Annotated in this window: 59 protein-coding genes (1 of these 59 only partly in view); 36 read left to right on the forward strand and 23 right to left on the reverse strand. The window is 53.7% G+C overall.

Going from position 1 to position 56,574, the window contains the following annotated elements; genetic code table 11:
- Positions 1–130 precede the first annotated feature (130 nt).
- The gene (locus tag C3451_RS15005; protein ID WP_124304342.1) at positions 131–397 is read left to right on the forward strand and encodes a hypothetical protein; all 267 of its coding nucleotides are present in this window, start codon (positions 131–133) and stop codon (positions 395–397) included.
- Positions 398–487: 90 nt separating this feature from the next.
- Here C3451_RS15005 and C3451_RS24545 read toward each other — a convergent pair whose 3' ends face one another.
- Together C3451_RS24545 and C3451_RS24550 are read right to left on the reverse strand one after the other, a co-directional pair.
- The gene (locus C3451_RS24545; RefSeq protein WP_223862209.1) at positions 488–676 is read right to left on the reverse strand and encodes a hypothetical protein; all 189 of its coding nucleotides are present in this window, start codon (positions 674–676) and stop codon (positions 488–490) included.
- Entirely contained in the window at positions 660–959 is a 300-nt protein-coding gene (locus C3451_RS24550) for a hypothetical protein (RefSeq protein WP_233161276.1), read from the reverse strand. Before C3451_RS24550 ends, C3451_RS24545 begins: the two co-directional genes overlap by 17 nt.
- A gap of 254 nt (positions 960–1,213) precedes the next feature.
- Here C3451_RS24550 and rluB point away from each other — a divergent pair, with 254 nt between their 5' ends.
- Positions 1,214–2,089, forward strand: coding sequence for a 23S rRNA pseudouridine(2605) synthase RluB (gene rluB, locus C3451_RS15015; RefSeq protein ID WP_003856794.1), 876 nt, complete (start codon positions 1,214–1,216; stop codon positions 2,087–2,089).
- A gap of 35 nt (positions 2,090–2,124) precedes the next feature.
- Here rluB and cobO read toward each other — a convergent pair whose 3' ends face one another.
- Both cobO and C3451_RS15025 read right to left on the reverse strand, forming a co-directional pair.
- On the reverse strand, positions 2,125–2,715 hold the full coding sequence (cobO, locus tag C3451_RS15020) for a cob(I)yrinic acid a,c-diamide adenosyltransferase (protein WP_045308895.1): 591 nt from the start codon (positions 2,713–2,715) through the stop codon (positions 2,125–2,127).
- Entirely contained in the window at positions 2,712–3,473 is a 762-nt protein-coding gene (locus C3451_RS15025; protein ID WP_022648324.1) for a YciK family oxidoreductase, read from the reverse strand. Before C3451_RS15025 ends, cobO begins: the two co-directional genes overlap by 4 nt.
- A 252-nt stretch (positions 3,474–3,725) precedes the next feature.
- On the opposite strand from C3451_RS15025, the gene sohB reads away from it, so the two are divergent.
- A complete protein-coding gene (sohB, locus tag C3451_RS15030; protein WP_045621558.1) occupies positions 3,726–4,772 on the forward strand; it encodes a protease SohB in 1,047 nt (348 codons plus the stop codon).
- Between the two features lie 35 nt (positions 4,773–4,807).
- Here the strand turns inward: sohB and C3451_RS15035 are convergent, their stop codons facing one another.
- The gene (locus tag C3451_RS15035) at positions 4,808–5,059 is read right to left on the reverse strand and encodes a YciN family protein (RefSeq protein WP_003856804.1); all 252 of its coding nucleotides are present in this window, start codon (positions 5,057–5,059) and stop codon (positions 4,808–4,810) included.
- A gap of 398 nt (positions 5,060–5,457) precedes the next feature.
- Here C3451_RS15035 and topA point away from each other — a divergent pair, with 398 nt between their 5' ends.
- The 6 genes from topA to acnA all read left to right on the forward strand — a co-directional run bounded on the left by topA (position 5,458) and on the right by acnA (position 12,943).
- Positions 5,458–8,055 carry a type I DNA topoisomerase gene (gene topA, locus C3451_RS15040; RefSeq protein WP_022648322.1) on the forward strand — a complete coding sequence of 866 codons (2,598 nt, stop codon included), beginning with the start codon at positions 5,458–5,460 and terminating at the stop codon, positions 8,053–8,055.
- 186 nt (positions 8,056–8,241) lie between these two features.
- Complete coding sequence (gene cysB / locus C3451_RS15045) at positions 8,242–9,216, forward strand: HTH-type transcriptional regulator CysB (RefSeq protein ID WP_006810844.1); 975 nt, start codon at positions 8,242–8,244, stop codon at positions 9,214–9,216.
- A gap of 336 nt (positions 9,217–9,552) precedes the next feature.
- The gene (locus tag C3451_RS15050; protein ID WP_096168876.1) at positions 9,553–9,693 is read left to right on the forward strand and encodes a YmiA family putative membrane protein; all 141 of its coding nucleotides are present in this window, start codon (positions 9,553–9,555) and stop codon (positions 9,691–9,693) included.
- A gap of 8 nt (positions 9,694–9,701) precedes the next feature.
- Positions 9,702–9,866, forward strand: coding sequence for a hypothetical protein (locus C3451_RS24335; RefSeq protein WP_162200559.1), 165 nt, complete (start codon positions 9,702–9,704; stop codon positions 9,864–9,866).
- A 137-nt stretch (positions 9,867–10,003) separates the two neighbouring features.
- Positions 10,004–10,102, forward strand: coding sequence for a small membrane protein YmiC (gene ymiC, locus C3451_RS24555; RefSeq protein WP_032103392.1), 99 nt, complete (start codon positions 10,004–10,006; stop codon positions 10,100–10,102).
- A 165-nt stretch (positions 10,103–10,267) separates the two neighbouring features.
- A complete protein-coding gene (gene acnA / locus C3451_RS15055) occupies positions 10,268–12,943 on the forward strand; it encodes an aconitate hydratase AcnA (protein ID WP_045621560.1) in 2,676 nt (891 codons plus the stop codon).
- Positions 12,944–12,980: 37 nt separating this feature from the next.
- Here acnA and ribA read toward each other — a convergent pair whose 3' ends face one another.
- Positions 12,981–13,571, reverse strand: a complete 591-nt coding sequence (gene ribA, locus C3451_RS15060) for a GTP cyclohydrolase II (protein ID WP_013096372.1) — start codon at positions 13,569–13,571, stop codon at positions 12,981–12,983.
- 197 nt (positions 13,572–13,768) lie between these two features.
- Here ribA and pgpB point away from each other — a divergent pair, with 197 nt between their 5' ends.
- From pgpB to yciH, 5 genes are all read left to right on the forward strand, one after another.
- Positions 13,769–14,536 carry a phosphatidylglycerophosphatase B gene (pgpB, locus tag C3451_RS15065; protein WP_045621562.1) on the forward strand — a complete coding sequence of 256 codons (768 nt, stop codon included), beginning with the start codon at positions 13,769–13,771 and terminating at the stop codon, positions 14,534–14,536.
- A 148-nt stretch (positions 14,537–14,684) separates the two neighbouring features.
- Positions 14,685–14,993, forward strand: coding sequence for a LapA family protein (locus tag C3451_RS15070; RefSeq protein ID WP_006810839.1), 309 nt, complete (start codon positions 14,685–14,687; stop codon positions 14,991–14,993).
- Between the two features lie 6 nt (positions 14,994–14,999).
- Complete coding sequence (gene lapB / locus C3451_RS15075; protein WP_003856819.1) at positions 15,000–16,169, forward strand: lipopolysaccharide assembly protein LapB; 1,170 nt, start codon at positions 15,000–15,002, stop codon at positions 16,167–16,169.
- A 184-nt stretch (positions 16,170–16,353) separates the two neighbouring features.
- Positions 16,354–17,091: an orotidine-5'-phosphate decarboxylase gene (pyrF, locus tag C3451_RS15080; protein ID WP_032624129.1), complete on the forward strand. Its 738-nt coding sequence runs from the start codon at positions 16,354–16,356 to the stop codon at positions 17,089–17,091.
- On the forward strand, positions 17,091–17,417 hold the full coding sequence (gene yciH / locus C3451_RS15085; RefSeq protein ID WP_045621563.1) for a stress response translation initiation inhibitor YciH: 327 nt from the start codon (positions 17,091–17,093) through the stop codon (positions 17,415–17,417). Before pyrF ends, yciH begins: the two co-directional genes overlap by 1 nt.
- 104 nt (positions 17,418–17,521) lie before the next feature.
- On the opposite strand, the gene osmB is transcribed toward yciH, so the two are convergent.
- The 3 genes from osmB to C3451_RS15100 all read right to left on the reverse strand — a co-directional run bounded on the left by osmB (position 17,522) and on the right by C3451_RS15100 (position 18,975).
- Positions 17,522–17,740 (reverse strand): osmotically-inducible lipoprotein OsmB, encoded by a 219-nt coding sequence (gene osmB, locus C3451_RS15090; protein WP_003856823.1) that lies wholly within the window; start codon positions 17,738–17,740, stop codon positions 17,522–17,524.
- Positions 17,741–18,002: 262 nt separating this feature from the next.
- Complete coding sequence (locus C3451_RS15095; RefSeq protein ID WP_022648316.1) at positions 18,003–18,755, reverse strand: DNA-binding transcriptional regulator YciT; 753 nt, start codon at positions 18,753–18,755, stop codon at positions 18,003–18,005.
- A gap of 37 nt (positions 18,756–18,792) precedes the next feature.
- Positions 18,793–18,975 carry a hypothetical protein gene (locus tag C3451_RS15100; RefSeq protein ID WP_022648315.1) on the reverse strand — a complete coding sequence of 61 codons (183 nt, stop codon included), beginning with the start codon at positions 18,973–18,975 and terminating at the stop codon, positions 18,793–18,795.
- A 191-nt stretch (positions 18,976–19,166) separates the two neighbouring features.
- Between C3451_RS15100 and C3451_RS15105 the strand changes: the two genes are divergently transcribed.
- Entirely contained in the window at positions 19,167–20,036 is an 870-nt protein-coding gene (locus tag C3451_RS15105; RefSeq protein ID WP_022648314.1) for a crotonase/enoyl-CoA hydratase family protein, read from the forward strand.
- Here the strand turns inward: C3451_RS15105 and pdeR are convergent.
- From pdeR to C3451_RS15130, 5 genes are all read right to left on the reverse strand, one after another.
- Positions 20,033–22,021, reverse strand: coding sequence for a cyclic di-GMP phosphodiesterase (gene pdeR, locus C3451_RS15110; RefSeq protein WP_038416158.1), 1,989 nt, complete (start codon positions 22,019–22,021; stop codon positions 20,033–20,035). The genes C3451_RS15105 and pdeR overlap by 4 nt on opposite strands.
- Positions 22,022–22,227: 206 nt before the next feature.
- The gene (locus C3451_RS15115; protein ID WP_023306386.1) at positions 22,228–24,162 is read right to left on the reverse strand and encodes an exoribonuclease II; all 1,935 of its coding nucleotides are present in this window, start codon (positions 24,160–24,162) and stop codon (positions 22,228–22,230) included.
- Positions 24,163–24,250: 88 nt separating this feature from the next.
- Entirely contained in the window at positions 24,251–25,237 is a 987-nt protein-coding gene (locus C3451_RS15120; protein ID WP_023300250.1) for an oxidoreductase, read from the reverse strand.
- Positions 25,238–25,390: 153 nt separating this feature from the next.
- On the reverse strand, positions 25,391–26,179 hold the full coding sequence (gene fabI, locus C3451_RS15125) for an enoyl-ACP reductase FabI (RefSeq protein ID WP_045621568.1): 789 nt from the start codon (positions 26,177–26,179) through the stop codon (positions 25,391–25,393).
- Between the two features lie 281 nt (positions 26,180–26,460).
- The gene (locus tag C3451_RS15130) at positions 26,461–26,862 is read right to left on the reverse strand and encodes a RidA family protein (protein ID WP_038416155.1); all 402 of its coding nucleotides are present in this window, start codon (positions 26,860–26,862) and stop codon (positions 26,461–26,463) included.
- Between the two features lie 133 nt (positions 26,863–26,995).
- Between C3451_RS15130 and C3451_RS15135 the strand changes: the two genes are divergently transcribed.
- Positions 26,996–27,586 carry a TetR/AcrR family transcriptional regulator gene (locus C3451_RS15135; RefSeq protein ID WP_022648309.1) on the forward strand — a complete coding sequence of 197 codons (591 nt, stop codon included), beginning with the start codon at positions 26,996–26,998 and terminating at the stop codon, positions 27,584–27,586.
- Here the strand turns inward: C3451_RS15135 and sapF are convergent.
- The 6 genes from sapF to pspF all read right to left on the reverse strand — a co-directional run bounded on the left by sapF (position 27,583) and on the right by pspF (position 33,943).
- A complete protein-coding gene (sapF, locus tag C3451_RS15140) occupies positions 27,583–28,389 on the reverse strand; it encodes a putrescine export ABC transporter ATP-binding protein SapF (protein WP_003856838.1) in 807 nt (268 codons plus the stop codon). The genes C3451_RS15135 and sapF overlap by 4 nt on opposite strands.
- A 1-nt stretch (position 28,390) precedes the next feature.
- Positions 28,391–29,383: a putrescine export ABC transporter ATP-binding protein SapD gene (gene sapD / locus C3451_RS15145; protein ID WP_003856840.1), complete on the reverse strand. Its 993-nt coding sequence runs from the start codon at positions 29,381–29,383 to the stop codon at positions 28,391–28,393.
- The gene (gene sapC / locus C3451_RS15150; RefSeq protein WP_006810824.1) at positions 29,383–30,273 is read right to left on the reverse strand and encodes a putrescine export ABC transporter permease SapC; all 891 of its coding nucleotides are present in this window, start codon (positions 30,271–30,273) and stop codon (positions 29,383–29,385) included. The genes sapD and sapC overlap by 1 nt, the downstream gene beginning before the upstream one ends.
- The gene (gene sapB, locus C3451_RS15155) at positions 30,260–31,225 is read right to left on the reverse strand and encodes a putrescine export ABC transporter permease SapB (RefSeq protein ID WP_022648308.1); all 966 of its coding nucleotides are present in this window, start codon (positions 31,223–31,225) and stop codon (positions 30,260–30,262) included. Before sapB ends, sapC begins: the two co-directional genes overlap by 14 nt.
- Entirely contained in the window at positions 31,222–32,862 is a 1,641-nt protein-coding gene (gene sapA, locus C3451_RS15160; RefSeq protein ID WP_045621571.1) for an ABC transporter substrate-binding protein SapA, read from the reverse strand. Before sapA ends, sapB begins: the two co-directional genes overlap by 4 nt.
- Positions 32,863–32,950: 88 nt before the next feature.
- On the reverse strand, positions 32,951–33,943 hold the full coding sequence (pspF, locus tag C3451_RS15165; protein ID WP_162882544.1) for a phage shock protein operon transcriptional activator: 993 nt from the start codon (positions 33,941–33,943) through the stop codon (positions 32,951–32,953).
- 151 nt (positions 33,944–34,094) lie between these two features.
- Between pspF and pspA the strand changes: the two genes are divergently transcribed.
- The 15 genes from pspA (at position 34,095) to C3451_RS15240 (ending at position 48,515) form a co-directional block, all read left to right on the forward strand.
- Positions 34,095–34,763: a phage shock protein PspA gene (gene pspA / locus C3451_RS15170; protein ID WP_022648305.1), complete on the forward strand. Its 669-nt coding sequence runs from the start codon at positions 34,095–34,097 to the stop codon at positions 34,761–34,763.
- Positions 34,764–34,812: 49 nt separating this feature from the next.
- Complete coding sequence (gene pspB, locus C3451_RS15175; RefSeq protein ID WP_022648304.1) at positions 34,813–35,037, forward strand: envelope stress response membrane protein PspB; 225 nt, start codon at positions 34,813–34,815, stop codon at positions 35,035–35,037.
- A complete protein-coding gene (gene pspC / locus C3451_RS15180) occupies positions 35,037–35,396 on the forward strand; it encodes an envelope stress response membrane protein PspC (RefSeq protein ID WP_006810819.1) in 360 nt (119 codons plus the stop codon). Before pspB ends, pspC begins: the two co-directional genes overlap by 1 nt.
- A gap of 12 nt (positions 35,397–35,408) precedes the next feature.
- Entirely contained in the window at positions 35,409–35,633 is a 225-nt protein-coding gene (gene pspD, locus C3451_RS15185; protein WP_006810818.1) for a phage shock protein PspD, read from the forward strand.
- A gap of 184 nt (positions 35,634–35,817) precedes the next feature.
- A complete protein-coding gene (locus C3451_RS15190) occupies positions 35,818–37,515 on the forward strand; it encodes a sugar phosphorylase (protein ID WP_063139068.1) in 1,698 nt (565 codons plus the stop codon).
- A 13-nt stretch (positions 37,516–37,528) separates the two neighbouring features.
- Positions 37,529–38,821, forward strand: coding sequence for an ABC transporter substrate-binding protein (locus C3451_RS15195; protein ID WP_045621575.1), 1,293 nt, complete (start codon positions 37,529–37,531; stop codon positions 38,819–38,821).
- A gap of 21 nt (positions 38,822–38,842) precedes the next feature.
- Complete coding sequence (locus tag C3451_RS15200) at positions 38,843–39,724, forward strand: sugar ABC transporter permease (RefSeq protein WP_063139069.1); 882 nt, start codon at positions 38,843–38,845, stop codon at positions 39,722–39,724.
- Entirely contained in the window at positions 39,711–40,553 is an 843-nt protein-coding gene (locus C3451_RS15205; RefSeq protein ID WP_003856865.1) for a carbohydrate ABC transporter permease, read from the forward strand. Before C3451_RS15200 ends, C3451_RS15205 begins: the two co-directional genes overlap by 14 nt.
- 28 nt (positions 40,554–40,581) lie before the next feature.
- Positions 40,582–41,634, forward strand: coding sequence for a zinc-binding alcohol dehydrogenase (locus C3451_RS15210; RefSeq protein ID WP_015570403.1), 1,053 nt, complete (start codon positions 40,582–40,584; stop codon positions 41,632–41,634).
- Positions 41,635–41,651: 17 nt separating this feature from the next.
- Complete coding sequence (locus C3451_RS15215) at positions 41,652–42,440, forward strand: sugar phosphate isomerase/epimerase (RefSeq protein ID WP_045621577.1); 789 nt, start codon at positions 41,652–41,654, stop codon at positions 42,438–42,440.
- A gap of 11 nt (positions 42,441–42,451) precedes the next feature.
- A complete protein-coding gene (locus C3451_RS15220) occupies positions 42,452–43,510 on the forward strand; it encodes a Gfo/Idh/MocA family oxidoreductase (RefSeq protein ID WP_088581801.1) in 1,059 nt (352 codons plus the stop codon).
- Positions 43,504–45,783: a glycoside hydrolase family 65 protein gene (locus tag C3451_RS15225; RefSeq protein WP_045621579.1), complete on the forward strand. Its 2,280-nt coding sequence runs from the start codon at positions 43,504–43,506 to the stop codon at positions 45,781–45,783. Before C3451_RS15220 ends, C3451_RS15225 begins: the two co-directional genes overlap by 7 nt.
- A complete protein-coding gene (pgmB, locus tag C3451_RS15230) occupies positions 45,773–46,438 on the forward strand; it encodes a beta-phosphoglucomutase (protein WP_045621580.1) in 666 nt (221 codons plus the stop codon). Before C3451_RS15225 ends, pgmB begins: the two co-directional genes overlap by 11 nt.
- A gap of 13 nt (positions 46,439–46,451) precedes the next feature.
- Positions 46,452–47,534, forward strand: a complete 1,083-nt coding sequence (locus tag C3451_RS15235) for an ABC transporter ATP-binding protein (protein ID WP_045621581.1) — start codon at positions 46,452–46,454, stop codon at positions 47,532–47,534.
- A 66-nt stretch (positions 47,535–47,600) separates the two neighbouring features.
- Positions 47,601–48,515, forward strand: a complete 915-nt coding sequence (locus C3451_RS15240; RefSeq protein WP_023300241.1) for an OmpG family monomeric porin — start codon at positions 47,601–47,603, stop codon at positions 48,513–48,515.
- Between the two features lie 33 nt (positions 48,516–48,548).
- Here C3451_RS15240 and C3451_RS15245 read toward each other — a convergent pair whose 3' ends face one another.
- Positions 48,549–49,559: a LacI family DNA-binding transcriptional regulator gene (locus C3451_RS15245; RefSeq protein ID WP_022648292.1), complete on the reverse strand. Its 1,011-nt coding sequence runs from the start codon at positions 49,557–49,559 to the stop codon at positions 48,549–48,551.
- 155 nt (positions 49,560–49,714) lie between these two features.
- On the opposite strand from C3451_RS15245, the gene C3451_RS15250 reads away from it, so the two are divergent.
- From C3451_RS15250 to tyrR, 3 genes are all read left to right on the forward strand, one after another.
- On the forward strand, positions 49,715–51,112 hold the full coding sequence (locus tag C3451_RS15250; protein ID WP_045621583.1) for a YcjX family protein: 1,398 nt from the start codon (positions 49,715–49,717) through the stop codon (positions 51,110–51,112).
- On the forward strand, positions 51,109–52,161 hold the full coding sequence (locus C3451_RS15255) for a YcjF family protein (protein ID WP_032669702.1): 1,053 nt from the start codon (positions 51,109–51,111) through the stop codon (positions 52,159–52,161). Before C3451_RS15250 ends, C3451_RS15255 begins: the two co-directional genes overlap by 4 nt.
- A gap of 111 nt (positions 52,162–52,272) precedes the next feature.
- Positions 52,273–53,814 (forward strand): transcriptional regulator TyrR, encoded by a 1,542-nt coding sequence (gene tyrR, locus C3451_RS15260; RefSeq protein ID WP_045621584.1) that lies wholly within the window; start codon positions 52,273–52,275, stop codon positions 53,812–53,814.
- A gap of 34 nt (positions 53,815–53,848) precedes the next feature.
- Here the strand turns inward: tyrR and tpx are convergent, their stop codons facing one another.
- The gene (tpx, locus tag C3451_RS15265) at positions 53,849–54,355 is read right to left on the reverse strand and encodes a thiol peroxidase (RefSeq protein WP_003856889.1); all 507 of its coding nucleotides are present in this window, start codon (positions 54,353–54,355) and stop codon (positions 53,849–53,851) included.
- A 106-nt stretch (positions 54,356–54,461) separates the two neighbouring features.
- Between tpx and ycjG the strand changes: the two genes are divergently transcribed.
- Positions 54,462–55,427 carry an L-Ala-D/L-Glu epimerase gene (gene ycjG / locus C3451_RS15270; RefSeq protein WP_032624144.1) on the forward strand — a complete coding sequence of 322 codons (966 nt, stop codon included), beginning with the start codon at positions 54,462–54,464 and terminating at the stop codon, positions 55,425–55,427.
- Here ycjG and mpaA read toward each other — a convergent pair.
- The gene (gene mpaA / locus C3451_RS15275) at positions 55,418–56,131 is read right to left on the reverse strand and encodes a murein tripeptide amidase MpaA (protein ID WP_022648287.1); all 714 of its coding nucleotides are present in this window, start codon (positions 56,129–56,131) and stop codon (positions 55,418–55,420) included. The two genes, ycjG and mpaA, sit on opposite strands and share 10 nt — an antisense overlap.
- Positions 56,132–56,314: 183 nt before the next feature.
- Here mpaA and C3451_RS15280 point away from each other — a divergent pair, with 183 nt between their 5' ends.
- Positions 56,315–56,574 carry the 5' end (the start) of a peptide ABC transporter substrate-binding protein gene (locus C3451_RS15280; protein WP_023300237.1) on the forward strand. Its footprint extends 1,357 nt past the window's final position, so the window shows 260 of its 1,617 coding nt (coding positions 1–260); the start codon lies at positions 56,315–56,317; the stop codon falls past the right edge of the window.

Here is a 56,574-nt window from a genome sequence, read left to right on the forward strand (position 1 = left end):
CGCGATCAACAACCTGTTTGACTGCTTCAGTTTTAAACTCTTCGGGATAACGCTTACCGCTCATGGGCACCTCTCTTTAAGCCATCTTAAATGACTCTGAGGTGTCTGTTAAACCCGTGGCGATTCAGAGTTGCAAGGAAATAACACGCTCTTTGCAGAGCCAAAGAATGTAATTTTGAATGAGTTGATTTCACAGCGTGACTCTTTCTATAAGCAGTGCGTGCTTGACGCCAAAGCAACTTGTTTAAAATTAATTGATAACTTTGATACATTAAGTGAAGATGAAATTGCGGAGTATCATAAGGTTTTTAACTCTGAATTGGAGAGATTAAAAGCAAATAATAAAAGATTGGATTCAAAATTTACGTCTTTAATCCAGAGTATTGCAGTGAAATAAATACACTCCACGAAGTCTTATTCTATTTGGTATGCATTATACCATCTCAATTACCAACATTGGGCACTCATGATATCAATATGAAATGCCCTAAGTGCGTGTCCCTCTCTTAATGCCCGTTGAATACTTCGTTCGTAGTGCGTCTACTTTGGCCTGAGTAATCCCCAGGTAGGCGCGGGTATGTTCGGTGGAGCGATGCCCCAACATCTTACTAATCACCTCAAGATCTTCGCCGTGGGCGTGAGCGATAGCAGCCACGGTCTTACGTGACGAGTGCATACTGATCACTGCTTCCTGTGGAAGCAAGCCCCCGCATTTTGAGCTTGTCCACTGCATACTCAATCTCAGCATGGATTTTGGAACGGCTAATCGGCTTACCCTTGGTCCGGTTGCTGTCATTCTGGAATACATACACGTTATCCCCGCGCTCGTTATAACGAGCCTTGAGCACCTCCCTTGCTGTCTCCGTCATCTCCACTTCTACCGCTTCTTTGGTCTTGTCGTGGGTGATACGCAATACCTTGCTACCATTGTCCAGTTCATCCCAGCGCCAGGATCGCATATCCACGCCGCGAAGCTGTGTCTCTATCAGTACCGAGACTCAGACGCACAAAACTTGTTGAATCATTTAGTCTAAAGTTAGTGTAGTATGTGCGCCCACGAATCATTGTGTGTGACAGCTTGTGTGACACGTTGTTTGCCATGCTGTGTACCATGAAAGAGTTACAGATCAGTGAGTTAAGTCGATTTATTAGCTAACTCGTTGTTTTAGAAAGTATACCAGACGCCTGTGAAGGCGACACCTGAGGAAGCTCAATGAGCGAGAAGTTACAGAAAGTGCTGGCGCGCGCCGGCCACGGTTCGCGCCGTGAAATCGAAGCCATTATTGAAGCAGGTCGCGTGAGTGTGGACGGTAAAATCGCCACACTCGGTGACCGCGTTGAAATCGTACCGGGGCTGAAGATCCGCATTGACGGCCATCTTATCTCCGTGAAAGAGTCCGCTGAACAGATCTGCCGCGTGCTGGCTTACTACAAGCCGGAAGGCGAACTGTGTACCCGCAACGATCCGGAAGGCCGCCCGACGGTGTTCGACCGTCTGCCAAAACTGCGTGGCGCCCGCTGGATTGCCGTAGGGCGTCTGGACGTGAATACCTGTGGCCTGCTGCTGTTCACCACCGATGGTGAACTGGCAAACCGCCTGATGCACCCGAGTCGTGAAGTGGAGCGTGAATACGCCGTTCGTGTTTTCGGCCAGGTTGATGAGAACAAACTGCGCGATCTGTCGCGTGGCGTTCAGCTGGAAGACGGCCCAGCGGCGTTCAAAACCATCAAGTTTACCGGTGGTGAAGGCATTAACCAGTGGTACAACGTTACCCTGACAGAGGGACGTAACCGCGAGGTGCGTCGTCTGTGGGAAGCGGTCGGTGTCCAGGTAAGCCGTTTGATTCGTGTCCGCTATGGCGACATCCTGCTGCCGAAAGGCCTGCCACGTGGCGGCTATACCGAGCTGGATCTGACGCAAACCAACTACCTGCGCGATCTGGTTGGCCTGACGCCAGAAACCACGTCGAAAGTGGCGGTAGAGAAAGATCGTCGTCGTATGAAGGCGAATCAGATCCGCCGTGCGGTTAAACGTCACAGCCAGGTTAGCAGCAATCGCCGCTCTGGCAGCCGTAATAACAACGGTTAATCTAAAAGCCCGGTGAATATACCGGGCTTTTTTCTTCAGTAATCAATCCCTATTTGCGCTTTGATACCCGCATCGAACGCATGCTTAACCGGACGCAGTTCGCTGACGGTATCGGCCAGCTCCAGAATGTCCCGATGACACCCGCGCCCCGTGACGATCGCCGTCTGGTGTGCAGGGCGGTTCCTGAGGGCCTCCAGCACGGCTTCCAGCGGCAGGTAGTCATAGGCCACCATATAGGTGATCTCATCCAGCAACACCATGTTCAGCGACGGGTCAGAGAGCATTCTTTTGGCATGCTCCCAGACGGCGAGGCAGGCTGCGGTATCTGTTTCCCGGTTCTGGGTATCCCAGGTAAAACCGGTCGCCATCACCTGAAACTCAACACCTTGCGGTTCGAGCAGATTACGCTCGCCGTTGGGCCATTCACCCTTGATAAACTGGATCACGCCCACTTTCTGACCGTGCCCGACTGCGCGGGTGGCGGTACCGAATGCGGCGGTGGTTTTGCCTTTGCCGTTGCCGGTGAACACGATGAGGATCCCGCGCTCGTCCTGAGCGGCCGCCACGCGTGCATCAACCTGTTCTTTCAGACGCTGCTGGCGCTGCTGATGACGGTCTTCACTCATTGCGATATCCCCGGTTTGCGGCCTGGCTGAGCATCGAATGTCATTCCGGTTTTACGACGGCTGTCGTCACCCATTAGCCACAGGTAAAGAGGCATAATATCGGCCGGGGTTTTTAGCTTTTGCGGATCTTCTGTCGGGAACGCGCTGGCACGCATTTTAGTGCGCGTACCGCCAGGGTTAATACAGTTAACCCGCAGATGGCGGTTTTGATACTCTTCGGCCAGCACCTGCATCATTCCTTCCGTGGCAAATTTTGAGGCGGCGTAAGCCCCCCAGTTCGCACGACCCTGACGCCCCACGCTGGAGGAGGTAAACACCAGCGAACCGGAATCTGAGTTAAGTAATAAAGGAAGCAAGGCCTGGGTCAGGAAAAACGTCCCATTGACGTTAACCTGCATCACTTGCTGCCAAATCTCCGGATCCTGTTCATCCATCGGGCGCACTTCGCCCAGTAACCCCGCGTTGTGCAGTACGCCGTCCAGACGCGAATAATGCGTACTAATGCGCTGGGCAAGGGCCTGACATGACGCTGACGTACAGGTCAGCAGATCGAGCGTATACCAGGGCGTGGGGGTACCGCCGGCGTTTTCGATTTCACGGGCAACGGCTTTGAGCTTTTCTTCATTACGTCCCAGCAGAATAAGGCTCGCACCGTATTCAGAATAAGTCAGCGCCGCTTCGCGACCAATCCCGTCGCTGGCACCGGTAACCAGAATGATGCGGTTCTGTAGAAGGTTTTTTTGTGGCTGATAATGCACGGTGGCTCCTCAGGCGCATTGGGCGTGACTTGCACCTTTATTTATGACTTTTCGGCTTTATGCCCGAAACCGCGTCAGAATTCAATCAGTCTACAGGACAGAACGCTGGGAAATTAACAATTTGCAAAGATTTAAACCAGAAACGGGGGATTCCTGAAGCCGCCTCGCAGAGCTAATGTCCAGAGCGAGACGCCTGCGCAGGGCTGTTGTACACTGGCGTGAAAGATTCGTGGTTAAATCAAGGTGGAACGCGTGGAATTACTTTCTCAGTATGGGTTGTTTTTGGCCAAAATCGCTACGGTGGTTATTGCTGTCGCGGTGATTGCCGTCCTGATTGTCAACCTGACGCAGCGTAAGCGTCAGCGTGGTGAGTTACGCATTACCCGCCTGAGCGAGCAGTATAAAGAGATGCGGGAAGAGATGTCTCTGGCGCTGCTTGACGATCATCAACAGAAGCTGTGGCTAAAAGCCCAGAAGAAAAAACATAAGCAGGACGCCAAAGCCGCGAAGGCGAAAGCTAAGCTCGCCACGCCACAGGCTGACGCAAAACCGCGCGTCTATGTGCTCGATTTTAAAGGTAGCATGGATGCGCATGAAGTCTCCTCTCTGCGTGAGGAAGTGACCGCGGTGCTGGCCGTGGCGACAGCCCAGGATCAGGTGGTGGTACGCCTTGAAAGCCCGGGCGGCGTAGTGCATGGGTATGGACTGGCGGCTTCGCAGTTACAACGTCTGCGGGATAAACAGATCCCGCTCACCGTGGCGGTAGATAAGGTCGCGGCGAGTGGCGGCTATATGATGGCGTGCGTGGCGGATAAAATCGTCGCAGCACCGTTCTCCATTATCGGCTCGATTGGGGTGGTTGCGCAGATCCCTAACTTCAATCGTTTCCTGAAAAATAAAGAGATCGACATCGAATTGCATACGGCGGGTCAGTACAAACGTACGCTGACGCTGCTCGGCGAAAATACCGAAGAGGGACGGCAGAAGTTCCGGGAAGATCTGAACGAAACCCACCATCTGTTCAAGGATTTCGTGCACCGCATGCGCCCAACGCTGGACATTGAGCAGGTGGCTACGGGCGAACACTGGTACGGCACGCAGGCGCAGGAGAAAGGGCTGGTGGATGAAGTGGGTACCAGCGACGACCTCCTGCTCAACCTGATGGAAGGTCGTGAGCTGGTGGGGGTGCGCTTCACCCGACGTAAGCGCCTGCTCGACCGTTTAACCAATAGTGCGGCAGAAAGCGCGGATCGCCTGCTGATACGCTGGTTGCAGCGCGGACAAAAGCCGCTGCTGTAAAGAAAAACGCGAGGCAGATGCCTCGCGTTTTCGTTTTAATCGACCAGGTGGTACTTCTCTGAGAGGGTATGCGCCAGGTATTTAAACATGTTAAACACGGCGGTGCTTTTCGGGGTTGGTAACCCTTGTTCATCAAGGAAGTATTCACCGCTGAACACCAGCACGCCATTACGTTGTTCCACGCCAGTCGCTTCAATCCCCGCCAGGGTGTCTTCATGGTCGCGAATGAGTTTGTTTGCTTCGATAAGCAGTGAAGCTCGGTCAATGGGTTGGGTCGTATTCTGCATATTCCACTCCTTAAACAGTGACAATAGTCTACGCCTGGGTCGCTTCGGGGGCAAATTTTCCCTGCTATTCGCGGGTATAAGGAACAGGGGCTGGCTGGCGGGATTTGCTTTTGCATGCTAATAAAGTTGCGTAACGAATTTTATCAGGTACAGTGTGCGCTTTCGTCATTCTGGCAACAGAATTGCTTGACATTCGACCGGGAATTCGTCACGAATGAACTTTGATGTGAGAAAAATACCCGAAAACTCAATGACCTGGATGTCGCCATACTGACGTTCGGTAAGACAAAGGGGTTGATATCCCCTGACGACGTCGCAATATCAATGGCTCGTCGTCAGCGGAAGGGAAATCAACGTGCGGCGTATTCCTGGAAGAATTAAATTAGGTAAAGGTGAATATGGGTAAAGCTCTCGTCATCGTTGAGTCCCCGGCAAAAGCCAAAACGATCAATAAATATCTGGGCAATGACTACGTGGTTAAGTCCAGCGTTGGTCACATTCGCGATTTGCCGACAAGTGGCTCAGCCAGCAAAAAGAGCGCAGACTCTACCTCCACCAAAGGGGCTAAAAAGCCTAAAAAGGATGAACGTAGCGCGCTTGTCAACCGCATGGGTGTTAACCCATGGCACAACTGGGATGCACAATACGAAGTGCTGCCAGGCAAAGAAAAAGTCGTTAACGAGCTGAAACAGCTTGCTGAAAAAGCAGACCACATTTATCTCGCAACCGACCTTGACCGCGAAGGGGAGGCCATCGCATGGCACCTGCGGGAAGTGATTGGGGGTGATGACAAACGCTACAGCCGTGTAGTGTTTAACGAAATTACAAAGAATGCGATTCGTCAGGCGTTTGAAAAGCCGGGTGAACTGAATATCGACCGTGTTAACGCTCAGCAGGCGCGTCGCTTTATGGACCGCGTTGTAGGCTACATGGTTTCGCCGTTGCTGTGGAAAAAGGTCGCTCGCGGCCTGTCTGCGGGACGTGTGCAGTCTGTGGCTGTTCGTCTTGTTGTCGAACGTGAACGCGAGATCAAAGCGTTTGTCCCGGAAGAGTTCTGGGAAGTGGATGCGAATGTCACCACGCCGGGCGGCGATGCGCTGCCGTTGCAGGTGAGCCACCACAACGACAAACCGTTCCGTCCTGAAAATCGCGATCAGACCATGGCCGCCGTAGCGCTGCTGGAAAAAGCGCGTTATCAGGTGCTGGATCGTGAAGACAAACCGACCAGCAGCAAGCCTGGCGCACCGTTTATCACGTCAACGCTTCAGCAGGCGGCAAGTACGCGTCTGGGTTACGGCGTGAAGAAAACCATGATGATGGCCCAGCGTTTGTATGAAGCGGGTTACATCACCTACATGCGTACTGACTCCACCAACCTGAGCCAGGACGCTGTCAGCATGGTGCGTGGCTATATCGAGGACAACTTCGGTAAGAAATACCTGCCGGACAGTCCTAATCAGTACGCCAGCAAAGAGAATTCTCAGGAAGCGCACGAAGCGATCCGTCCTTCTGACGTTTCCGTTCTGGCGGAATCTCTTAAAGATATGGAAGCGGACGCCCAGAAGCTGTATCAGCTGATCTGGCGCCAGTTCGTGGCCTGCCAGATGACGCCAGCGAAATACGACTCCACTACGCTGACCGTTGGTGCGGGTGATTTCCGCCTGAAAGCGCGCGGCCGCATTCTGCGTTTCGACGGCTGGACAAAAGTGATGCCTGCGCTGCGTAAAGGTGATGAAGACAGAACGCTGCCTTCCGTCAACAAAGGCGACGAGCTGTCGCTGGTTGATCTGGTACCGGCCCAGCACTTCACCAAGCCGCCTGCGCGTTTCAGCGAAGCGTCGCTGGTAAAAGAGCTGGAAAAACGCGGCATCGGTCGCCCGTCTACCTATGCGTCGATCATTTCGACCATTCAGGATCGTGGATACGTTCGCGTTGAGAACCGTCGTTTCTATGCTGAAAAAATGGGTGAGATTGTTACCGACCGTCTGGAAGCTAACTTCCGTGAGTTGATGAACTATGACTTCACCGCGCAGATGGAGGACAGTCTCGATGAGGTTGCCAGCCATAAGGCCGAGTGGAAGAAAGTTCTCGACAGCTTCTTCAGCGATTTTACCAACCAGCTTGAGAAAGCTGAGAAAGATCCTGAAGAAGGCGGCATGCTGCCTAACCAGATGGTACTGACCAGCATCGACTGCCCAACCTGTGGCCGTAAAATGGGGATCCGTACCGCAACCACGGGCGTGTTCCTCGGCTGTTCTGGTTATGCGCTTTCGCCGAAAGAGCGTTGCAAAACCACTATCAACCTCGTGCCGGAGAACGAAGTTCTCAACGTGCTGGAAGGTGACGATGCGGAGACCAACGCACTGCGCGCCAAGCGCCGCTGTAAGAAATGCGGCACGGCGATGGACAGCTACCTGATCGATCCAAAACGTAAACTGCACGTTTGCGGTAATAACCCAACCTGCGACGGTTATGAGATCGAAGAAGGTGAGTTCCGCATTAAGGGCTATGACGGTCCGATCGTTGAGTGTGAGAAATGTGGTTCCGAAATGCACCTGAAAATGGGACGCTTCGGTAAGTACATGGCATGTACCAACGACGACTGTAAAAACACGCGTAAGATCCTGCGTAACGGTGAAGTTGCGCCGCCGAAGGAAGATCCGGTTCCGCTTCCTGAGCTGCCGTGCGAGAAGTCAGATGCGTATTTCGTGCTGCGTGACGGCGCTGCCGGGGTATTCCTGGCGGCCAACACCTTCCCGAAATCGCGCGAAACCCGTGCGCCGCTGGTAGAAGAGCTGTACCGCTTCCGCGACCGTCTGCCGGAGAAACTGCGTTACCTGGCCGATGCGCCACAGCAGGATCCGGAAGGCAACAAAACCGTGGTGCGCTTTAGCCGTAAAACGAAGCAGCAGTACGTGGCGGCAGAGAAAGAGGGTAAAGCGACCGGTTGGTCAGCCTTCTTTGTCGACGGGAAATGGGTTGAAGGTAAAAAATAATCTTCACTTACCGTAACTTACCTTTGAAAGGGCCGGACTTCCGGCCCTTTTTTATTACGTTGTTATTATTTTTTGTTCCGTACTATACAGCCTGGCTATAAATGATATAGTGGTTATAGTTAACCCGTTTCTTATTATCAAATCGTATTAAGCGATTGACGCATGCGCTAAATCGGATGGTCTGGCATGAAATTACAGCAGCTTCGCTATATCGTTGAGGTCGTCAATCATAACCTCAATGTCTCTTCCACCGCAGAAGGTCTTTATACCTCGCAGCCTGGCATCAGTAAGCAGGTGCGTATGCTGGAGGATGAATTAGGTATTCAGATATTTGCCCGCAGCGGTAAGCACCTGACTCAGGTCACGCCGGCAGGGCAGGAAATCATTCGCATCGCACGAGAAGTGCTTTCCAAAGTCGACGCCATTAAATCCGTCGCCGGGGAACATACCTGGCCGGATAAAGGCTCCCTTTATATTGCCACCACGCACACACAGGCGCGTTATGCGCTTCCCGGGGTGATCAAAGGTTTCATCGAACGCTATCCCCGCGTTTCCCTGCATATGCATCAGGGCTCACCGACGCAAATCGCAGAGGCCGTGTCTAAAGGCAATGCCGATTTTGCCATCGCGACGGAAGCTCTTCATCTGTACGATGATCTGGTCATGCTCCCGTGCTACCACTGGAACCGCTCTATTGTCGTGACCCCCGATCATCCGCTGGCGGGGAAGGGCGAAGTGACAATCGAAGAGCTGGCGCAATACCCGCTGGTTACCTATACGTTCGGATTTACGGGCCGTTCTGAGCTAGACACCGCCTTTAACCGCGCCGGCTTAACGCCACGGATCGTCTTCACTGCAACGGATGCGGACGTCATTAAAACGTACGTGCGTCTGGGTCTGGGCGTAGGCGTTATTGCCAGCATGGCGGTGGATCCTGTATCAGACCCGGATCTGGTGCGTCTGGACGCGCATGATATCTTCAGCCACAGCACCACCAAGATAGGTTTTCGTCGCAGCACGTTCCTTCGCAGCTATATGTATGATTTTATTCAGCGCTTCGCACCGCATTTAACGCGTGACGTGGTCGACACGGCCGTGGCGTTACGCTCCAATGAAGACATCGAAGAGATGTTTAAAGACATCAAACTTCCTGCCAAATAATTACACCCGGTATCTTTCTCTTCTGGAAAGATACCGGTTTCCCCCTTTAAATCTAAATTAGAATTAACCTCATCTGCGCCTACTGTCATATATCGTCATAACCCATTTGATGAATAGGGTTTTACTGTCGCAAATTTGCGACAAAAGTAGAAACTAATTTACAGGTGTGCAAATTATTCTTTTCAATTATTTATTTCTGGTCAAAAGATTGAATTTTCCCAGGCTCAGATTCGTAAATTCACTGGCTTTTCGGCTAAAGTTTCTTTAGGATTTATCTCATCAGATGATTACTTGTGCCAATTGTTTGGTCTCTAAATGATAAGCGATATCGATTGTATGAGGTTAGCAATGCCGTCAGGAAGTGAAGAACCGCAAAGGGATCCCGCGCTTAAGCGTAAAGCCTGGCTGGCGGTCTTTCTCGGCTCTGCCCTGTTCTGGGTGGTTGTTGCTCTTCTCGTCTGGAAATATTGGGGTTGAATATGGTCATGACGGTGCGTACTGACGCGAGAAAAGAGATGTGTCAGCTTCGTGACAATGCTCACAAAGCGCGTAAGGCGCCAGGAACCAGCGTGCCAGCCTCCTGGCAACTGACGCCACAGCAGCAGGCCTTTATTGATGTGTTCGCAGAAGACGAACCCAAAAAACAATAATTTTGATTTTTGCGTAATGATGCAAATAGTCTGAATAAAGACTGTGCACTTTTGTACTCCTTAATAAATACACATCAGCAATATAGAACGAGGGCAGACCTCGCATCCTTAAATAATTAAAGTCTGGTGTCCCTATGATGAATAACATGACAACCGTAAAATACTGGTCATGGCTCGGCGTATTCTCAGCGTCGATCCTCTTCTGGTGTCAGCTCCTCTGGCTGGCCCTGCACTAAATCGTAAAACCTCGCCACGGCGGGGTTTTTTGTTTAATCCCTCGCGTTGGACCATTCCTAAATTTATCAATTTGGGTTGTTATCAAAACGTTACGACATCTTTGTGTTATCTTTAATTACAGCCCTGATGATTGTCAGGACATCCCTGTTTTTAAGGAGGAGCTTATGTCGTTAACCCTACGCGAAGCCAGTAAGGACACATTACAGGCGGAAAATAAAACCTGGCGCTACTACAGCTTACCGCTGGCTGCCAGGACGCTTGGGGACATTTCGCGGTTACCCAAGTCGTTGAAAGTACTACTGGAAAACCTCTTGCGCTGGCAAGATGGCGACTCGGTTACCGAGGAGGATATCCAGGCTCTGGCAGGGTGGCTGAAAAATGCTCATGCAGACAAAGAAATTGCCTACCGCCCGGCCAGGGTATTGATGCAGGATTTCACCGGCGTGCCGGCGGTTGTGGACTTGGCCGCCATGCGTGAAGCTGTTAAGCGTCTCGGGGGCGATACGGCTAAGGTGAACCCGCTCTCACCGGTAGACCTCGTCATCGACCACTCCGTCACCGTCGATCACTTTGGTGACGACGATGCTTTCGGTGAAAACGTCCGTCTGGAGATGGAACGTAACCATGAACGCTATGTCTTCCTCAAATGGGGTCAGCAGGCGTTCAGCCGCTTCAGCGTTGTTCCACCAGGCACCGGCATTTGTCACCAGGTCAACCTGGAATATCTCGGCAAAGCCGTCTGGAGAGAATTGCAGGATAAAGAGTGGGTGGCTTACCCGGATACGCTGGTGGGCACCGATTCACACACGACCATGATTAACGGCCTTGGCGTTCTGGGCTGGGGCGTCGGTGGTATTGAAGCGGAAGCGGCCATGCTCGGCCAGCCGGTATCGATGCTCATTCCCGATGTGGTGGGCTTTAAGCTGACCGGTAAATTGTCCGAAGGCATTACCGCCACGGATCTGGTTCTGACGGTCACCCAGATGCTGCGTAAGCATGGCGTGGTGGGTAAATTCGTTGAATTTTATGGTGATGGTCTGGATTCACTGCCGCTGGCGGACCGGGCCACCATCGCCAACATGGCGCCGGAATATGGTGCGACCTGCGGCTTTTTCCCGATTGATAGCGTTACGCTTGAGTATATGCGCCTCAGTGGTCGCAGCGAGGAGCAGGTGGCGCTCGTAGAGGCCTACACCAAAGCGCAGGGCATGTGGCGTAACCCGGGTGACGAGCCGGTATTTACCAGCACGCTGGAGCTGGATATGGGCACCGTTGAAGCAAGTCTGGCAGGGCCGAAACGACCGCAGGACCGCGTCGCCCTGAGCAACGTTCCGAAAGCCTTTGCCGCCAGCAATGAGCTGGAGGTTAACGCCGCGCAAAAAGATCACCGTCCGGTGGACTATGTTCTGAACGGGCATCAGTATCAGCTCCCTGACGGCGCCGTGGTGATCGCCGCTATCACTTCCTGTACCAACACGTCCAACCCGAGTGTGTTAATGGCTGCCGGGCTGCTGGCAAAAAAAGCGGTAGAACTGGGACTCAAGCCACAGCCGTGGGTTAAGGCGTCCCTGGCGCCTGGTTCGAAAGTGGTTTCCGATTACCTGGCGCAGGCCAGACTCACGCCGTACCTCGACGAGTTGGGCTTTAACCTTGTGGGCTACGGCTGTACGACCTGCATCGGTAACTCTGGTCCACTGCCTGAGCCTATTGAAGTGGCGATCAAGCAGGGTGATTTGACCGTTGGCGCGGTACTTTCCGGTAACCGAAACTTTGAGGGGCGTATTCATCCGCTGGTGAAAACCAACTGGCTGGCCTCGCCGCCGCTGGTTGTAGCCTATGCTCTGGCCGGAAACATGAACATTAACCTGGCGACCGATCCGATTGGTCACGATCGCAAAAATGAACCTGTCTATCTGAAAGACATCTGGCCATCATCGCGTGAAATTGCGCGCGCGGTAGAGAAAGTTTCCACCGAGATGTTCCGCAAAGAGTATGCGGAAGTGTTCGAAGGTACAGCGGAATGGAAAGCGATCGACGTGGTGGGTTCCGATACCTATGACTGGCAGGATGATTCCACCTATATTCGCCTGTCGCCCTTCTTCGATGAAATGCTGGCGGAGCCTGCACCGCTGAAAGATATACACGGCGCGCGCATTCTGGCGATGCTGGGCGATTCCGTCACCACTGACCATATCTCACCAGCGGGGAGCATCAAAGCGGACAGTCCGGCAGGTCGGTATCTGCAAAGCCGTGGCGTGGAACGTCGCGATTTTAACTCCTACGGTTCGCGCCGCGGTAACCACGAAGTGATGATGCGCGGGACATTTGCCAACATCCGCATTCGTAATGAAATGGTCCCGGGCGTGGAAGGGGGCATGACGCGCCACCTGCCAGATACAGAGGTCATTTCAATTTATGACGCAGCCATGAAGTATCAGCAGGAGGGTACGCCACTGGCCGTTATTGCCGGTAAAGAGTACGGCTCTGGTTCCAGTCGCGACTGGGCGGCTAAAGGTCCACGTCTGCTCGGGGTTCGCGTGGTGATTGCCGAATCCTTTGAACGTATCCACCGCTCAAACCTGATCGGGATGGGGATCCTGCCGCTGGAGTTTCCGCAGGGCGTAACGCGTAAAACGCTGGGTTTGACCGGGGAAGAGCAGATTGATATCAGCGGTCTGCAAAATCTGCAACCGGGTAAAACCGTTCCGGTGAAGTTAACGCGGGCAGATGGTACAACAGAAGTGCTGGATTGTCGGTGTCGTATTGATACGGCAACAGAGCTAACCTATTACCAGAACGACGGCATTTTACATTATGTGATTCGAAAGATGCTGGACTAATAAAACTCGCCCGGCAGAAGTGCCGGGCGTTTTGCGTTTACTCGCTCAGCAGGTGCCCCATCTTTGCAGCTTTGGTATCGAGGTAGTGCGCGTTTTTCGGATTGCGGCCAACAATCAGCGGCACGCGTTCAACGATATTGATGCCCGCTTCAGTGAGGATCTCCACTTTTTTCGGGTTATTGGTCAACAGACGCACTTCGTCCACGCCCAGCAGCTTGAACATATCTGCGCAGAGGGTGAAATCGCGCTCGTCAGCAGCAAAGCCGAGCTGATGGTTGGCTTCGACGGTATCATAGCCCTGATCCTGCAACGCGTAGGCGCGGATTTTATTCAGCAGACCGATATTGCGTCCTTCCTGGCGGTGATACAGCAGCACGCCACGTCCTTCCTCTGCAATATGAGAAAGAGCGGCTTCGAGCTGGAAACCGCAGTCACAGCGCAGGCTGAAGAGCGCGTCACCGGTCAGACACTCAGAATGAACGCGGGACAGTACCGGCGTCTGCCCCGAAATGTCACCGTATACCAGGGCGACGTGATCTTGTCCGGTTGCCAGTTCTTCAAAACCCACCATCAGGAAATCGCCCCATGGGGTTGGCAGTTTGGCTTCTGCCACACGTTTAAGCTGCATGTGATTCTCCATACCAGGCTGACACGTTTCGTGCCTTTGCCCCATTTTGCTTTCTGTATTGGACTATTTTGCCACAAGCCCGGCTACTTCACCTAATCACCACCACGCTATACGGACGTTAAACGCACGATCCGACATATCCACCAGAAGGTGGAAATTCAGTTATGATTGTGGTGCTTAGTGAAAAAGGAGAGGACATGCTTTCAATTGCCAGACGCACGGCCGCAGGCGCCGCCGTATTGCTTGTTATACCCCTGATCGTTTGGTTCTCCGGCTGGATGTGGAAGCCCGGACAAAACGAGACGTGGCTGAAAACCTTATACTGGATAACTGAGACGGTCACCCAGCCCTGGGGGATTATTACGCACGTGCTGCTCTGTGCCTGGTTCCTGTGGTGCCTGCGCTTTCGTCTTCGCGCGGCGCTGGTATTATTTGCCATTCTCGGAGGCGCCATTCTTGTCGGGCAGGGGGTGAAGTCGTGGGTGAAAGATCGCGTGCAGGAACCCCGTCCCTTTGTTATCTGGCTGGAAAAAACGCACCATATTCCGGTAGATGAGTTCTACACTTTAAAGCGTAAGGATCGCGGGGCGTTGGTGAAAGAACAGCTTGCGGAACAGCAGGATATCCCGACATTTTTACGCAAACACTGGCAAAAAGAGACCGGCTTTGCGTTTCCTTCCGGACATACGATGTTTGCTGCCAGCTGGGCGCTACTCGGCGTGGGGCTGCTTTGGCCACGTCGACGTACCCTCACGATTGCGATTTTGCTGGTCTGGGCGACAGGCGTAATGGGCAGCCGGATGCTGCTGGGGATGCACTGGCCGCGTGATTTGGTGGTGGCTACGCTGATTTCGTGGGTACTGGTGACGCTGGCGACCTGGCTTGCACAACGTTTCTGTGGGCCTCTGACGCCACCGCAGGAAGAGAAGGAAGAAATAGCCGAAAGGGAGTCAGGTGGAACCTGAAGCTTGATATTCCGCATTTTGACCATAAATCCATGAAGGGCGCATTACTTTTTCCGTTTCGCGCCCGCCACTAAAATGGTAGCTTATAAGGCTGATTGCAGTGAGTTGAACACGCTTTATACGCTCGAACCACATAACGGGAAGTCATGTGAAATATTTACTCATTTTCTTACTGGTGTTGGCGATTTTTGTCATTTCAGTCACATTGGGCGCGCAAAACGATCAACAGGTAAGTTTCAACTATCTGCTGGCGCAGGGCGAGTACCGGGTGTCGAGCCTGCTGGCTGTGTTATTCGCAGCGGGTTTTGTCATCGGCTGGCTTGTATGTGGCCTGTTCTGGCTTAAGGTTCGTGTTTCCCTTGTTCGCGCTGAACGTAAAATTAAACGACTTGAACATCAACTTACGCCTGCGACTGACATTCCGGCGAGCTCTGGTGTGCCGGTAGTCAAGGAATAATCGAATATGCTGGAGTTGTTGTTTCTGCTTTTGCCTGTCGCCGCAGCCTATGGCTGGTATATGGGCCGCAGAAGCGCGCAACAAACAAAACAGGATGAAGCAAACCGACTCTCCCGTGACTACGTTGCGGGGGTGAACTTCCTGCTGAGCAATCAGCAGGATAAAGCGGTCGATCTGTTCCTCGACATGCTCAAAGAGGATACCGGCACCGTAGAGGCGCATCTCACCCTGGGAAACCTGTTCCGCTCGCGCGGAGAGGTTGACCGTGCCATCCGTATCCACCAGACCCTGATGGAAAGCGCATCGTTGACCTATGAGCAACGGTTGCTGGCCGTGCAGCAGTTGGGCAGAGATTACATGGCGGCGGGCCTGTACGATCGCGCAGAAGATATGTTCTCTCAGCTGGTGGATGAGACCGATTTCCGTATCGGTGCGCTTCAGCAACTTCTGCAAATCTACCAGGCAACCAGCGACTGGCAAAAAGCGATTGATACCGCCGAACGGCTGGTCAAACTCGGCAAAGACAAACAGCGCGTCGAAATTGCCCATTTTTACTGCGAGCTGGCCCTTCAGCAAATGGGTAGCGATGACATGGATAAGGCCATGGCATTGCTAAAAAAAGGCGCCGCGGCCGATCGCAACAGCGCCCGCATCTCGATAATGATGGGGCGGGTCTTTATGGCTAATGGTGATTACGCCAAAGCCGTGGAAAGCCTGCTTCGCGTTATCGATCAGGACAAAGAGCTGGTCAGCGAAACACTGGAAATGCTGCAAACCTGCTATCAGCAGTTAGGTAAGCAGGACGAGTGGGTTGCATTCCTGCGCCGCTGTGTTGAAGAAAACACCGGTGCCACAGCCGAGCTGATGCTGTCGGATGTCGTCGAAGAGCACGAAGGGAGTGATACCGCCCAGGTATACATTACCCGTCAGTTGCAGCGCCATCCGACGATGCGCGTCTTCCACAAGCTGATGGATTATCATCTTAACGATGCAGAAGAAGGGCGCGCTAAAGAGAGCCTGATGGTGCTGCGAGACATGGTCGGTGAACAGGTGCGGAGCAAGCCGCGCTATCGCTGCCAGAAATGCGGCTTCACCGCCTATTCGCTCTACTGGCATTGCCCTTCCTGCCGGGCCTGGTCCACCATCAAGCCAATTCGTGGTCTGGACGGGCAGTGATTTTTTAAAACACTCCATTTTAGTTACAACATACTAAAGAGTGCATTATTGCTTTCAGCACCGTGCGGTCTGTGGTTCGGCAGGAAAAGCATTCGATTCTGTTCATTTACCCCGAGGGCAGGTAGAATGCACGCCGTTTATCTGTTCCGCGCCGCTGCGCGCCCATAGACGAAAAGGGCTGGTCATGACGTCTGTTACTTCCTCCACTTCCCGCGTAGTTACCGATTCTCCTGTAGTTGTTGCTCTGGATTACAATAACCGTGACGCCGCACTGGCCTTTGTTGATGGTATTGATCCCCGGGATTGCCGTCTTAAAGTAGGCAAAGAGATGTTTACGCTGTTCGGTCCGCAAATCGTCCGCGATCTGCACCAGCGTGGTTTCGACGTTTTCCTCGACCTGAAATTCCACGATATTCCGAATACCACTGCCCACGCCGTTGCTGCGGCGGCTGAACTGGGTGTGTGGATGGTTAACGTTCATGCCTCCGGTGGGGCACGTATGATGACGGCTGCGCGCGAAGCGCTGGTGCCGTTTGGCAATGACGCTCCGCTTCTTATCGCCGTCACCGTGCTGACCAGTATGGATGAATCTGACCTTCGTGACCTGGGTGTGACGTTGTCACCTGCCGAACATGCGGAGCGTCTGGCGCGCCTCACGCAACAGTGTGGGCTTGATGGCGTGGTCTGTTCAGCTCAGGAGGCGGTTCGCTTCAAATCTGAGTTAGGCCGCGAATTTAAACTGGTGACGCCAGGTATCCGTCCGGCAGGCAGCGAGTCAGGGGATCAGCGACGCATCATGACGCCAGAGCAGGCGCTGAGCGCGGGGGTAGACTATATGGTAATTGGTCGCCCGGTGACGCAATCCGCTTATCCGGCAGAGACTCTGAAAGCGATTAATGCATCACTGAAAAAGGGGGCATAATGCGTGATGCCAACACTCGTCTGGTCTATTCAACAGATACCGGGCGCATTGAAGAGCCAAAAGAGAAAGCTGAACGTCCGAAAGGCGATGGAATCGTGCGTATTCAGCGCCAGACCAGTGGCAGAAAAGGGAAAGGCGTTTGCGTTATCACCGGCATTGATCTGGATGATGCAGAGCTGGTAAAGCTCGCCGCTGAGCTTAAAAAGAAGTGCGGATGCGGTGGGGCAGTAAAAGACGGCATAATTGAGATTCAGGGCGATAAGCGGGATTTAATTAAAACGCTCCTGGAAGCCAAAGGTATGAAAGTCAAACTGGCGGGCGGTTAAAATAAATGAGCCACGGACATTGCCGTGGCTCTTTTTTTTACGTGCGTAAGTCAGACCTGAAAATACAAAATATATTATTATACCGGTGAGAGCCGTTATGGTGATTATTTGCCCACCTGGTGACCGATAATACCACCTACGGCAGCACCACCTAATGTACCCAGCGTACTACCATCCGTTAATACTGCACCACCAAGCGCACCAGCACCGGCACCAATCGCGGTGTTACGGTCACGTTTAGACCAGTTAGAGCAAGCGCTCAGAGACATTGCTACAGTGATTGCCAGAACAGCGGCGGCTAATTTTTTGCTGGTAAAGGTCATAATACTTTCTCCTGAATTATCGATTCACGGAAAGGAATGCACTTTAAGTATAGACAATATCCATACTTAAATTCTGTTCCCGTGAAAGCTGGTCGCGCAGGCGTTACATCATCACGCAGGTGATAGTCACTTCCTGTTATATCGCTAATATTAATTTTACGTGTTTAGAACAGTTTCAACAGGTAAAAACTCTTAAAGGAAGGGTCGGAATACTCTCAGAGAAAGGTTTAAGTGCGCCCATTATTCGGGCGCAGCAGGATAATCAGGCCGTTTTTTTCACAATATCGACAGTCAGGCCGTCTTGTTCTAATTGCTGGCGATATTCATCGCGTAAACGCTCATCCGTGATCACACGGCTGAAGCGCGAAGCCGGACCCATCGTATAAGGGTGTACGGCGCCAAACTTAGAGCTATCGGTCAGCACAATCGCTTCACACTCTTTGGCGAGTACGGCGTTCACCACGTCTGAACGCATCATGTCGCGACCGGTAAAGCCGGTGTCGGGCTGCCAGCCGTCAATGCCAATGAATGCCTTACTGAAGTGAACCTGCTGAACATATTGACGCGTTAATGGCCCCACCATGCTTTCGCTTTTCTTCTGGTAAATGCCGCCCAGCAGAATGACCTCGCAGCGAGTTTCCTTCAACAGATGGGCGATATAGCTGCTTACGGTAATGATGGTAACGTCTTTTTGATCGGCAAGCGTGCGCGCCAGAAGGGCGTTACTGCTGCCATTTTCAATAAAGACGGTCTCACCGTTATTCACTAAGGATGCAGCAAACTCCGCCAGTTCCCGCTTGAGCGCAAAATTGTTCATCATGCGGGTTTCAACGTCGTCGCTGTCCAGTGGAACGGCATATCCGTGCGCACGCCGCAGGTAGCTCTGTTTTTCCAGAAGATTCAGATCCTGACGAATGGTGACTTCAGAAACGCCGGTAGCTTTAGCGAGATCGACTACGCTTACGCGTCCCTGATCGATCACCATCTGCAAAATGATTTGTTGTCGGGAATTCATAGCATCCATTTAAAAGGCAAGGGCGAAAACGACGTGGTTACACTTCCCACGGGGCTTTTGGTTGAGTGGATTCTGATGCGTTATCAGTGCCGTTCTCAGCCAGCAGTTCAGACTTGAGGATCTCAAGATTACGGATAGCAGAGTGATAATCGCCCGCGACAAGAATATCCAGCACAGTATCAATACGCTGTGCCACGGCTGTTGCATCAATGTTAGACATAAGCTCACCCTGAAGCGAAAAGTTAATATTATCAATGATGCAGAAAATTGATTCAAAAGAGAAGGTAAAAAATGCAATAACCAAAGTTCATAAATGAAAGTGACAAATTTAACCCCCGTGTGCTGCGGGTTGTAGGGGTGGATTAGTCTAAAACTGCGCGCAACGCGCTTTTTTATAAGAGGAATTCGACTATGACAGTTATCAACCAGACAACCTGCACATTGTTTACTGATGCCGAACGATTCACTCAACTGGCGGCTTATTATGAGGCCGAACGGCGCACGGTGTGGATGATGTTACGTGCCACGCCACGGCCTTGCTTCAATCATGCGCTGATCGAGGAGATCATGAATCTCTCCTGGCTGGTTCGCCAGTCCGGATATGTCGTTGATTTTTGGGTCACCGGATCGCTGGTCCCTGACATCTACAATACCGGCGGTGATTTACAATTCTTCGTTGAGTGCATCAAAAACAACCGACGCGAAGCGTTACGCGCCTATGCCCGGGCCTGTGTGGACTGCGTTCATGCCGCCTCACGAGGGTTCGATACCGGTGCTGTCACGCTGGCGATGGTGGAAGGAAGCGCGTTAGGGGGCGGGTTTGAAGCCGCGCTCGCGCATCATTTCATTCTGGCCCAGCGCGATGCCCGATTAGGCTTTCCGGAAATCGCGTTCAATCTGTTCCCGGGCATGGGCGGTTATTCACTGGTGGCGCGTCGTGCCGGCATGAAAATGGCAGAGGCGCTGATCTATAAAGGTGAGTCGCATACGGCGGAATGGTATGAACAGCACGGTCTTGTGGATCTCTTATTCGAGCCGTTACAGAGCTATGTTTCGGTACGGACGTTTATCGACACGCTACAGCCGAAGCTGAACGGCGTAAGGGCCATGCTGCGCGCGCGTACGCGTGTTCTGCCACTTCCGCGAAGCGAGTTGATGGACATTACCGAGGATTGGGTGGATGCCGCCTTCTGTCTTGAACCGAAGGATATCGCCTACATGGAGCGGCTGGTTATGCTGCAAAATCGCCATCAGGCGACGGGCTTACGCAAAGCCAGCTAACGGACATTCCTGGCCTGATAGCGCTTTAGCCATCGCTCGAATGCGGCTGCGGGCATGGGCTTAGCAAAAAGAAAACCCTGCCGTTCGTTGACGCCATTCTTCGTCAGAAAGGCGTCTTCTTTTGCACTCTCCACCCCTTCAGCAATGACCTGCAGATTCAACGCCTGTGCCACGGCGACTATCGCGCGCACCAGCGACTGTGAAATGGACTGCTTATGGATATCCCGGACGAAGGACTGGTCAAGCTTGATGGCGTCGATAGGGAAGCGCGCCAGCTGCGACAGGGAAGAGTACCCCGTACCAAAGTCATCAAGGTGAATTTGCGCCCCCAGGCGGCTAAATTGCTGGATCACTGACAGGGCCAGCTCTTCATTTTCGATGAGACAGCTTTCGGTCAATTCCACGTCAATCGGGCAGTATTCAAAATTCAGGTCTTTCAGCGCCTGCTTCAGGTCACTGAAGATGGTCTGATCCGCCAGCTGACGGGCGGAAACGTTGACCGCGACGCGCAGGTTGATCCCTTTGTCGCGCCATTTTGCCACCTGGCGCACCACATCGAGCATAACCCAGCGGCCAAGGGGCACTATCAGCCCTGACTCTTCCGCATAGGAGATAAATTCCATCGGCGGGATCAGGCCACGCTCTGGTGACTGCCAGCGCACCAGCGCCTCCAGACTTCTGACTTCGCCGCGCCAGGTCATTTTTGGCTGGTAGTGAATTAACAGCTGATCGTTATCCAGCGCTTTACGCAGGTTGGTATCCAGCCATAGATATTCAAATACGCGCTGGTTCATCTCTGGCGAGAAGACGCAGAATTTACCCCGGCCATTTTCCTTGGCGGTGTACATGGCGGTGTCGGCATTGCGAATGACGCTTTCCCGATCGTTACCGTGCTGGGGCGCAAGCGCGATACCAAGCGAGCAGCCGGTGTAAACCTCAATCAGCCCGATGCGGAAAGGCTGCCGCAGTCGGGTCAGAATGCGCGACGCCATAGCTTCCAGCGCGCCCTGCGACGTATCGGTGGCCATCACGATAAACTCATCCCCACCCAGGCGCGCCAGGGTTTGTCCGTCGTCCAGGCAACTCAGGATCGCCAGCGCAACGGCCTGTAGCAGCTGGTCGCCAAACATATGCCCATAGGCATCGTTCACTTTTTTAAAGTTATCCAGATCGAGATAAACCACGCCCACCTGCGTTTCACCCCGGGAGGTGATGGCGTCGGAGATCAGCTCATGGATGGCATTTCGGTTAGGCAAACCGGTAATCGTATCCGTATTGGCGAGAACGCGCAGGCGCTCCTGGGCCCGGCGCTCTTCCGTGATGTCGGTACCTGAACAGATGAGGAAAATTTCATTTTTCCCGCTGCCGCTGTGAACGAATTTATTTCTGAAGAGAAACAGGCGTTGCCCCTTGCGGGTCTTGATCCAGCGTTCGACTTCGTAGGAGCTGCCGTTACGAAAAAAACCGGTGATGTTGCGTTTTGAGGCCGCGGCTTCGCTGCGGCTCATGAACAGTTTAAACACGTTTTGCCCGATGACTTCCTGTTCCTTCAGGCCCGTATATTCTTCACTTAGACGGTTGAAGCGCTGAATATTCCCGTTCTGGTCGAGGATGACAATTACGGAGTTAGCTTCGGACACCACCTGTTCGGCGAAGGAGAGTCCCTGCGCCAGATCGCGCGCCACGGAAGGCGTGTCGTTCCATGCTGATGCCGTTCCCGCCCACTCATTTTTGTTAATTTTACGACCGACAAGATGGACGGGAACGTCCACACCATACAAGGGAAGGGTCATGGCAATGCTGGACGTGATAACGGTGAGCTGGCGAATCAGAGCGGCCTGCTCATCGTCCAGCGCAACCACCTGAACGATTTCAGCGCTTTCACTGGCAGCAAGATGCAGAGCATTGCTGTCTGCTGTTAGTCGCCACCAGGGGCTATGCGTACCCATGTAACGAAACAGCAAATTCTGCTCCAGATCGTCCATCCCGTTTTCTCCCGCGGCTGCTGAGTAGCGCACAAATTATTCATTTGCAGTCGACTATGACGGCTCTTTTTACTGTAGATAATTCTGGCGAAATGTGGCGGTAGGAAACAGAAAAGTGTGAGAAAAAACGATGATTTTGCGAGAGATAATACTGGGGAGAACTCCCGGCCATCCCTGAACGGAACGGCCGGGAGTCTACGCGGTTATCAGGCGACAGGGCGCGCGATAATGCTGCGGGTTTCCATGCGGACTTCAGCGATGTTTACATCAATCACGTCAGTGACTTTGTAAACCGTTTCGCCTTTAATTTGCACGGTCCCGTTTTCCTGGCTACAAACCAGTTCGTCGCGAACGGCATGCAGGAACGGGGCAGGAATAAAGGCAACGGCGCCATTATCCACCAGACGCACGCGCATACCGCCGCGGCTGATGTCAATGATTTCAGCCGGGAAACGGGTGTCAGTCCCTGCCTTATCATTCAGGAAACGCGCGTACAACCAGTCGCCGACATCACGCTCCGCCATACGGTTCAGACGGCGACGCTCTGCCATCTGCAACGTAGTCTCATCCTGTGGGCGGGCAACAGATTCCCCTTTGATGATCGCTTTCAGCAGACGATGGTTAACCATGTCGCCGTACTTACGGATCGGGGAGGTCCAGGTGGCATATGCCTCAAGACCGAGACCGAAGTGCGGGCCTGGCTCGGTGCTGATTTCCGCAAAGGACTGGAAGCGGCGAATGCGGCTGTCAAGGAAACCTGACGGCTGTGCGTCCAGCTCGCGGCGCAGCTTGCAGAAGCCTGGCAGGGTCAGCACCTCTTCCGGATCGACGTGGACGTCATGGGTCTTGAGCAGGGCGGCCAGCGCTTCGGTGTTAGCCGGGTCAAAGCCGGTGTGCACGTTGTAAATGCCAAAGCCTAACTTGTCGCGCAGCACGCGTGCGGCGCAAATGTTGGCGGAGATCATCGCTTCTTCAACGATACGGTTGGCAATACGGCGTGGCTCGGCGACGATGTTGAGCACTTCGCCTTTTTCCCCCAGCACAAAGCGGTAGTCCGGGCGGTCCTTAAATACCAGGGCGTGGGTCTGGCGCCACTCACTGCGGCTCTGGCAGACGCGATGCAGCAGACGAATTTGCGCAGCGATATTATCGGATTCAGGCTTCCAGCTGCCGGTATTTTCCAGCCAGTCGGACACGTTGTCATAAGCCAGTTTAGCTTTGGATTCGATGGTGGCGGCGAAGAATTCGATATCTTCTTCAATGGTACCGTCAGCCGCGATGGTCATGCGGCAGGCCAGTACCGGACGCACTTCATGGGGACGCAGGGAGCAGAGATCGTCGGAAAGCTCGCGCGGCAGCATCGGGATGTTGAAGCCCGGCAGGTAGTTGGTGAACGAACGCACTTTGGCCATTTCGTCCAGCTTGCTGCCTTCGACAATCCATGCGGTAGGGTCGGCGATGGCGACGGTCAGATGCATTTTGCCATCCGCTGCCTCTTCGGCATACAGCGCATCGTCCATATCCTCGGTGCTGGCGCTGTCGATGGTGACAAAGTCCAGCGCTGTCAGATCGCGACGCTCAAGACCTTCGTCCTGCATTTTGGTCGCGACGCCATCCGGCGCTTCTTTTTCGAGGTTGTGGCGCGCCAGCGTCACCCACCATGGGACGAAATGGTCGTCGCCAAAGGTGATGAACTGGGTCAGCTCGGCGTAGAAACCGCGATCGCCTTTTAAAGGATGACGGCGCATTTCGGCAACCGCCCAGTCACCCTCGACAAAGTCATGCTCAACGTCACGCGCGGCGCGGCAAGGGATGGCATCTTTCAGGAGAGGATGATCCGGTACGATAGAAAGACGATCGTCTTTTTTATGCACTTTCCCGACAAAGCGGGTCAGGAAAGGTTCGATCAGTGCTTCCGGCTCGGCAGACTCTCGTTCCTTTTCGGTATGAATAACGGCCGAAATGCGGTCGCCATGCATCACTTTCTTCATCTGAGGAGGCGGAATGAAGTAGCTCTTCTGTCCGTCAACTTCAAGAAAGCCAAAGCCCTTTTCCGTGGCTTTTACGACCCCTTCTGCACGGGGCGTCTGGGAATGTAGTTGCTGTTTAAGCTGCGCTAGCAGCGGGTTGTCCTGAAACATAATGTTCTATTTTCGTAGCCATTGAGCGGCTGACAGTTTTACGCGATTCTCACTGCTACAGCAAGCGCTCTTTAGGTAAAGCGTGTGGTTATTCCTCTTTGCCAAGCGCCACGCGAAGACGGTCCAGCCAGCCATTAAAAGCGCCGTGGGTTAACAGGTTAATTGCCTTGCCCGGTGGGATACCGGCCTCCGTGAGAGGCGTTAACTGGGCGGCGCTAAAACGATCGGGAGACGTAAGCAGCAGCGTATGGGCGGCTGAGAGCGATGCAGATGGCTGGGCTTCGCTTTGTGGGTGGTTAACCAGTATCTCGCCCGTCAGATTCAGCAGCATCGGCTCATGGCAGAGAACCGGCGTGAGCGCTGAAAGCGCAGGTTCGGCCTGCCAGCGTGAGAGCGCCTCAAGTTGAACCGCACTGGCATATTTTAGTTCGACTACGGGCTGGGTGGCTGTCCATCGGGTAAAGCTCAGCGGTAGTGTATGGGGCTGAATGTGGTGTCCCGGTAGCCAGCGTACCGGATGGCCAAGCAGCGCCTGAAACACTGCAACCGCCCGCGCCTGAAAACCAGTAAAGCCGATGATCTGGTTGATAAGCACAATGTCATACGTTGTCAGTCCCACCTCATCAAGCTGAGTTTGCGCTTTATCGTCAATGACGTCCGGAGAGCTCGCCAGCTGGCGGGCATACTGAGTGATTTCTGCAAGGCGTCGATTGCTTTCCCGGGAAGAGTCGGGGCCCGGAAGGGGGGCGAGGAGCGCCGCGTAGTGGTTACAGAGCCGCTGGACGCCACACGCCTGGGAAACCGTCAACGCCGTGCTCAGTCTGTCGTAGGCGCTAAGCGTGTGCAGACGGTTTACGGGAGTATCGAGCGGGAATAAGAGGCGGCACAAGGTTCGGGCTGGCGTAAGCCACCCACAACAGCTTGCGGCAATGTCGTCAGGTAGGGCTAAATCGAGCAAAAAACGATCGTCGACGTTAGCGGCTTCAGGCACCAGCGGCAGAACGTCCGTCTGCGAATGATTCGACTGGGTTTCGTGATACCAGTGGCCTTTGCCGGAAAAACGGCGTTGTTCCATGGGCGTTCCTTGATCTCAAAATGGCGATCAATATCCTGGCGTAAGGCGGATGAGGGGAAAAATATTGTTAGGTGATAACAAATAGCAGAACGGAATAACGAAGTGCGGGGAGGGGAGAAAACTCTCTTCCCAGGCGGGAAGAGAGTAACAGACTTATTTGATTTCCAGCTCGTTCATGGCAGCGATGTTGAAGCCGCCGTCCACGTGAACCACTTCGCCGGAGATACCTGAGGAAAGGTCAGAGCACAGGAATGCCGCAGAGTTACCCACATCTTCGATGGTAACGGTACGACGAATCGGGGTAACCGCTTCGCAATGTGCCAGCATTTTACGGAAATCTTTGATCCCGGAAGCGGCCAGAGTACGGATTGGACCCGCAGAAATTGCGTTAACACGCACGCCTTCAGGACCCATTGCGTTCGCCATATAGCGCACGTTGGCTTCCAGAGACGCTTTCGCCAGACCCATAACGTTGTAGTTAGGGATAGCGCGTTCTGCGCCCAGGTAGGACAGGGTCAGCAGGGCTGCGCCCGGGTTCAGCATCGCGCGGCAGGATTTTGCCATCGCAACGAAGCTGTAGGAGCTGATGTCATGGGCGATTTTGAAGCCATCACGGGTAACCGCGTTCACGTAGTCGCCGTCCAGCTGATCGCCCGGAGCGAAGCCGATGGAGTGAACGAAACCGTCGAATTTCGGCCATGCTTTAGCCAGTTCAGCAAACATGCCATCAATGCTTTCGTCTTGTGCAACGTCACATTCCAGAACAATGCTGGAACCCAGCTGCGCGGCAAATTCTTCAACACGGCCTTTCAGCTTGTCGTTCTGGTAGGTGAACGCCAGCTCAGCGCCTTCGCGATGCATAGCCTGTGCGATGCCGTATGCGATGGACAGTTTGCTGGCAACGCCAGTTACCAGAATGCGCTTACCGGAAAGAAAACCCATAGCTTTAATCCTTATATTCATTGCTTATTTTGCCTTGTAATTCATAGCGTTACAGGCAGTATTTCAAAATCATTCGAAATTAGCTCGAAATTATAGCCCACTCACAGCCCCTTGTGTCACGATATTTCTCGCTCACGTGCCGTGACTGGGCGCACGAAAGACGTTGAACTGACTCTTTATCAGGCTATTTCGTGTGTATTCCAGCAGTATATCACCGGGGGCTGGGTTCGCCTCATCCAACCAGAGGTTGGCCAGAAGCTTCACGCTAAGACGGCCGGATATTAATTCGCTGGCGAGGGGATTCGGGCAATAACCTTAATTTCAAAATCAAATCCGGCCAGCCAGTTAACGCCGATAGCCGTCCAGTTTGGGTAAGGTGGCTGCGGAAACGCCAGTTTTTTCACCTCCATGATGACGGGGAACTGGTTTTCTGGATCGGTATGAAACGTCGTGACATCAATCAGATCGTCAAAAGTGCATCCTGCGGCGGCCAAAGTCGCGTGTAAATTATCGAATGCCAACTGCACCTGAGCGGCGAAATCAGGCTCAGGCGTGCCATCGCTGCGGCTGCCGACCTGACCGGAAACAAATAACAGATCGCCAGAGCGAATGGCAGCCGAATAGCCATGCTCATCATAAAGGGCATGTCGATTGGCAGGGAAGACAGGATTACGTGGATGCATGGCATTTCCTTTTCTGTCAGAGGCGTTGTTGTGGTTACTTAAGAGAAGTAACATACGCAATGTATGTGAAAAAAATGTAATTCACATACGCCGCGTATGTCAAATTAAAAATATCGCTTTTATAGGAAGTTCTATGGCTACAAAACGTCGTGCTGAAACAGCTCAGGAAAATCGCGAAAAATTGATTCATGCGGCGCGAAAGGCGTTTGCTGAGAAAGGCTTTGCTGCAGCGTCGATGGATGAACTGACGGCAAGCGTGGGGTTAACGCGCGGTGCGCTGTATCATAATTTCAGAGATAAGAAAGGGTTACTGGCGGCGGTGGTCGCGCAGATAGACAGCGAAATGGCGGGCAACGCGAAAGCCGTTGCCGCGGCCACAGACGATGATTGGGAGAGACTGCTGGCGGAAGGCATCGCCTACATCAACATGGCGCTCGTTCCGGAAGTTCAGCGTATCGTGCTTCTTGACGGTCCGGCCGTTCTGGGCGATCCGGCGCAATGGCCCAGCCAGAACAGCTGTCTTGAGTCGACCCGCCAGACCATCGAAAAATTAATCGAACGCAACGTGCTTAAAAAAATGGATGCGAAAGTCGCAGCCCATCTGTTGAACGGCGTTGCGCTGAATGCTGCCTTGATGATTGCCGCGAGTGACGAGCCGCAGAAGACGCTGCCGCATGCCATCGAGGTGTTTACTCTGCTGGCAAGCGGGTTACGCAACGGCTAACGATCTTTCCGCCACGCATCGGCCGTCAATGCTTCACCAAAGTGTCCGGCAATCAGGCGTTTTGTCAGGTCGTGGAGCGGGGAGGCCAGCACGTCAGCGGTACTGCCGCGCTCAACGACTTCACCCTGGTGCATCACCAGCACCTGATCGCTGATGTGCTTCATCATGCCCAGGTGCTGAGTCACGTAGATATACGATATCCCCTGCTTTTCCTGTAGCTCCAGCATCAGGTTGATGAGTTGCGAACGCATCGACATGTCCAGCGACGCCAGCGCTTCGTCGGCGATAATGACCTTCGGGCGCAGGATCAGCGCGCGGGCCAGTCCGAGACGCTGTTTTTGGCCCGGGGCCAGCATGTGGGGGTAATAGCTGACATGGTCGGGCAGGAGACCTACCAGACGCAGGGTTTCGACAATACGTTTGCGACGCGCTTCCGGCTCCAGGTCGGTATTCAACCGCAGCGGGAAATCCAGGATCTGCGAAATACGCTGGCGCGGGTTGAGGGACGTTGACGGATCCTGAAAAATCATCCGAATGCGCTGGCTGCGGAAAGAGTAGTCACCAAATTCCAGAGGATGATCGTCAATCAGTATTTCACCGCCGCTTGGCTCAACCATACCCGCGAGCATTTTTGCCAGGGTCGATTTGCCCGAGCCGTTTTCACCGATAATCGCCAGCGTCTGCTTTTCGCGCAGCGTAAAACTCAGCGGTTTAACCGCCTCGACGGTCTGACGGTGAAACAGGCCGGTGCGATAGCGAAAGGTCTTACTCAGGTTACGCACTTCCAGTAAGGTTTCGACCATTTCACTCTCTCTCCATGTTCAGCGGGAAATGACAGGCAAACAGATGATTTTTCGGCCCTGTCAGGCGCGGTGTTTCAATGCATTTACGCTGAGCATACGGGCAACGCGGACCCAGACGGCAGCCAATGGGCAGCGATTCCAGCAGCGGTATCGCGCCAGGCAGAGTATTCAGACGGCTCTTGTGTGGCATTGCGCTGCCGAAATCAGGGATCGCCCTGATCAGCGCCTGCGTGTAAGGATGATGCGGCGTCGTCACCAGGTCTTCACTTGGCGCGGTTTCTACCGTTTGTCCGCAATACATCACGTCAATTTTATCCGCCCACTTGCTCAACATTTGCAGGTCATGGCTGATCAGCAAAATGGTGGTGTTGTTATTCTGGTTCAGACGCGTGAGCAGGCGGAAAATCTGCGCCTGAGTCGTTGGCTCCATCGCGTTCGTCGGTTCGTCCGCAATCAGCAGACGCGGCTGATTGGCCAGGGCGATAGCAATCATCACTTTCTGGCATTCACCGTCGGTCAGTTCGTAGGGGAAACTGCGCATCGCGTCTTTATGGTCTTTGATCCCCACACGGTGCAATAGCTCAATGGCACGGCGTTTACGCCAGCCGAAACGCTGCCACCAGCGGCCTTTATAGGTCCAGCCGGGGATATTCTGCATTAGCTGTTTCCCGACGCGCTCGGACGGATCGAGACAGGATTGCGGCTCCTGAAAAATCATCGAGACGTTATGGCCCACCAGTTTACGGCGTTCGCGCGGGGAGAGACGCAACAGATCGATGTCGTCGAAACGCATACGGTCGGCGGTCACCCGCCAGTTGTCCTTCGCCACGCCGCAAATGGCTTTGGCGATTAGACTCTTACCGGAACCCGATTCGCCCACCAGCCCGCGTATTTCGCCCTCTGCGAGCGTAATACTGATGCGATCCACCGCTTTAACCCAGCCTTCGCCCGTTTTAATTTCGATCGTGAGGTTGCGGATATCAAGTAACGGCATTATTGCACCCCCGCATTGATTGCGCGGCGGATCCCGTCGCCAAGCAGGTTAACGAGCAGAACGCTCACCATAATGGCCGCGCCCGGCAGCATGACCGTCCACGGCGCAACGTAAATCAGCTCCAGCGCATCGCCGAGCATTGCGCCCCATTCCGGGGAGGGGAGCTGTGCGCCCAGGTCCAGGAAGCCCAGCGCTGCGATATCAAGAATCGCCATCGACAGGGCGCGGGTGATCTCCGTCACCAGCCCGGCGGCAATGTTAGGCAGCACGGCAAACCACAAAATATTAAACGTGGTGGCACCGTCCAGACGGGCGGCGACGACATACTCTTTCTCCAGTTCGTCGTGAACCAGGCTGTAAACCGATCGCACCATGCGGGGCAGAATGGCCAGCCAGACGGCGAACATCGCATGTGTGAGGTGCGGCCCCGCGAAGGCCACGACGATAATCGCCAGCAACAGCGAAGGAATCGAGAGCAAGGTATCAAGAATATGATTGAGCACGGCAGACCGCAGCCCATGGGTAGAGCCGGCAAAAATGCCCAGCGCAAGGCCGCATATCGCGGCGGCCAGGGTGACCACGAACGCGCCGCCTACCGTAGGTGCGGCGCCGCTCAGTAAACGACTTAGCACGTCGCGTCCGAGATCATCAGTCCCCAGGAAGAACGAAACCTCCCCGTAACGCGACCACGATGGCGGTAAAAGCTGATAACCAAGGAACTGCTGATCGATGCCATACGGGGCAAACCACGAACCAAAAACACACAGCAACACGAGGCCAATGCAGCCGTAAAAGCCGATCATCGCCGTGGTGTCGCCGTAGAAATTACGCCACACGGTGCGTAGCGCACCAGGCGTGCGCTTTTCGCTGTAGACGTTATCGTAAGGCATACCATTCCTTATGCTTCAACGGGTTGGCCATGGCACCCAAAATATCGGAAACAACGTTAACAATAATAACCAGCGAGCCAATCACCATCACTCCGGCGGAGATCGCAGCGTAATCCTGCTGGCGAATGGCGTTGATCATCCAGCGTCCAAGGCCCGGCCAGCTGAAAACCATCTCGGTGATCATCGCCAGCGTCAGCATGGTTGAGAATTGCAGCCCAAGCCGTGGGATTACCGGCGGCAACGCATTGTGCAGCACATGGCGACGTAGAATCGTCAGGCGAGACAGTCCGCGTGTGGCGGCGGCTTTCACATAGTTTTGATCGAAGACTTCGATAGTGCTGATGCGCATCAGGCGGATCACTTCGGTCGTCGGTGCGACAGCCAGCGTGAGCACTGGCAGCACCATATGGCGCAGGGCGCTCACGATCATTTCGTCGCGCCAGACTGAATCGGAAAGCCAGGCGTCAACGATGGCGAAGCCGCTCACCGTTTGCACGTTATATAGCAGGTCGAAACGGCCAGACACCGGAAGCCAGCCTAACGTCAGTGAGAAGAAGAGGGTAAGCAGCAGCGCCAGCCAGAAAACAGGGATGGAAAAGCCAATTAAGGCAAGCGCGCTGATGAATTTATCCTGCCATTTATTGCGATAAATTCCCGCCAGCATCCCCACCGGGATCCCCACCATGAGGGCAAAGCCAAAGGCGAGTATACACAGCTCCATGGTGGCCGGGAAAACCATCTTCAGCTGCTCAGAGATGAGCTGTCCGTTGATGCTGGACACGCCAAAATCCCAGTGCAACAGGCCGTTAAACCAGAACAGCCAGGCGTCCCAGAGGGATGAGCCCTGAAGCGGGGCGTGCGGCGTAAAGTAGCTAAGGCTAAAGCCGACAAAGGTCAGGAAGAACAGGGTGACCAGCAGTAACAGCAGCCGCCGCAAGGTAAATATAATCATGGTTTTTTCACCTCTTGTTCTTTCTCACGAGTCACGCCCGCGAAGGAGGCGTTACCAAACGGGCTGAGTACCAGCCCTTTTATATCGTAACGGTAGGCCTGAAGGCGCAGGGAAGAGGCAAGCGGCAACACGGGAAGCTCTCTGGCCAGAATATTTTGCGCTTCATCGTAGGCCTCAATGCGTGAAGCAAGCTGTTGAGATGAGAGGGCTTTTTGCAGCACAGCATCAAATTCCCGGTTACACCAGTGCGCGTAGTTGGTCTGGGAGTTGATCGCCGCACAGCTCAGCAGCGGACGGAAGAAGCTGTCCGGGTCGTTACTGTCGGTAGACCAGCCAGCCAGCGTTAAGTCGTGATTCATGTCCATCAGACGCGCCTCCTGGAAACGGCCTTCGACAGGAACGATGATCACCTTCACGCCCACCTGGGCCATATCTGCCTGCAACAGTTCGGCGGTTTTCAGCGGGCTAGGGTTCCACGCCTGAGAGCTGGTGGGTACCCACAGCTGAAGCGTCAGGTTTTCTGCCCCCAGTGCTTTAAGCTGTTCGCGCGCTTTCGCCGGATTATATTCCGTGATCTTCGCCTCGCCGTCATAGGCCCAGGAGGCGCGGGGCAGAATAGAGGCGGCGGTTTCCGCGGTGCCGTAATAAATCGACTGCATCAGACGCTGATTGTTGATCGCTAACGCCAGCGCATGGCGCACGGCCGGATTATTCAGCGGTGGCTTATCGGTGTTAAACGCCAGATAGGCGATGTTCATTCCCGGGCGTAGGGTCAGGCGCAGGCGGGGGTCGTCGCGCAAAATAGTCAACTGGCTGGCCGCAGGCCACGCAAGGACGTCGCACTCACCGGTCAGCAGTTTGGAGAGGCGGCCTGTTCCACCTGAACCCAGATCAACAATAACCTGCGGCATCAGCGGTTTGCCGCGCCAGAAATGATCGTGTCGTTGCAGGCGAATGTATTGTCCGGCGCGGTACTCAGCTAACTGGAAGGGTCCTGTGCCCACAGGCTCACGATCGAGACGTTCCTGACGATCCTTTTTCGTCAGCTGATCCGCGTATTCGGCTGACATGACGGACGCGTAGTGCGTCGCCAGGTGCCAGAGGAAGGAGGCGTCCGGGCGCGTCAGGCGAAACTCAACCGTGCGGTTATCCAGCTTACGAACGCTTTTGACCGAGTCCGCGAATTGCAGACTGTCGAAATAGGGGAAGTTCCCGCCATTAACGTTATGCCACGGATGATTGCGGTTGAATATGCGCTGGAAGGTGAAAACCACGTCATCCGCGTTGAGCTTGCGGGTTGGGGTAAACCACGGGGTGTGCTGAAAAGCCACATCATCGCGTAGACGGAAGCGGTACGTGGCGCCGTTATCAAGCACTTCCCAACTTTCAGCAAGCTCAGGAACCAGCCGATAGGTATAAGGATCGACGTCGAGCAGGCGATCGTAAATCTGTGCGGCCAGCGTATCAACAATCACGCCGCTCCCCGCCTTTTGCGGGTTAAAGGTATCAACTTGCCCGCTGACGCAATAGACGAAACCACTATCACGAATATCAGGAGGCGCAGTACGATCGGGCGCAGCAAAGGCCAGATTGCTGAACAGACCGAGTGCAAACAGGGATGATAAAACCAGGCGCATAGTTTTTAAGGTTTTTAGATTCGATCTGCAAAGTGTATCGCACTTACGCCTGCTTCGTAAAAATGTCTGGGGGTAAGTGCTGATAATGTCAGCGCATTTGATGTTTTTTGAGCAATGCCCTTAACTGATGGTAGGTCAGACCCAGCAGTTCAGCTGCCCGTTTCTGGTTATATTTCGCCTCTTTCAGGCTCCGTTCCAGCAGTTGCTGCTCCTGCTGATGCTGGAACTGGCGTAAATCGAGCGGCAACGCCGGATCATGCTGGCGCGCCGCCGGAGCAAGGGGCTGTTTAACCTCGCGCCGAAACGGATCGAGAATAATGTTGTCCAGTTCGGTCTCGCTGCTGCCATGACGGTAAACAGACCGTTCCACCACGTTTTTCAGTTCACGGATATTCCCCGGCCAGTGGTAACCGAGCAGGGTCTCGGTAGCCTGTTCGCTGAAGCCCGGAAAGAGCGGCAGGCCCAGTTCCCGGCACATCTGAATGGCAAATTGATCGGCCAGCAGCATGATATCGCTGCGTCGCTCACGCAGCGGCGGCAACTGGACGACATCGAAAGCCAGCCGGTCCAGCAGGTCGGCGCGGAATTTATCTTCTGCAACCATCGCGGGCAGATCGGCGTTAGTGGCGCACACCAGGCGAACGTTAACCTGAAGCGGCTGACTTCCGCCAACGCGTTCCAGTTCGCCATACTCAATGACGCGCAGCAGCTTTTCCTGTACCAGCATTGGCGCGGTCGCCAGCTCGTCGAGAAAGAGCGTTCCGCCGTCGGCACGTTCAAAACGACCGGGGTGCCGTTTTTGTGCGCCAGTAAACGCGCCGGCTTCATGACCGAAAAGCTCCGTGTCGAGCAAATTTTCATTCAGCGCCGCGCAGTTAAGCGAAATAAAAGGCCCGTCCCAGCGGCCAGACAGAAAGTGCAGACGGTTAGCGATAAGTTCTTTACCCGTTCCGCGCTCACCGATAATGAGCACCGGTTTATTCAGCGGCGCCAGGCGCGATACCTGCTCAAGCACTTCCAGGAAGCTGTTTGCCTCGCCAAGCAAATTGTCTTTATATTCAGCCATGATGAAATTAACCACTCCTTAGTGATATTCACCAAGTGAGAATAGCCGCTGGATGGATAAATATCAATCACACCCAGTAAAATCAATAAGATAAAAAGTTGGCATGGGATTTGTATTAACTACTCAGCAGGGCATCGCCCGATAACAGAACTATGAGGATTGAATTATGGGTATTTTTTCTCGTTTTGCCGACATCGTGAACGCCAACATCAACTCGCTGCTGGAGAAAGCAGAAGATCCGCAGAAGCTGGTGCGCCTGATGATTCAGGAGATGGAAGACACGCTGGTTGAAGTACGCTCCACCTCCGCCCGCGCGCTGGCAGAGAAGAAGCAGTTAACGCGTCGTATCGAGCAGGCGACTGCCCAGCTTAACGAGTGGCAGGAAAAAGCTGAACTGGCGCTGCGCAAAGATAAAGAAGATCTGGCCCGCGCTGCGCTGATTGAGAAGCAGAAGCTGACCGACATGGTGGCCACGCTGGAACATGAAGTGACGCTGGTGGATGATACTCTGACGCGTATGAAGAAAGAGATTGGTGAGCTTGAAAATAAACTCAGCGAAACCCGTGCACGTCAACAGGCGCTGGCGCTGCGCCACCAGGCTGCAAGTTCGTCCCGCGACGTGCGTCGCCAGCTGGACAGCGGCAAACTGGATGAAGCGATGGCGCGTTTCGAATCGTTCGAACGTCGTATCGACCACATGGAAGCGGAAGCCGAAAGCCACAGCATCGGTAAGCAGAAAACCCTGGATCAGCAGTTTGCTGACCTGAAAGCCGATGATGAAATTAGCGAGCAGCTGGCGGCGCTGAAAGCCAAAATGAAGCAAGACCACCAATAATAAATCCTGCGGCACCTGAGCGTGCCGCATCGCAAGACAAGGAGTACACATGAGCGCGCTTTTTCTGGCAATACCCCTGACAATTTTCGTGCTGTTTGTTCTGCCCATCTGGTTATGGCTGCACTACAGCAACCGCTCTTCTCGCGGGGAGCTGTCGCAAAGCGAGCAACAGCGGCTGGCGCAGCTCTCTTCTGAGGCAAACAAAATGCGCGAACGTATTCAGGCGCTGGAAGCCATCCTGGATGCGGAACACCCGAACTGGAGGGAGCGTTAATGGCTGGACTAAATCTGAATAAAAAACTGTGGCGCATCCCGCAGCAGGGCATGGTTCGGGGCGTTTGCGCCGGGCTGGCACACTATCTGGATGTCCCGGTAAAACTGGTACGTGTGGTCACTGTATTGTCGATTTTCTTTGGCCTGGCCTTTATTACACTGGTGGCTTACATCATTCTGTCGTTTGTACTTGATCCGATGCCGGAGGGTGAGCTGGATGCGGAAAACACGCCAACCAGCAGCGATCTTCTTAACGCGGTGGATGAACAGCTGAGCGCAGGGGAGAAGCGATTGCGCGAGATGGAACGTTATGTCACCTCCGATACCTTTACGCTGAGAAGTCGTTTCCGTCAGCTTTAAGAGAGAACTTACATGAAACAAAACTGGCAACAGGCCGGTCAGAAGGTAAAACCCGGCCTGAAAATCGCAGGTAAACTGGTTCTGATGACGGCGTTACGTTATGGTCCGGCTGGTGTGGCGGGCTGGGCGATCAAGTCTGTTGCCCGTAAGCCGGTCAGAATGTTGCTGGCGGTCGCCCTGGAGCCGTTGTTACAAAAACTGGCAAAACGCGTTTCACGTCGCTACTTTTCACGCTAATCCCGCTCATATAAGCCCTTTCTCGCGCTGAGAGAGGGCATGAATTCCCCCTCTGCTTTTTCTCTTTCTTTGCGGCAGCTCACATTACTGCGTTGCGCTGCTTTGAGAATGCCTTTTTCAGCCCCCAGGTCCGTTGACAGATATTTTTCATGGGAGTAGATTGCCACTCCGTGGGACCGCTACCATGGAAAATAATGTGAACGCAAAAATTAAATACCTTATCAATCATATTTATGGTGAATCATTTTCAGATGCACACCTTGACGTGTTATTAACTAAGCTTCAACAGGCGGCGGTTAATATTACGGAGAAGCGTAAGTCAGGCTGGGATGAAAAAGATGTTGTTCTGATTACCTATGCCGATCAGATCTCCACGAAAGGGGAGAAAGCATTGCCGGTATTTACCCGGTTCTATAATGAGTGGCTTTCTCGTACTTTTTCTCATGTCCATCTTTTACCTTTCTATCCGTGGTCATCAGATGATGGTTTTTCCGTTATTGATTATCATACCGTTGCACCTGAAACGGGAAACTGGCGCGATGTCGCGGAATTAAAACAGTCAGCCAGCTTAATGTTTGATTTCGTTTGCAATCATATGTCAGCGAAAAGCGAATGGTTTGCTAATTATCTGGCGCAGAAGCCTGGTTATGAAGATTTCTTTATTTCTGTCGACCCGGAAACCGATTTATCCGCGGTGACGCGCCCACGCGCTTTACCGCTGTTGACGCCGTTTACGCTTAATGATGGCAGCGTTCGTCATTTATGGACTACATTCAGCGATGACCAGATCGATCTCAATTTCGCCTCGCCGCAGGTGCTGATTGCAATGGTTGACGTTCTGCTCCATTACCTCATGGAAGGGGCGCGTTATATTCGTCTGGATGCGGTCGGGTTTATGTGGAAAATCCCGGGAACAACCTGCATCCATCTGGAACAAACCCATTGCCTTATTCAGCTGTTCCGCGCCATTACGGACGCCGTGGCACCTGGAACGGTGATCATTACTGAGACAAATGTTCCGCACAAAGACAACATCTCTTACTTCGGTGATGGTGAAAACGAAGCCCAGATGGTCTATCAGTTTTCCTTACCTCCGCTGGTGCTGCATGCCGTTCATCGTCAGGATGTGAAAGCACTTTGCCAATGGGCGGGGTCGCTGGCACTGCCTTCTTCACACACTACATGGTTTAATTTCCTGGCCTCGCATGATGGTATCGGTTTGAATCCGCTGCGCGGCATTCTTCCGGAATCAGAGATCCTCTCGTTGGTCGAAAATCTTCAGCAGGAAGGCGCGCTGGTCAACTGGAAAAATAATCCTGACGGAACGCGAAGCCCTTATGAAATTAATGTCACCTATCTTGATGCGTTAAGTTTACAAGACAGTTCAGATGAGGAACGTATTGCACGGTTCCTCCTCGCGCATGCTGTGTTGTTAAGTTTCCCAGGCGTCCCGGCTGTTTATATTCAGAGCATTCTTGGTTCGCGGAACGATTATGAAGGCGTCGAACGCCTCGGATATAACCGCGCGATTAACCGGAAAAAATACACGGCGGGGCAGCTTGATAGCGAACTGAATAATAAGAAGAGTATTCGTTATCAAATTTATTCTCGTTTGAGTGAGCTTATCGCTATTCGTCGCGGCGAGAGGGCGTTCCATCCGGATAGTCAGGTTGCTTTCGACGCAGTGGGTAAACAAATTCTTAAAATTATTCGTGTTGCTGAAAATGGCGAGCGAATTACAGCATTATTTAATTTTAGCAATAAAATGCAGACCGTTTATGAACAAACGCTTTCTGGTAAGGAGTTATTATCAGGACAGGATATTAGCGGTACGGAGCTGATCCTCAATCCATGGCAGGTAATGTGGATTAAAGAAAACTAAAAAGGACCCTAAAATGAAAATGCCAAAAATTGTGCTGTTATCAGCACTGGTTTCGTGCGCCCTGTTATCAGGCTGTAAGGACGATAAAGCATCTCAGGTCACCATTGAGTTTATGCACTCGTCGGTAGAACAGGAGCGTCAGGCCGTTATCACGAAATTGATTGAAAAATTCGAGAAAGAGAACCCGTCGATTACGGTGAAGCAGGTACCCGTTGAAGAAGATGCCTACAACACCAAGGTAATTACCCTGGCTCGTACCGGTGCGCTGCCGGAGGTGATTGAGATCAGCCATGACTACGCCAAAGTCATGGATAAAGAGCAGTTGCTGGATCGTGACGCCATCGGCCGCGCCGTCAAGGCGGTGGGCGAGGAGACATTTTACGACGGTATTTTACGCGTTGTTCGCACGGAAGATGGCAGCGCATGGACCGGGGTGCCGGTTAGCGCCTGGCTGTCCGGCGTCTGGTATCACAAAGATGCGCTCGCGGCAGCGGGGATCGAGGAACCGCACAACTGGGAACAACTGCTGAAAGCCAGTCAGGCGCTCAACGATCCGGCGAAAAAACATTACGGTATCGCGCTTCCAACCGCAGAAAGCGTCATGACGGAGCAGGCTTTCTCGCAGTTTGTTTTGTCGGGCGGCGCCAATGTCTTTGATGCAAACGGCAATGTGGAAATCGATACCCCTGAAATGTCGAAAGCGCTGGCATTTTATAAGGCGCTGGCCGCGAACACCATGCCGGGTTCGAACGATGTCATGGAGATCAAAGACGCCTTCATGAACGGTTCTGCGCCTATGGCCGTTTATTCTACCTATATCCTGCCCGCGGTCTTCAAAGATGGCAATCCGGCCAACCTGGGGTTCGTGGTCCCGACGGAAAAATCATCAGCCGTGTACGGCATGATCACTTCGTTGACGATCACTACCGGCCAGACCGAAGAGGAAACGCAGGCCGCCGAGAAATTTGTCACCTGGATGGAGCAGGCTCAGAACGCCTCTGATTGGGTCATGATGTCTCCGGGCGCCGCGCTACCGGTCAATAAACTCGTAGTGGGCACAGATTCCTGGAAAAACAACGACGTTATCAAGGCCTTTGGTCAACTGCCTTACGAGCTGATTGCGCAGTTCCCGAACGTCCAGGTGTTTGGTGCCGTGGGCGACAAGAACTTTACCCGCATGGGAGATGTTACCGGGTCCGGCATTATCAGTTCCATGGTGCATAACGTGACGGTGGGACAAAAAGATCTCAGTGCGACGTTAAGCAACAGCCAGAAGAAGCTGACTGACCTGATATCACAACGATAGGAGCGCTTTGCGAAGGGAATTATGAAGACGTTGTTTTCTTGTCGTTCAGATATGCCTTTCGCCATGCTGCTGTTGGCCCCCAGCCTGATTTTGCTGGGGGGCCTGGTGGCCTGGCCAATGATTTCTAACATTGAAATCAGTTTTTTACGTTTACCGCTGAATCCGCGTATTGATGCGGTGTTCGTCGGTCTGGATAACTACATTCGCATCCTGGGCGATGCTGCGTTCTGGCACTCCCTGTGGATGACGTTCTGGTATACGGCGCTGGTGGTGATCGGCAGCACCGGACTGGGGCTGGCCGTAGCGATCTTCTTTAACCGTGAATTCCGCATGCGGAAAACGGCACGTTCACTGGTGATACTGTCCTATGTGACGCCGTCTATTTCACTGGTATTTGCCTGGAAATACATGTTCAACAACGGCTACGGAATTGTGAACTATCTTGGCGTTGATCTGCTGCATCTCTACGATCAGGCGCCGCTGTGGTTCGATAACCCTGGCAGCAGTTTTGTCCTGGTCGTGCTGTTCGCCATCTGGCGTTACTTCCCGTATGCCTTTATCTCGTTCCTCGCGATTCTACAGACCATTGATAAATCCTTGTACGAAGCGGCAGAGATGGACGGGGCGAATGCCTGGCAGCGTTTTCGTATCGTGACGTTGCCCGCCATCATGCCGGTGCTGGCCACGGTGGTCACGCTGCGCACCATCTGGATGTTCTACATGTTTGCGGATGTTTATCTGCTCACCACCAAGGTCGACATTCTGGGCGTATATCTCTACAAAACCGCCTTTGCGTTCAATGACCTGGGTAAAGCAGCCGCCATTTCCGTTGTGCTGTTTGTGATCATCTTCGCTGTCATTCTGCTGACCAGAAAAAGGGTAAACCTCAATGGCAACAAATAAACGCGTTCTGGGCCGTATCGGTTTTTATCTGGGACTGGCGGTATTCCTGATTATCACGCTGTTTCCGTTTTTTGTGATGCTGATGACATCGTTCAAAAGCGCGAAAGAGGCGATCTCACTGCACCCGACTATCCTGCCGCAGGAGTGGACGTTACAGCACTACATCGACATCTTTAACCCGCTGATTTTCCCGTTTGTGGATTATTTCCGTAACAGCATGGTGGTGTCGCTGACCTCCTCGGTCATTGCGGTGTTTCTCGGTACGCTGGGCGCTTATGCGTTATCCAAACTGCGCTTTAAAGGGCGCACGACGATCAATGCGAGCTTCTACACCGTCTATATGTTCTCCGGGATCCTGCTGGTAGTGCCGCTGTTCAAAATCATCACCGCGCTCGGCATTTATGACACCGAACTGGCGCTGATCATCACCATGGTGACGCAGACGTTGCCGACTGCGGTCTTTATGCTGCGCAGCTATTTCGACACTATCCCGGATGAGATAGAAGAAGCCGCGATGATGGACGGCCTGAACCGCCTGCAAATCATCTTCCGCATCACCGTGCCGCTGGCGATCTCGGGTCTGGTGTCAGTCTTCGTTTACTGCTTCATGGTGGCGTGGAATGACTACCTGTTCGCCTCCATTTTCCTGTCCAGCGCCAGCAACTTCACGTTGCCGGTGGGGCTGAACACGCTCTTCAGTACGCCAGATTACATCTGGGGTCGCATGATGGCGGCATCGCTGGTGACGGCACTGCCCGTTGTCATTATGTATGCCCTGTCTGAACGTTTTATTAAAAGTGGTTTGACCGCCGGCGGCGTAAAGGGCTGAGGCGGCCGATTTTAACAAGGAGTGAGTCATGAAAAAATTAGTTGCGACAGCGCCTCGTGTAGCGGCGCTGGTGGAATACGAAGATCGTCCTGTTGCAGCACATGAAGTGAAAATTCGTGCCCGTTATGGCGCCCCGAAACACGGCACCGAAGTTGTGGATTTCCGCGCGGCAAGCCCGTTCATTGATGAAGAGTTTAACGCCGAGTGGCAGATGTTTACCCCACGTGAAGAGGGGGCAGCACGCGGCATCGAATTTGGTAAATTCCAGCTGGGAAACATGATCGTCGGCGACATCATCGAATGTGGTGCGGACGTAACGGAATACCAGATCGGCGACAGCGTTTGCTGCTACGGCCCATTGCAGGAAACGGTCATCGTCAACGCGGTGAACAACTATAAGCTGCGCAAAATGCCACAGGGCGCATCCTGGAAAAACGCTGTTTGTTACGATCCGGCTCAGTTTGCCATGAGCGGCGTGCGTGATGCTAACGTCCGCGTAGGGGATTTCGTTGTAGTTGTCGGGCTGGGCGCTATTGGCCAGATTGCGATTCAGCTGGCGAAAAAAGCTGGCGCGTCAGTGGTTATTGGTGTCGATCCTATTGAACATCGCTGTGAGATCGCCCGCCGTCACGGTGCAGACCACTGCCTGAACCCAATCGGTACCGATGTCGGTCTTGAAATTAAGAAACTGACCGGCAAGCAGGGCGCGGATGTGATCATCGAAACCAGCGGCTTTGCAGATGCGCTGCAATCTGCGCTGCGCGGACTCGCCTACGGCGGCACGATCTCTTACGTGGCTTTCGCCAAACCTTTTGCGGCAGGCTTCAACCTGGGCCGCGAAGCACACTTCAACAACGCGAAGATTGTCTTCTCCCGCGCATGCAGTGAACCCAACCCGGATTATCCACGCTGGAGTCGCAAGCGTATTGAAGAGACCTGCTGGGAATTGCTGATGAACGGTTATCTCAATTGTGAAGATCTGATCGACCCGGTCGTCACCTTCACCACCAGCCCGGAAAGCTACATGAAGTATGTCGATCAGCACCCGGAACTCAGTATCAAAATGGGCGTTACTTTTTAAGCTAAGGACAGCAAATCATGAAAATCGCAACACAAAACCAGGCCTTTTTTCCGACCACTATCATGGAAAAATTCAAATATATCAAAGCGATGGGATTTGATGGCTATGAAATTGATGGCCGACTGCTGGTTGAACATCTCGACGAAGTGAAAGCCGCTGTCAAAGCCACCGGTCTGCCGGTTACGACGGCGTGTGGCGGATACGATGGCTGGATCGGGGATTTCATCGAAGAACGCCGCCTGAACGGTCTCCAGCAGATTGAACGCATTCTGGAAGCGCTGGCAGAAGTGGGCGGCAAAGGGATTATTGTTCCGGCTGCCTGGGGGATGTTTACCTTCCGTCTGCCGCCAATGACTTCGCCACGTAGCCTGGATGGCGATCGCAAAGCGGTCAGCGCTTCCCTGCGCTGGCTGGATGAGGTAGCAGCGCGCACCGGTACTACCGTCTACCTGGAGCCGCTGAACCGCTATCAGGATCATATGATCAACACCCTGGCCGACGCGCGTCGTTATATCGAAGAGAACGGCCTGAAGCACGTGCAGATCATCGGTGATTTCTACCACATGAACATTGAAGAAGACTCACTGACGGAAGCGCTGCATCACAACCGCGACCTGCTGGGTCATGTGCACATTGCTGATAACCACCGCTATCAGCCGGGCAGCGGCAGCCTCGATTTCGCCAGCCTGTTCGGTCAGCTGCGTGCTGATAACTATCAGGGTTATGTGGTGTACGAGTGCCGGGTTCGTGCCGACGATCCGGCTCAAGCCTATCAGGACTCACTCAATTACCTGCGTGAATGCTAAGGATGACGAGCGTGATGAGTGCTTCTACACCTTTGCCTCTGCGCGTCGCCATCATTGGCGCCGGGCAGGTTGCAGACAAAGTGCATGCCTCGTATTACGCCACGCGCAGTGATGTTCAAATGGTGGCTGTCATGGACAGCCGCCTTGAGCAGGCACAGGCGTTCGCGGAACGTTATGCCATTCCATCGGCATGGCAGGACGCTCACGAGATGTTGCAGAAAGTAAAACCGGATGTGGTGAGCGTCTGTTCGCCTAACCGGTTCCATTTTGAACATGTGATGGCGGCTCTCGAAGCGGGTTGCCATGTGATGTGTGAAAAGCCGCCGGCAATGACGCCGGAACAGGCCGACCAGATGCGCATCGCGGCGCGCAAGGCAGGAAAAGTCCTTGCGTATGATTTTCATCATCGCTTTGCCCTGGACACCCAGCTCCTGCGCGATGCGGTAATGAACGGCACACTCGGTGAAATTTACTTCACTTCCGCGCAGGCGCTGCGTCGCTGCGGTGTGCCGGGGTGGGGCGTTTTCACCAATAAATCGCTCCAGGGTGGCGGGCCGCTTATCGATATCGGCATTCATATGCTGGATGCTGCGATGTACGTGTTGGGCTTCCCGGCTGTGAAGCGGGTAACCGCACACAGCTTCCAGAGACTGGGGAACCGGAAACACACCGGTCAGTTTGGCGAATGGGATCCTACGCAGTTTACCGTGGAAGATGCCCTGTTTGGCACGATTGAATTCTGCAACGGCGGCGTTCTGCGTCTGGACACCTCCTTTGCGCTTAACATCCGCGAGCAGTCCATCATGAACGTCTCTTTCTGCGGTGATAAGGCAGGCGCAACGCTGTTCCCGGCGCATATCTATAACGACGAAGCCGGTGTTTTAGAAACCCTTATCCATCGTGAAGAGGCGGACGATCAGCGCCATCTGCGCAGTATGGATGCCTTCGTGCGTCATGTGCTGGGAGAGCACGTTATGATCGCTGACGCAGAACAGGGTCTGGTTATACAACAGCTTGTTGCCGCGCTTTATGAATCAGCAGAAACAGGGGAAAGCGTGACATTATGCTGAACGTGTCTGTATTAAACGATCCGGGCTTTTGTCCTCACAGCCTGAACAAATATGCCTCTGTCATGTCATGCGGGAATGGATACATGGGCATTCGCGCTACGCATGAAGAAGATTACACCCAGCAGACCAGAGGCATGTATCTCGCGGGGCTTTATCATTGCGCGGGTCGCAACGAGACTACTGAGCTGGTCAATCTGCCGGATATCACCGGTATTGATGTTGAGCTTGATGGCGTCAATTTCACGCTCCTGTCAGGCGAAATTCTTGAATGGCAGCGCGAGCTGGCCTTTGCTAACGGCGAACTGCATCGCAACGTTGTCTGGCGTGCACCCGACGGGAAACGTTATCGGCTGGAGAGCCGTCGTTTTGTTTCGCTGGACCAGTTGCCCTTAGTGGCAATGCAGTTCTCGATCACACCGCTTGATGGCGACGCTCAGGCCGTGCTGAAAACCGGCATAGATGCGACACAAACGAACAGCGGCAGACAGCATCTGGATGAAATCTCGGTCAGGATCTTTGACCAGCACTACATGCAGGGCGTGTATGAAACGCAGGACCGTGCATCTGAGGTTGTGGTTTCGGCGTTTTGCCAGCTCTCTACGAAGAGCGACAGCTGTTTCACCGCCAAAAACCGCCGTCTCAGCGTGCATCATTCGCTGACGATTGCTCGAGGTGACACTGTCACGCTTGAGAAGATCGTCTGGGTGGCTCATCGTAGCGAGAAAGCGCTGTCGCAGGAGTCATTCGCGCGCAACGCGCTGGCCGATCTTAAAGTCTGTGCGGCAAGAGGTTATGAGGCGTTGCTTGAAAGCTCAGCGTATGCCTGGAAAGATGTCTGGCGCGACGCACGTGTGGAAGTGACTTCCACAGAGCAACAGGATCAGCTGGCGCTGGATTACGCCGTCTGGCATCTGACGACAATGACGCCTGCTCATGATGAGCGAAGCAGTATTGCGGCGAAAGGGCTGACGGGTGAGGGGTACAAGGGGCACGTCTTCTGGGATACCGAAATTTTCCTGCTGCCGTTCCATCTGTTTACCCGCCCGCAGATTGCCCGCAGCCTGCTACGCTATCGTTGGCTTAATCTGGCAGGCGCACGGGAAAAAGCGCGCCGTAACGGTTGGCCGGGTGCATTGTTCCCGTGGGAAAGTGCGGCCAGCGGACAGGAAGAGACGCCAGAATTCGCGGCCATTAACATCCGCACCGGGGTTCGCCAGAAGGTGGCTTCCGCACTCGCTGAACATCACATCGTGGCTGATATCGCCTGGGCCGTGGTCGCTTACTGGCAGGCAACACACGACGATGCCTTTATGCGGAATGAGGGGCTGACGCTACTGATGGAAACCGCTTCGTTCTGGATGGGACGCGCGACGGAAATCAATGGTCGTCTTGAGATCCATGACGTGATCGGACCGGATGAATACACCGAGCATGTCAACAACAACGCCTACACCAACTATCTGGCCTGGCACAACGTTGCCTGCGCGCGTCAGTTTATGGCGATGTTTGGCCGTGAAGATGCGCGTTTTACGGAGAATGCCGGGAAGTTCCTGGCGCGCCTGTGGCTGCCAGAGGCCGACGCAGACGGTGTGATCCCGCAGGATGATACCTTCATGGCAAAACCTGCCATCGATCTGAGCCGCTATAAAGCCAAAGCGGGTAAGCAAACCATTCTGCTTGATTACTCTCGCGCGGAAGTGAACGAGATGCAGATCCTGAAGCAGGCCGATGTGGTGATGCTTAACTACCTGCTGCCGGAACGGTTTACGCCGCAGCAATGTGCCGCCAATCTGGCGTTCTACGAGCCACGTACGATTCATGATTCATCCCTGAGTAAAGCGATTCACGGCATTGTGCTCGCACGCTGCGGTGACACCGAGGGGGCGTATGCCTTCTGGCGTGACGGTATCGCCATCGACCTGGGGGACGACCCACACAGCAGTGATGACGGTATTCATGCTGCCGCCACCGGTGCGATCTGGTTGGGCGCTATTCAGGGGTTTGCTGGCCTGCACATTAGCGAAGGGGAGCTGCATCTTTCACCGAAACTGCCTGTTCACTGGCAGAAACTCGCCTTCCCGCTGCGGTGGCGGGACGCAACAATGCACATTACCTGTGAAAATGACCAGTTAACCATTGAGACTACCGCACCTGTCACGTTGACGCTGTGGGGTAAAACGCTGCACGTATCAGGGCGAAAAGTCTGCGCGCATAAGGACTTTCTTGCACCTGTTAATGGGACCGCTACCACGGAGGGGCGCCATGACGCTTAACGCTGTTGTATTCGATCTGGACGGGGTGATCACCGATACCGCGCATCTTCACTTTCTGGCCTGGCGCTCCGTGGCGGAGGAGATTGGTATTACCTTCGATGAAGTATTTAACGAACAGCTGAAGGGAATAAGCCGTATGGACTCCCTCCAGCGCATTCTGAAACATGGCGGGAAAGAGGGGATGTTTAGTGACGAGCAGCGCCTGGCGCTGGCAACGAAAAAAAACGCGCTTTACGTCCAGTCGCTGGCATCACTGACGCAGGATTCGCTGCTCCCGGGTATTCGCGACGTGCTGGCGGATATTCGCGCCGCGAAGGTCAAAATTGGGCTGGCATCCGTATCGCTTAATGCCCCTGGGATTTTGCACGCGTTGGGTATTCATCAGGCTTTCGATTTTTGCGCCGATGCTTCGCGCATTTGCCGCTCAAAGCCGGACCCGGAGATCTTCCTTGCAGCCTGTAAAGGACTGAACGTGCGTCCTGAAGAGGCCATTGGTATCGAAGATGCCGCCGCAGGGGTAGATGCGATCAACGCCGCAGGAATGCTGTCGGTCGGGATTGGGCCTGGCCTGAACCATGCGGGATTACAACTTCATTCAACGCAGGAACTGACCTGGGAACGCCTGACGGCGTTCTGGGCATCCCGGGCGTATTGATAAGGAATTAATAATGGCTCAACTGTCTCTGAAACACATTCAGAAAATCTATGATAACCAGGTCCACGTGGTTAAGGATTTCAATCTCGAGATTGAAGATAAAGAATTTATCGTCTTCGTCGGTCCATCGGGCTGTGGGAAATCCACGACGCTGCGAATGATTGCCGGCCTTGAGGAGATCAGCGCAGGTGAACTGATTATTGACGGGGTTTGTATGAATGAAGTTCCCGCCAAGTCCCGTGATATCGCAATGGTCTTCCAGAACTATGCGCTCTATCCGCATATGACGGTCTACGACAACATGGCGTTTGGCCTGAAGATGCAAAAAATAGCACCTTCTATCATCGAAGAACGTGTTAGCTGGGCGGCCCAGATCCTGGGTTTACGCGACTATCTCCAGCGTAAACCTGGCGCATTGTCAGGTGGTCAGCGTCAGCGCGTGGCGTTAGGCAGGGCGATAGTGCGTGAAGCCGGGGTTTTCCTGATGGATGAACCGCTGTCAAACCTTGATGCCAAGCTTCGTGTACAGATGCGCGCTGAAATCAGCAAGCTGCACCAGAAGCTCAACACCACCATGATTTACGTGACGCACGATCAGACGGAAGCCATGACGATGGCGACGCGTATTGTGATTTTAAAAGACGGCATCATTCAGCAGGTGGGCGCGCCGAAGCAGGTTTACAACGAGCCGGCGAATATGTTCGTTGCAGGCTTTATTGGTTCACCTGCGATGAACTTCATTCGTGGCGCGATCGACGACCGATACTTCGTGACGGAAACGCTGCGTCTGGAGATCCCGGAGGAGAAGCTGGCCGTACTGAATGCGCAAGGTTACCAGCGCAAAGCGGTCGTCTTTGGGATCCGTCCGGAAGATATTCTCACCGCACAGCGAAGCGGCGAAAACATCACGGCGAAGATCAGCGTTGCTGAGCTGACCGGGGCTGAATTTATGCTTTATGCCACCGTGGGTGGGCATGAACTGGTTGTCCGTGCGGGAGCGGCGGATGATTACGTTGCCGGAGATAATATCGGCATCCAGTTTGATATGAGTAAGTGCCATTTCTTCGATGCTGATACTGAAGCAGCTATTAGATAAGAAAGGTATTCGCCGGAAATGAAAGTTTCCGGTTTTTTTGTATGTTAATTATAAAGGAATATTTTAATGAGTACTCTACTAAGAAGTGCTGCGCTCGTTCTGTGCGCAGGGGTAAGCTGCGCGCAAGCAACAGAGTCAACCAAACAGTGGGAATTTAATATTGGTGCCATGTATGAAATTGAAAACGTCGAAGGTCAGGGCGACGATAAAGATGGATTATATGAACCTTCCGTGTGGTTTAACGCCACGTATGATGCGTGGACAATTTCACTGGCGATGTATCAGGAAGGCCCGGTTGATTACAGCAGCATGACGCGCGGCACCTATTTCGATCGTCCTGAATTTGAATTACGGTATCGCTTCATTGGCACAGAGGATTTTACGCTGGGTCTTACGGGCGGATTCCGTAATTATGGATATCATTTTAAAGATGAGCACGGTGCGAAAGACGGTAGTGCTAATATGCAGCGCTATAAAATTCAGCCTGACTGGGATGTGAAATTAACAGATGACTGGCGTTTTGGCGGTTGGTTTGCCATGTACCAGTTTGCGAATGACCTGGGAAAAACCGGTTATTCTGACAGCCGCGTCGAAACGGAAACCGGATTTACCTGGACAATAAACGAAACCGTCTCTGCAAAAGTTAACTACTATTTAGAGCGTGGCTTCAATATGGACAGTTCACGTAATAACGGTGAATTCTCCACCCAGGAGATTCGTGCCTACCTGCCTGTTTCATTAGGCCAGACAACGCTTACACCTTACACCCGTCTGGGGCTCGATCGCTGGTCAAACTGGGACTGGCAGGACGATCCAACTCGTGAAGGGCATGACTTCAATCGACTGGGTCTGCTCTATGCTTACGACTTTGCGAATGGCCTTTCAATGACGCTTGAGTATGCCTACGAATGGGAAAATCATGACGAAGGCGAGAGCGACCGCTTCCACTATGCGGGTGTCGGCGTCAATTACGCGTTCTGATGACGTTATACCAGGGGCGTTTGCCCCTGGTTTTTAGCGTAACGAAGCTGCATCTGAAAAATGTGTTTCAACCAATACCTTATGCGGCGCAGGTTTATCCGCAATGCACCTGAACAACAAATCGCAGCTCTCTTCGCCCAGCTTTTTCGTGGGGATATCAAAGCCGCCTGGTGCAGGGGTTAAAATGAGAGATAGCATCGGGTCGCTGTATCCTGCCATTGCGACCTGTTCCGGGATCGCCAGATTTAGCGCATCCGCGGCACGATAAAGACTCAGCAATTTCATGCTGTCAGTCGCAAAAACCGCATCGGGCGGGTTGTCTGAGGAGAGTAGCTGGCAGGCCGCCTGAAGCGCGCTTTCATGGGTATAGCCGCCATCGATAACCCAGGTCGGGTTAATTTCGATGCCGTGTTTCTCAAGGCTGAATTTATAACCCGCCAGGCGATCGATAGAGACGTGATAATCGAGCGGGGCATGCAGACAGGCAATTTTGGTGCGGCCATGCGTGATAAACGAGTCTGTTAATATGGCGCTGTCGCGGAAATTATCCGTGTCGACAGAATAGATATTCTGGTAATTTCCTTCCACTTTACCAATGACGACCACGGGCACACCGTATTCATCCAGCGTCGAGAAAAACGACTCGTTCGCCGGCGAGCTTAGCATGATGATGCCTTTGATCATCTTCTGCTTTATTTTACCCACGCATTTTTGCAGATCATCTTCACTGCTTTTGGATGTTTGTAAAATAACATCAAAACCTTCTTCTTCTGCTTTTGCCGTAATGGCATGCAGTACATCTGAGAAAAAGGGATTTCCTGCAGTGGTCTTGGTTGAGCGGGTCGAAATAACCATAATGGCGTCGAAGCCAGAAGAGGTGAGTGCGCGGGCAAGTTTATTAGGTTGGTAATTTAACTCATCTATCGCCTTCAACACCTTTTCACGCGCTTCAGGAGAAATATTCGTTTGTTTATTCAGAACGCGTGACACGGTTGATTTCGAAACGCCAGCAACGCGGGCAATATCATAGATGGTGGGTGACATACACCTTACTCACTCCAGACGGACAGCAATTGCGTCCATCTTACTGGAGAGAAAACGGCAATAGCAATAATTAAGAATTGATAATCAACGATCTGCCCCAATTTACTGTATTCTGAAGTGACTTTGTTCAGGGTTCCAGACAATGAAGGACGGCGATGAAGCGACTTAAAAACGAATTCAATTCTCTGGTGAACCGTGGCGTTGATCGCCATCTGCGTCTTGCCGTTACCGGGCTGAGCCGCAGCGGTAAGACGGCATTCATTACGGCGATGGTCAATCAGCTGTTGAACCTGCATGCTGGGGCGCGCCTGCCACTGCTTAGCGCGGTGCGCGAGGAGCGATTGTTAGGCGTAAAACGCGTACCGCAACGTGATTTTGGCATCCCCCGTTTCACCTATGATGAAGGTCTGGCACAGTTATACGGGGAGCCTCCCGCCTGGCCCACCCCGACGCGTGGCGTGAGCGAAATTCGCCTTGCGCTTCGTTTTCGCTCGAATGAATCCCTGATGCGTCACTTTAAAGAAACGTCCACGCTGTATCTCGAAATTGTGGATTATCCGGGAGAATGGCTGCTCGATTTACCGATGCTGGCGCAGGATTACCTGAGCTGGTCCCGACAGATGACCGGTCTGTTGCAGGGGCAGCGGGCAGAGTGGTCGACCAAATGGCGCCAGCTTTGCGAAGGGCTGGATCCGCTGGCGCCGGCGGATGAAAACCGTCTGGCCGTCATAGCCCAGGCCTGGACGGATTACCTGCATCAGTGCAAGCAGGAAGGGCTGCATTTTATTCAGCCTGGCCGTTTTGTTCTGCCGGGAGATCTAGCCGGTGCTCCCGCGCTACAGTTTTTCCCGTGGCCGGACGTTGACCGCATCGGCGAATCGAAGCTGGCACAGGCAGACAAGACCACTAACGCCGGTATGCTCCGCGAGCGATACAATTATTACTGTGAGAAGGTGGTTAAGGGTTTTTATAAAAATCATTTTTTACGCTTTGACCGCCAGATCGTGCTGGTGGACTGCCTGCAACCCCTCAACAGCGGGCCGCAGGCGTTCAATGATATGCGGCTGGCGCTGACGCAGCTGATGCAAAGTTTTCATTATGGCCAGCGTACGCTGTTTCGCCGTTTATTCTCGCCGGTCATCGACAAGCTGCTGTTTGCCGCCACAAAAGCTGATCATGTGACGGTCGATCAGCACGCCAACATGGTATCCCTGCTGCAACAGCTGGTGCAGGATGCCTGGCAGAACGCGGCGTTCGAAGGGATTAGTATGGATTGTCTGGGTCTGGCGTCCGTACAGGCTACGCAGAGTGGGTTGATTGATGTGAATGGCGAGAAAATTCCGGCCCTGCGGGGCAACCGACTCAGCGACGGTGAGCCGCTCACGGTCTATCCGGGCGAAGTTCCCCCGCGTTTGCCGGGCCAGGCTTTCTGGCAAAGACAGGGTTTTCAGTTCGAAGACTTCCGTCCGCAGAGCATGAACGTTGACCAGCCATTGCCGCATATCCGTCTGGATGCCGCGCTGGAGTTTTTAATTGGAGATAAATTGCGATGACGGAACCGTTAAAACCCCGCATTGATTTTACCGGCCAGCTTGAGCAGTCCCCGCATGAGGCGTTTAAAACGGCGCAAACCTTCAGCGGGCCGCAGGCCGACAACTTTGCTCCCGTGCTGGCAGACGAACCGATGGTTGAAGAGGGGCAGGCGGAAGCGGTTGTTGATGCGGCACTGCGCCCGAAACGCAGCCTGTGGCGCAAGATGGTGACCGCCGGGTTAGCCCTTTTTGGTGTGAGCGTAATCGGTCAGGGCGTGCAGTGGGGCGTCAATGCCTGGCAAACGCAGGACTGGGTGGCGCTGGGGGGATGCGCCGCCGGGGCGTTGATTGTTGGTGCGGGCGTTGGCTCAGTCGTCACCGAGTGGCGTCGCCTCTGGCGTTTGCGTCAGCGTGCCCACGAACGCGATGAAGCGCGGGATCTGCTGCACAGTCACGGCACAGGAAAAGGGCGTGCTTTTTGTGAAAAGCTTGCGGCTCAGGCCGGGATTGATCACTCTCACCCGGCGCTTCAGCGCTGGTATGCGGCGATCCACGAAACCCAGAATGACCAGGAAGTGGTCACGCTCTATGCCCACATTGTTCAGCCGGTGCTGGATGCGCAGGCTCGTCGTGAGATCAGCCGCTCGGCGGCGGAATCTACCCTGATGATCGCCGTCAGTCCGCTGGCGATGGTGGACATGGCCTTTATCGCCTGGCGCAACCTGCGCCTGATCAACCGCATCGCCAGACTGTATGGCATTGAGCTTGGCTATTACAGTCGGCTGCGCCTGTTCAAACTGGTATTGCTGAATATCGCCTTCGCCGGGGCAAGCGAACTGGTGCGGGAGGTCGGGATGGACTGGATGTCGCAGGATCTTGCGGCCCGTCTCTCTGCCCGGGCGGCGCAGGGGATTGGTGCCGGTCTGCTTACGGCACGCTTAGGAATAAAAGCGATGGAGGTTTGTCGTCCACTCCCCTGGATCGATGGCGATAAGCCGCGGCTGGGGGATTTCCGTCGCGAATTGATTGGCCAGCTTAAAGAGACGCTCAATAAAAAACCTGCTCAGTGAGGTTTTGTTTACTAATCGTGCGGGCTGTCAATATTTGTTGACAGCCACCTTCCCGAATACCGTGATCTGACATATCATTTTACTGTTATTGGCTTAAACGGTGAATTTCCCATGCGTCTGGAAGTCTTTTGTGAGGACCGTCTCGGTCTGACCCGCGAGTTACTCGATCTTCTTGTTTTACGTAGCATTGATTTACGTGGCATAGAGATCGACCCTGTCGGGCGAATTTACCTCAATTTTGCCGAAATTGAATTTAATACCTTCAGTAGCCTGATGGCCGAAATCCGCCGTATCGCTGGCGTTACGGATGTACGCACCATCCCCTGGATGCCATCCGAGCGGGAACACCTTGCGCTGAGCGCACTGCTGGAAGCAATGCCGGAGCCGTTTCTCTCTCTCGATCTGAAAAACAAAGTCGAGCGCGTTAACCAGGCCAGTTGCCAGCTGTTTGCGCAGACTCAGGAAAAGCTTATCGGTCATCACGCCACGCAATTGATCCCAGGTTTTAATTTCCAGCGCTGGCTGGACAGCAACCCGCAAAATACCCATAGCGAGCACGTCGTCATCAATGGACAGAATTTCCTGATGGAGATCACGCCGGTCTACCTGAAAGGGGAAAATGCCGCGCGGGTGCTCACCGGCGCGGTAATCATGCTGCGCTCCACGGTGCGCATGGGACGCCAGTTACAGAACCTTTCCAGCCAGGACGTCGGCGCATTCAGCCAGATTATTGCGGTGAGCCCGAAGATGCGTCACGTGCTCGACCAGGCGCGCAAGCTGGCAAATCTTACGGCACCGCTGCTGATTACCGGGGATACCGGTACGGGGAAAGATCTGCTGGCGCATGCTGTGCATATGGCCAGCCCGCGTGCGGCAAAACCGTATCTGGCGCTGAACTGCGCGTCTATTCCTGAAGATGCGGTGGAAAGTGAACTGTTCGGGCATGCGCCGGAAGGCAAAAAAGGCTTCTTTGAACAGGCGAATGGCGGCTCGGTGTTGCTGGACGAGATTGGTGAAATGTCGCCACGCATGCAGGCGAAACTGCTGCGTTTTCTCAATGACGGTACGTTCCGCCGCGTGGGGGAAGATAATGAAGTGCACGTGGATGTACGCGTCATCTGCGCCACCCAGAAAAACCTGGTGGAGCTGGTGCAGAAAGGGGTATTCCGCGAAGATCTCTACTATCGTCTCAACGTTCTGACGCTCAATATTCCGCCGCTGCGCGATTGCCCGCAGGACATCATGCCGTTGACGGAACTGTTCGTCGCCCGTTTTGCCGACGAGCAGGGCGTGCCGCGTCCGAAGCTCTCTGCCGACCTGGGTACCGTGCTGACGCGTTACGGCTGGCCGGGCAATATTCGTCAGCTAAAAAATGCGGTCTATCGCGCATTAACTCAGCTTGAAGGGTATGAACTGCGTCCTCAGGATATTCTCTTGCCGGATTACGATGCCGGGACGGTCTCGGTAGGCGAAGAGGCAATGGAAGGCTCGCTGGATGACATCACCAGCCGTTTCGAGCGTTCGGTGTTAACGCAGCTTTATCGCAGCTATCCGAGCACGCGCAAGCTGGCTAAACGTCTTGGGGTGTCACATACCGCGATTGCGAATAAGCTGCGCGAGTATGGGTTAAATCAGAAGAAGGGTGACGAATAAATAAAAAAGCCTCTTTGCAGAGGCTTTTTTACGTTTAGGCTTTAAGCGCCTCAAGTGCAGCGGTGTAATCCGGTTCGGTAGTGATTTCGTTAACCAGCTCACTGAAAACAACGTTGTCGTTTTCGTCGATCACCAGCACCGCACGAGCAGCCAGACCTTTCAGCGCGCCTTCGGAAATGGCAACACCGTATTTTTCCAGGAAATCCGGGCTGCGCAGAGTGGAAAGGGTGATGACGTTGCTCAGGCCTTCAGCGCCGCAGAAACGAGACTGGGCAAACGGCAGGTCAGCAGAAATGCACAGCACCACGGTGTTGTCCATTTCGGTCGCCAGCTGGTTGAATTTACGCACTGATGCAGCACAAACGCCCGTATCGATGCTTGGGAAAATGTTCAGGACTTTACGTTTGCCAGCAAACTGGCTCAGCGTGACGTCAGACAGATCTTTAGCCACCAGAGTAAAAGGCTGTGCTTTGCTGCCAGACTGTGGGATGGAACCTGCAACAGCAACCGGGTTGCCCTGGAAATGAACGAGTTGTGACATAGATATCTTCCTGTTTACAAATAGTTAACGTCGTGGCTAGTGTATGTCATCCACAGTTAGCACGGCAAACCAATTTTCTGCCTTTCCGGCCTGCAAGGAGTCAGTGATGAGAAGCGTTAAGGTCTATGAAGAAGCCTGGCCATTGCACACCCCGTTTGTGATCTCGCGCGGTAGCCGTAATGAGGCCTGCGTGGTCGTGGTTGAATGTGAAGAGGACGGCGTAAAAGGCGTCGGGGAATGTACCCCTTATCCTCGCTACGGAGAAAGCCTGGCGTCAGTCATGGCGCAAATTATGACGGTGGTGCCCGAGTTGCAGGCGGGCCTGACGCGTGAGGCTCTTCAGCAGAGGTTGCCGGCCGGAGCGGCACGTAACGCGATTGACTGCGCACTCTGGAGTCTGGAAGCGGCGAAACAACAAAAACCGCTACCTTCGCTGCTGGACGTTACGCTGCCGCAATCGATCGTCACCGCGCAAACGGTGGTCATTGGTGAACCAGAGCAAATGGCCGCCAGCGCTCAGGCGTTGTATGCCACCGGTGCAACCTTATTAAAGTTGAAGCTCGACGATCGTCTGATTAGCGAACGCATGGTCGCCATTCGTGCGGCGGTACCTGATGCCACCCTTATCGTCGATGCGAACGAATCATGGCACAGCGAAGGGCTGGCAGCCCGTTGTCAGCTACTTGCCGATCTGGGCGTTGCCATGCTGGAGCAGCCTCTCCCGGCAGAAGACGATGCCGCGCTGGCGAATTTTATTCATCCGCTTCCCGTCTGTGCAGACGAAAGCTGTCATACCCGTGAGAGCCTGTCAGCCCTCAAGGGCCGCTACGAGATGGTGAACATCAAGCTGGATAAAACGGGTGGGTTAACCGAGGCCCTGTCACTGGCAAAGGATGCGCAGGCGCAAGGCTTTTCCCTGATGCTGGGCTGTATGTTGTGCACGTCCAGAGCGATCGGTGCTGCACTCCCGCTGGTGAACAGCGTGCGTTTTGCCGATCTGGATGGCCCAACCTGGCTGGCGGTTGACGTTTCACCCGCCCTGAGTTTTACCTCCGGCGTACTTCATCTTTGAGGCTGCCAGCGCAGAAGATCTGTCATCGCTCTGAGGTATTTTTCACTCGCTTCATCCGAGGAAATAGGCGGAAACTCTGCGGTGATACAGTGAAGACTGAGGTCCGCGCACCAGCTGCCAAACGACCCGGGCGTTTCATACCCGACGCTGGTTACCAGAGGTAGAGCAAACGCATCCGCCAGCCACTGCCCGAGCGCTGTATGACGAGGATCTTCAATACAGGCGAGGGGATCGTGGAAAGAGACAACCCAGGCCGGGTGGATCTTATGAATAAGCTGACACAGCGCCTGGGTTTCGGGCTCGGAACCCGGTTTTTCTCCCGTAAGCAGGACCACATCTCGTTCCTGCGCCGAACTGTTCCAGCGATACACCGTTTCACCGGCACGCCAGTTTGCTGCCGGAAAGTTCCTGTTAAGGTCAACGCCTCGTGCATTCGCCCGTAATCCAAGCTGGCATCCGTCCGGGTTGACGGTCAAAATCACATGATGTCGTCGTAAATCGGGGGCCAGCGTACGTAGCGCGCACGAAAGCGTCACGATGGACGAGTTTTCATCGCCATGTGTGCCCGCAATGATTAAGCCGCTAGTGCGATCGGGCTCGGGAGCCGGAAACCAGATCAGTGGGGCGCCTAAAAATGAGCGGCCATAATGTTCAGTCCCGGGCGGGAAGGCGCCGCGTTCCGTTCTTGGTCGGGTGGTTGCCATAATAAACCCTGATGATGAAGTCGCTTCTGGCAGTGTTGTGCAAAACCCGCGCTTAATCAAATGGTTTCCGTCTGTGTGTAAAATTGCCTGACATCAACTTTCCTGAGGAAGCATTTGCATTTCTCCGTTTCGAAACAAATAATTACGCATCTGCCTGTTACCTGACATCATTAAGGGGATCGTATGAAGCATCCTGTTTCGCTTCTTTGTACTGCGCTGTGGCTGTGCGGGTTTTCTTCACTTTCATATGCCGCGGAGGTTCCCAGGGGAACGGTGCTGGCGCAAAAGCAGGAGCTGGTTCGACACATTAAAGATGAACCCGCCTCGCTCGATCCGGCAAAAGCGGTGGGTTTACCCGAGATACAGGTGATCCGCGACCTTTATGAAGGGCTGGTGAATCAGAACGAAAAAGGGGAGCTGGTTCCCGGCGTGGCGACGCGCTG

The organism is Enterobacter sp. 301B (assembly GCF_003850715.1).
Classification (GTDB): Bacteria; Pseudomonadota; Gammaproteobacteria; order Enterobacterales; family Enterobacteriaceae; genus Enterobacter; species Enterobacter intestinihominis.

Excerpts from the sequence above, each read along its gene's own strand:
- C3451_RS15255 (WP_032669702.1), top strand. The coding sequence starts at position 51,109 with ATGACGGAACCGTTAAAACCCCGCATTGATTTTACCGGCCAGCTTGAG.
- ymiC (WP_032103392.1), top strand. The coding sequence starts at position 10,004 with ATGAATAACATGACAACCGTAAAATACTGGTCATGGCTCGGCGTATTC.
- C3451_RS15240 (WP_023300241.1), top strand. The coding sequence starts at position 47,601 with ATGAGTACTCTACTAAGAAGTGCTGCGCTCGTTCTGTGCGCAGGGGTA.
- C3451_RS15095 (WP_022648316.1), bottom strand. The coding sequence starts at position 18,755 with ATGAATTCCCGACAACAAATCATTTTGCAGATGGTGATCGATCAGGGA.
- sapC (WP_006810824.1), bottom strand. The coding sequence starts at position 30,273 with ATGCCTTACGATAACGTCTACAGCGAAAAGCGCACGCCTGGTGCGCTA.
- C3451_RS15035 (WP_003856804.1), bottom strand. The coding sequence starts at position 5,059 with ATGCAGAATACGACCCAACCCATTGACCGAGCTTCACTGCTTATCGAA.
- sapA (WP_045621571.1), bottom strand. The coding sequence starts at position 32,862 with ATGCGCCTGGTTTTATCATCCCTGTTTGCACTCGGTCTGTTCAGCAAT.
- pspD (WP_006810818.1), top strand. The coding sequence starts at position 35,409 with ATGAAACAAAACTGGCAACAGGCCGGTCAGAAGGTAAAACCCGGCCTG.
- tyrR (WP_045621584.1), top strand. The coding sequence starts at position 52,273 with ATGCGTCTGGAAGTCTTTTGTGAGGACCGTCTCGGTCTGACCCGCGAG.
- acnA (WP_045621560.1), top strand. The coding sequence starts at position 10,268 with ATGTCGTTAACCCTACGCGAAGCCAGTAAGGACACATTACAGGCGGAA.
- sapB (WP_022648308.1), bottom strand. The coding sequence starts at position 31,225 with ATGATTATATTTACCTTGCGGCGGCTGCTGTTACTGCTGGTCACCCTG.
- lapB (WP_003856819.1), top strand. The coding sequence starts at position 15,000 with ATGCTGGAGTTGTTGTTTCTGCTTTTGCCTGTCGCCGCAGCCTATGGC.
- C3451_RS15215 (WP_045621577.1), top strand. The coding sequence starts at position 41,652 with ATGAAAATCGCAACACAAAACCAGGCCTTTTTTCCGACCACTATCATG.
- C3451_RS15130 (WP_038416155.1), bottom strand. The coding sequence starts at position 26,862 with ATGCATCCACGTAATCCTGTCTTCCCTGCCAATCGACATGCCCTTTAT.
- C3451_RS15135 (WP_022648309.1), top strand. The coding sequence starts at position 26,996 with ATGGCTACAAAACGTCGTGCTGAAACAGCTCAGGAAAATCGCGAAAAA.
- yciH (WP_045621563.1), top strand. The coding sequence starts at position 17,091 with ATGCGTGATGCCAACACTCGTCTGGTCTATTCAACAGATACCGGGCGC.
- C3451_RS15120 (WP_023300250.1), bottom strand. The coding sequence starts at position 25,237 with ATGGAACAACGCCGTTTTTCCGGCAAAGGCCACTGGTATCACGAAACC.
- pyrF (WP_032624129.1), top strand. The coding sequence starts at position 16,354 with ATGACGTCTGTTACTTCCTCCACTTCCCGCGTAGTTACCGATTCTCCT.
- sapF (WP_003856838.1), bottom strand. The coding sequence starts at position 28,389 with ATGGTCGAAACCTTACTGGAAGTGCGTAACCTGAGTAAGACCTTTCGC.
- C3451_RS15190 (WP_063139068.1), top strand. The coding sequence starts at position 35,818 with ATGGAAAATAATGTGAACGCAAAAATTAAATACCTTATCAATCATATT.
- C3451_RS15195 (WP_045621575.1), top strand. The coding sequence starts at position 37,529 with ATGAAAATGCCAAAAATTGTGCTGTTATCAGCACTGGTTTCGTGCGCC.
- ribA (WP_013096372.1), bottom strand. The coding sequence starts at position 13,571 with ATGCAGCTTAAACGTGTGGCAGAAGCCAAACTGCCAACCCCATGGGGC.
- mpaA (WP_022648287.1), bottom strand. The coding sequence starts at position 56,131 with ATGGCAACCACCCGACCAAGAACGGAACGCGGCGCCTTCCCGCCCGGG.
- cysB (WP_006810844.1), top strand. The coding sequence starts at position 8,242 with ATGAAATTACAGCAGCTTCGCTATATCGTTGAGGTCGTCAATCATAAC.
- C3451_RS24335 (WP_162200559.1), top strand. The coding sequence starts at position 9,702 with ATGACGGTGCGTACTGACGCGAGAAAAGAGATGTGTCAGCTTCGTGAC.
- C3451_RS24550 (WP_233161276.1), bottom strand. The coding sequence starts at position 959 with ATGCGATCCTGGCGCTGGGATGAACTGGACAATGGTAGCAAGGTATTG.
- pdeR (WP_038416158.1), bottom strand. The coding sequence starts at position 22,021 with ATGGACGATCTGGAGCAGAATTTGCTGTTTCGTTACATGGGTACGCAT.
- pspB (WP_022648304.1), top strand. The coding sequence starts at position 34,813 with ATGAGCGCGCTTTTTCTGGCAATACCCCTGACAATTTTCGTGCTGTTT.
- C3451_RS15205 (WP_003856865.1), top strand. The coding sequence starts at position 39,711 with ATGGCAACAAATAAACGCGTTCTGGGCCGTATCGGTTTTTATCTGGGA.
- tpx (WP_003856889.1), bottom strand. The coding sequence starts at position 54,355 with ATGTCACAACTCGTTCATTTCCAGGGCAACCCGGTTGCTGTTGCAGGT.
- fabI (WP_045621568.1), bottom strand. The coding sequence starts at position 26,179 with ATGGGTTTTCTTTCCGGTAAGCGCATTCTGGTAACTGGCGTTGCCAGC.
- pspA (WP_022648305.1), top strand. The coding sequence starts at position 34,095 with ATGGGTATTTTTTCTCGTTTTGCCGACATCGTGAACGCCAACATCAAC.
- rluB (WP_003856794.1), top strand. The coding sequence starts at position 1,214 with ATGAGCGAGAAGTTACAGAAAGTGCTGGCGCGCGCCGGCCACGGTTCG.
- C3451_RS15235 (WP_045621581.1), top strand. The coding sequence starts at position 46,452 with ATGGCTCAACTGTCTCTGAAACACATTCAGAAAATCTATGATAACCAG.
- ycjG (WP_032624144.1), top strand. The coding sequence starts at position 54,462 with ATGAGAAGCGTTAAGGTCTATGAAGAAGCCTGGCCATTGCACACCCCG.
- C3451_RS15245 (WP_022648292.1), bottom strand. The coding sequence starts at position 49,559 with ATGTCACCCACCATCTATGATATTGCCCGCGTTGCTGGCGTTTCGAAA.
- C3451_RS15225 (WP_045621579.1), top strand. The coding sequence starts at position 43,504 with ATGCTGAACGTGTCTGTATTAAACGATCCGGGCTTTTGTCCTCACAGC.
- C3451_RS15050 (WP_096168876.1), top strand. The coding sequence starts at position 9,553 with ATGAGGTTAGCAATGCCGTCAGGAAGTGAAGAACCGCAAAGGGATCCC.
- topA (WP_022648322.1), top strand. The coding sequence starts at position 5,458 with ATGGGTAAAGCTCTCGTCATCGTTGAGTCCCCGGCAAAAGCCAAAACG.
- osmB (WP_003856823.1), bottom strand. The coding sequence starts at position 17,740 with ATGACCTTTACCAGCAAAAAATTAGCCGCCGCTGTTCTGGCAATCACT.
- C3451_RS15200 (WP_063139069.1), top strand. The coding sequence starts at position 38,843 with ATGAAGACGTTGTTTTCTTGTCGTTCAGATATGCCTTTCGCCATGCTG.
- cobO (WP_045308895.1), bottom strand. The coding sequence starts at position 2,715 with ATGAGTGAAGACCGTCATCAGCAGCGCCAGCAGCGTCTGAAAGAACAG.
- C3451_RS24545 (WP_223862209.1), bottom strand. The coding sequence starts at position 676 with ATGCACTCGTCACGTAAGACCGTGGCTGCTATCGCTCACGCCCACGGC.
- C3451_RS15105 (WP_022648314.1), top strand. The coding sequence starts at position 19,167 with ATGACAGTTATCAACCAGACAACCTGCACATTGTTTACTGATGCCGAA.
- sapD (WP_003856840.1), bottom strand. The coding sequence starts at position 29,383 with ATGCCGTTACTTGATATCCGCAACCTCACGATCGAAATTAAAACGGGC.
- C3451_RS15250 (WP_045621583.1), top strand. The coding sequence starts at position 49,715 with ATGAAGCGACTTAAAAACGAATTCAATTCTCTGGTGAACCGTGGCGTT.
- C3451_RS15115 (WP_023306386.1), bottom strand. The coding sequence starts at position 24,162 with ATGTTTCAGGACAACCCGCTGCTAGCGCAGCTTAAACAGCAACTACAT.
- C3451_RS15210 (WP_015570403.1), top strand. The coding sequence starts at position 40,582 with ATGAAAAAATTAGTTGCGACAGCGCCTCGTGTAGCGGCGCTGGTGGAA.
- C3451_RS15100 (WP_022648315.1), bottom strand. The coding sequence starts at position 18,975 with ATGTCTAACATTGATGCAACAGCCGTGGCACAGCGTATTGATACTGTG.
- pgmB (WP_045621580.1), top strand. The coding sequence starts at position 45,773 with ATGACGCTTAACGCTGTTGTATTCGATCTGGACGGGGTGATCACCGAT.
- pspC (WP_006810819.1), top strand. The coding sequence starts at position 35,037 with ATGGCTGGACTAAATCTGAATAAAAAACTGTGGCGCATCCCGCAGCAG.
- pgpB (WP_045621562.1), top strand. The coding sequence starts at position 13,769 with ATGCTTTCAATTGCCAGACGCACGGCCGCAGGCGCCGCCGTATTGCTT.